This window comes from Streptomyces sp. NPDC059957, assembly GCF_042730015.1.
Lineage (GTDB): Bacteria > Actinomycetota > Actinomycetes > Streptomycetales > Streptomycetaceae > Streptomyces.
Genome location: NZ_JBHWMB010000008.1, coordinates 28,639 through 86,309, shown reverse-complemented (window position 1 = coordinate 86,309; position 57,671 = coordinate 28,639). Strand labels below are relative to the sequence as shown.

42 protein-coding genes, 1 pseudogene and 1 riboswitch are annotated in these 57,671 nt (G+C 71.7%); of the genes and pseudogenes, 31 read left to right on the top strand and 12 right to left on the bottom strand.

Annotation, left to right across the window (positions count from 1 at the left end):
• Window positions 1–373: 373 nt before the first annotated feature.
• Together ACFWBW_RS07960 and ACFWBW_RS07955 are read left to right on the top strand one after the other, a co-directional pair.
• Complete coding sequence (locus ACFWBW_RS07960; RefSeq protein ID WP_385369467.1) at window positions 374–1,969, top strand: RNA polymerase sigma factor; 1,596 nt, start codon at window positions 374–376, stop codon at window positions 1,967–1,969.
• Window positions 1,970–2,099: 130 nt separating this feature from the next.
• Entirely contained in the window at window positions 2,100–3,077 is a 978-nt protein-coding gene (locus tag ACFWBW_RS07955) for a S1 family peptidase (RefSeq protein ID WP_385369465.1), read from the top strand.
• Window positions 3,078–3,184: 107 nt separating this feature from the next.
• On the opposite strand, the gene ACFWBW_RS07950 is transcribed toward ACFWBW_RS07955, so the two are convergent.
• Window positions 3,185–3,421 carry a hypothetical protein gene (locus tag ACFWBW_RS07950; protein ID WP_112449103.1) on the bottom strand — a complete coding sequence of 79 codons (237 nt, stop codon included), beginning with the start codon at window positions 3,419–3,421 and terminating at the stop codon, window positions 3,185–3,187.
• A gap of 446 nt (window positions 3,422–3,867) precedes the next feature.
• On the opposite strand from ACFWBW_RS07950, the gene ACFWBW_RS07945 reads away from it, so the two are divergent.
• From ACFWBW_RS07945 to ACFWBW_RS07935, 3 genes are all read left to right on the top strand, one after another.
• Complete coding sequence (locus tag ACFWBW_RS07945) at window positions 3,868–5,988, top strand: type IIA DNA topoisomerase subunit B (protein WP_385369463.1); 2,121 nt, start codon at window positions 3,868–3,870, stop codon at window positions 5,986–5,988.
• Between the two features lie 176 nt (window positions 5,989–6,164).
• Window positions 6,165–6,695 (top strand): DUF485 domain-containing protein, encoded by a 531-nt coding sequence (locus ACFWBW_RS07940; RefSeq protein ID WP_385369461.1) that lies wholly within the window; start codon window positions 6,165–6,167, stop codon window positions 6,693–6,695.
• Window positions 6,692–8,284 carry a cation acetate symporter gene (locus ACFWBW_RS07935; protein WP_385369459.1) on the top strand — a complete coding sequence of 531 codons (1,593 nt, stop codon included), beginning with the start codon at window positions 6,692–6,694 and terminating at the stop codon, window positions 8,282–8,284. Before ACFWBW_RS07940 ends, ACFWBW_RS07935 begins: the two co-directional genes overlap by 4 nt.
• A gap of 38 nt (window positions 8,285–8,322) precedes the next feature.
• Here the strand turns inward: ACFWBW_RS07935 and ACFWBW_RS07930 are convergent, their stop codons facing one another.
• Window positions 8,323–9,030, bottom strand: coding sequence for a response regulator (locus ACFWBW_RS07930; RefSeq protein WP_385369457.1), 708 nt, complete (start codon window positions 9,028–9,030; stop codon window positions 8,323–8,325).
• Complete coding sequence (locus ACFWBW_RS07925) at window positions 9,027–10,658, bottom strand: ATP-binding protein (RefSeq protein WP_385369455.1); 1,632 nt, start codon at window positions 10,656–10,658, stop codon at window positions 9,027–9,029. The genes ACFWBW_RS07930 and ACFWBW_RS07925 overlap by 4 nt, the downstream gene beginning before the upstream one ends.
• A gap of 215 nt (window positions 10,659–10,873) precedes the next feature.
• On the opposite strand from ACFWBW_RS07925, the gene ACFWBW_RS07920 reads away from it, so the two are divergent.
• The 6 genes from ACFWBW_RS07920 (at window position 10,874) to ACFWBW_RS07895 (ending at window position 21,605) form a co-directional block, all read left to right on the top strand.
• Entirely contained in the window at window positions 10,874–15,166 is a 4,293-nt protein-coding gene (locus ACFWBW_RS07920) for a discoidin domain-containing protein (protein WP_385369453.1), read from the top strand.
• Window positions 15,167–15,348: 182 nt separating this feature from the next.
• Complete coding sequence (locus ACFWBW_RS07915) at window positions 15,349–16,368, top strand: LacI family DNA-binding transcriptional regulator (protein WP_385369451.1); 1,020 nt, start codon at window positions 15,349–15,351, stop codon at window positions 16,366–16,368.
• Window positions 16,369–16,601: 233 nt separating this feature from the next.
• Window positions 16,602–18,002 (top strand): ABC transporter substrate-binding protein, encoded by a 1,401-nt coding sequence (locus ACFWBW_RS07910; RefSeq protein WP_385369449.1) that lies wholly within the window; start codon window positions 16,602–16,604, stop codon window positions 18,000–18,002.
• 105 nt (window positions 18,003–18,107) lie between these two features.
• Window positions 18,108–19,016, top strand: a complete 909-nt coding sequence (locus ACFWBW_RS07905; RefSeq protein ID WP_385369447.1) for a carbohydrate ABC transporter permease — start codon at window positions 18,108–18,110, stop codon at window positions 19,014–19,016.
• Between the two features lie 14 nt (window positions 19,017–19,030).
• Window positions 19,031–19,906 carry a carbohydrate ABC transporter permease gene (locus tag ACFWBW_RS07900; protein WP_385369445.1) on the top strand — a complete coding sequence of 292 codons (876 nt, stop codon included), beginning with the start codon at window positions 19,031–19,033 and terminating at the stop codon, window positions 19,904–19,906.
• 82 nt (window positions 19,907–19,988) lie between these two features.
• Entirely contained in the window at window positions 19,989–21,605 is a 1,617-nt protein-coding gene (locus tag ACFWBW_RS07895; protein ID WP_385369443.1) for an alpha-amylase family glycosyl hydrolase, read from the top strand.
• Window positions 21,606–21,686: 81 nt separating this feature from the next.
• On the opposite strand, the gene ACFWBW_RS07890 is transcribed toward ACFWBW_RS07895, so the two are convergent.
• Window positions 21,687–22,940, bottom strand: a complete 1,254-nt coding sequence (locus ACFWBW_RS07890) for a citrate synthase (protein ID WP_385369604.1) — start codon at window positions 22,938–22,940, stop codon at window positions 21,687–21,689.
• A gap of 64 nt (window positions 22,941–23,004) precedes the next feature.
• Here ACFWBW_RS07890 and ACFWBW_RS07885 point away from each other — a divergent pair, with 64 nt between their 5' ends.
• On the top strand, window positions 23,005–24,180 hold the full coding sequence (locus ACFWBW_RS07885; protein WP_385369441.1) for a citrate synthase: 1,176 nt from the start codon (window positions 23,005–23,007) through the stop codon (window positions 24,178–24,180).
• A 20-nt stretch (window positions 24,181–24,200) separates the two neighbouring features.
• Window positions 24,201–25,370 carry a CobW family GTP-binding protein gene (locus tag ACFWBW_RS07880; RefSeq protein ID WP_385369439.1) on the top strand — a complete coding sequence of 390 codons (1,170 nt, stop codon included), beginning with the start codon at window positions 24,201–24,203 and terminating at the stop codon, window positions 25,368–25,370.
• Window positions 25,371–25,608: 238 nt separating this feature from the next.
• Here the strand turns inward: ACFWBW_RS07880 and ACFWBW_RS07875 are convergent, their stop codons facing one another.
• Complete coding sequence (locus tag ACFWBW_RS07875) at window positions 25,609–27,696, bottom strand: restriction endonuclease (protein ID WP_385369437.1); 2,088 nt, start codon at window positions 27,694–27,696, stop codon at window positions 25,609–25,611.
• Between the two features lie 107 nt (window positions 27,697–27,803).
• Window positions 27,804–30,260 carry a DNA topoisomerase (ATP-hydrolyzing) subunit A gene (locus ACFWBW_RS07870; protein WP_385369435.1) on the bottom strand — a complete coding sequence of 819 codons (2,457 nt, stop codon included), beginning with the start codon at window positions 30,258–30,260 and terminating at the stop codon, window positions 27,804–27,806.
• A gap of 259 nt (window positions 30,261–30,519) precedes the next feature.
• Between ACFWBW_RS07870 and ACFWBW_RS07865 the strand changes: the two genes are divergently transcribed.
• The 4 genes from ACFWBW_RS07865 to ACFWBW_RS07850 all read left to right on the top strand — a co-directional run bounded on the left by ACFWBW_RS07865 (window position 30,520) and on the right by ACFWBW_RS07850 (window position 35,324).
• Window positions 30,520–31,872 carry a M16 family metallopeptidase gene (locus tag ACFWBW_RS07865; protein WP_385369602.1) on the top strand — a complete coding sequence of 451 codons (1,353 nt, stop codon included), beginning with the start codon at window positions 30,520–30,522 and terminating at the stop codon, window positions 31,870–31,872.
• Between the two features lie 20 nt (window positions 31,873–31,892).
• Window positions 31,893–33,260 carry a M16 family metallopeptidase gene (locus ACFWBW_RS07860; RefSeq protein ID WP_385369600.1) on the top strand — a complete coding sequence of 456 codons (1,368 nt, stop codon included), beginning with the start codon at window positions 31,893–31,895 and terminating at the stop codon, window positions 33,258–33,260.
• 250 nt (window positions 33,261–33,510) lie between these two features.
• Window positions 33,511–33,670, top strand: a riboswitch (cyclic di-AMP (ydaO/yuaA leader).
• 12 nt (window positions 33,671–33,682) lie between these two features.
• Window positions 33,683–34,477, top strand: a complete 795-nt coding sequence (locus ACFWBW_RS07855) for a M23 family metallopeptidase (RefSeq protein ID WP_385369433.1) — start codon at window positions 33,683–33,685, stop codon at window positions 34,475–34,477.
• Window positions 34,478–34,658: 181 nt separating this feature from the next.
• Window positions 34,659–35,324, top strand: coding sequence for a GntR family transcriptional regulator (locus tag ACFWBW_RS07850; RefSeq protein ID WP_385369431.1), 666 nt, complete (start codon window positions 34,659–34,661; stop codon window positions 35,322–35,324).
• A 329-nt stretch (window positions 35,325–35,653) separates the two neighbouring features.
• Here the strand turns inward: ACFWBW_RS07850 and ACFWBW_RS07845 are convergent, their stop codons facing one another.
• Window positions 35,654–35,935: an HPr family phosphocarrier protein gene (locus ACFWBW_RS07845; RefSeq protein ID WP_250746483.1), complete on the bottom strand. Its 282-nt coding sequence runs from the start codon at window positions 35,933–35,935 to the stop codon at window positions 35,654–35,656.
• Between the two features lie 184 nt (window positions 35,936–36,119).
• On the opposite strand from ACFWBW_RS07845, the gene ACFWBW_RS07840 reads away from it, so the two are divergent.
• The 4 genes from ACFWBW_RS07840 to ACFWBW_RS07825 all read left to right on the top strand — a co-directional run bounded on the left by ACFWBW_RS07840 (window position 36,120) and on the right by ACFWBW_RS07825 (window position 41,661).
• Window positions 36,120–39,080, top strand: coding sequence for a GNAT family N-acetyltransferase (locus ACFWBW_RS07840; protein ID WP_385369429.1), 2,961 nt, complete (start codon window positions 36,120–36,122; stop codon window positions 39,078–39,080).
• A 47-nt stretch (window positions 39,081–39,127) separates the two neighbouring features.
• Complete coding sequence (locus ACFWBW_RS07835; protein ID WP_385369427.1) at window positions 39,128–39,736, top strand: DUF5998 family protein; 609 nt, start codon at window positions 39,128–39,130, stop codon at window positions 39,734–39,736.
• Complete coding sequence (locus ACFWBW_RS07830; RefSeq protein WP_385369425.1) at window positions 39,736–40,941, top strand: alkaline phosphatase family protein; 1,206 nt, start codon at window positions 39,736–39,738, stop codon at window positions 40,939–40,941. Before ACFWBW_RS07835 ends, ACFWBW_RS07830 begins: the two co-directional genes overlap by 1 nt.
• A 69-nt stretch (window positions 40,942–41,010) precedes the next feature.
• The gene (locus tag ACFWBW_RS07825; protein WP_385369423.1) at window positions 41,011–41,661 is read left to right on the top strand and encodes a thymidine kinase; all 651 of its coding nucleotides are present in this window, start codon (window positions 41,011–41,013) and stop codon (window positions 41,659–41,661) included.
• A 27-nt stretch (window positions 41,662–41,688) separates the two neighbouring features.
• Here the strand turns inward: ACFWBW_RS07825 and ACFWBW_RS07820 are convergent, their stop codons facing one another.
• Window positions 41,689–42,819 carry a hypothetical protein gene (locus ACFWBW_RS07820; RefSeq protein WP_385369422.1) on the bottom strand — a complete coding sequence of 377 codons (1,131 nt, stop codon included), beginning with the start codon at window positions 42,817–42,819 and terminating at the stop codon, window positions 41,689–41,691.
• A gap of 84 nt (window positions 42,820–42,903) precedes the next feature.
• Between ACFWBW_RS07820 and ACFWBW_RS07815 the strand changes: the two genes are divergently transcribed.
• Window positions 42,904–44,139, top strand: a complete 1,236-nt coding sequence (locus ACFWBW_RS07815) for a plasmid pRiA4b ORF-3 family protein (RefSeq protein WP_385369420.1) — start codon at window positions 42,904–42,906, stop codon at window positions 44,137–44,139.
• A 147-nt stretch (window positions 44,140–44,286) separates the two neighbouring features.
• Complete coding sequence (locus ACFWBW_RS07810; protein ID WP_385369598.1) at window positions 44,287–44,886, top strand: thymidine kinase; 600 nt, start codon at window positions 44,287–44,289, stop codon at window positions 44,884–44,886.
• A 21-nt stretch (window positions 44,887–44,907) separates the two neighbouring features.
• Here ACFWBW_RS07810 and ACFWBW_RS07805 read toward each other — a convergent pair whose 3' ends face one another.
• Entirely contained in the window at window positions 44,908–45,504 is a 597-nt protein-coding gene (locus tag ACFWBW_RS07805) for an ankyrin repeat domain-containing protein (RefSeq protein WP_385369418.1), read from the bottom strand.
• 52 nt (window positions 45,505–45,556) lie between these two features.
• Entirely contained in the window at window positions 45,557–46,132 is a 576-nt protein-coding gene (locus tag ACFWBW_RS07800; protein WP_385369416.1) for a heme-binding protein, read from the bottom strand.
• 293 nt (window positions 46,133–46,425) lie between these two features.
• Between ACFWBW_RS07800 and ACFWBW_RS07795 the strand changes: the two genes are divergently transcribed.
• The 7 genes and pseudogenes from ACFWBW_RS07795 (at window position 46,426) to ACFWBW_RS07765 (ending at window position 53,276) form a co-directional block, all read left to right on the top strand.
• Window positions 46,426–47,592, top strand: coding sequence for a sensor histidine kinase (locus tag ACFWBW_RS07795; protein ID WP_385369596.1), 1,167 nt, complete (start codon window positions 46,426–46,428; stop codon window positions 47,590–47,592).
• Window positions 47,593–47,643: 51 nt separating this feature from the next.
• Window positions 47,644–47,995 (top strand): annotated as a pseudogene (locus ACFWBW_RS07790) (thymidine kinase); the annotation flags it as partial.
• Window positions 47,996–48,131: 136 nt separating this feature from the next.
• Complete coding sequence (locus ACFWBW_RS07785) at window positions 48,132–49,742, top strand: PQQ-binding-like beta-propeller repeat protein (RefSeq protein ID WP_385369414.1); 1,611 nt, start codon at window positions 48,132–48,134, stop codon at window positions 49,740–49,742.
• Window positions 49,743–50,076: 334 nt separating this feature from the next.
• Window positions 50,077–50,865 carry a hypothetical protein gene (locus tag ACFWBW_RS07780; protein ID WP_385369412.1) on the top strand — a complete coding sequence of 263 codons (789 nt, stop codon included), beginning with the start codon at window positions 50,077–50,079 and terminating at the stop codon, window positions 50,863–50,865.
• 313 nt (window positions 50,866–51,178) lie between these two features.
• Complete coding sequence (locus ACFWBW_RS07775; protein WP_385369411.1) at window positions 51,179–51,649, top strand: hypothetical protein; 471 nt, start codon at window positions 51,179–51,181, stop codon at window positions 51,647–51,649.
• A gap of 103 nt (window positions 51,650–51,752) precedes the next feature.
• Window positions 51,753–52,172, top strand: a complete 420-nt coding sequence (locus ACFWBW_RS07770; RefSeq protein ID WP_385369409.1) for a hypothetical protein — start codon at window positions 51,753–51,755, stop codon at window positions 52,170–52,172.
• A 516-nt stretch (window positions 52,173–52,688) separates the two neighbouring features.
• Window positions 52,689–53,276, top strand: coding sequence for a hypothetical protein (locus tag ACFWBW_RS07765; protein WP_385369407.1), 588 nt, complete (start codon window positions 52,689–52,691; stop codon window positions 53,274–53,276).
• 19 nt (window positions 53,277–53,295) lie between these two features.
• On the opposite strand, the gene ACFWBW_RS07760 is transcribed toward ACFWBW_RS07765, so the two are convergent.
• Window positions 53,296–54,057, bottom strand: a complete 762-nt coding sequence (locus ACFWBW_RS07760; protein ID WP_385369405.1) for a BTAD domain-containing putative transcriptional regulator — start codon at window positions 54,055–54,057, stop codon at window positions 53,296–53,298.
• A gap of 118 nt (window positions 54,058–54,175) precedes the next feature.
• On the opposite strand from ACFWBW_RS07760, the gene ACFWBW_RS07755 reads away from it, so the two are divergent.
• Window positions 54,176–57,241 (top strand): BTAD domain-containing putative transcriptional regulator, encoded by a 3,066-nt coding sequence (locus ACFWBW_RS07755; RefSeq protein ID WP_385369403.1) that lies wholly within the window; start codon window positions 54,176–54,178, stop codon window positions 57,239–57,241.
• A 13-nt stretch (window positions 57,242–57,254) separates the two neighbouring features.
• Here the strand turns inward: ACFWBW_RS07755 and ACFWBW_RS07750 are convergent, their stop codons facing one another.
• On the bottom strand, window positions 57,255–57,410 hold the full coding sequence (locus ACFWBW_RS07750) for a hypothetical protein (protein ID WP_385369401.1): 156 nt from the start codon (window positions 57,408–57,410) through the stop codon (window positions 57,255–57,257).
• Window positions 57,411–57,671 lie beyond the last annotated feature (261 nt).

Here is a 57,671-nt window from a genome sequence, read left to right as displayed (position 1 = left end):
CCGTCCGGGTCCTGAACGCCCTGGTCGACTCCCGGTTCCGGTCCGCGGTCGCCGGGACTCCGCTTCCGGGGAGTCGTCCGGCCCGCGAAACGGGGCGTGTTCGGACACACCGGACGTGCAGAAATAACGGTATGACCGGCATGGCATCAAACGGGGTGTGACTCGGGCCACGAAGATTGGGCGTAACGCTCTGCGAGGTCACGCGATGACCTAAGAGGTGATGGCCGACGGAGGGAAGACAGCAGCCCTTGCGGGTGCTGTGCAGCTCCCCGGCCCCTGCCCGCGCCCCCGGCCCATCCCCAGTCGGTGGTCGTCGGCTCCGGTCCAGCACCACCAGGCCGGGGTCGGAAGCCGTTTCCATCGTTCCGAGAGGTTGTTCGTGTCGGCCAGCACATCCCGTACGCTCCCGCCGGAGATCGCCGATTCCGAGTCTGTGATGGCGCTCATCGAGCGGGGCAAGGCCGAGGGGCAGATCGCCGGCGATGACGTGCGTCGGGCCTTCGAGGCTGACCAGATTCCTGCGACCCAGTGGAAGAATGTTCTGCGCAGCCTCAACCAGATCCTCGAGGAAGAGGGTGTGACGCTGATGGTCAGTGCCGCGGAGTCGCCCAAGCGCACCCCCCGCAAGAGCGTCGCAGCGAAGAGCCCCGTCAAGCGGACGGCCACCGAGCCGGTCGCGAAGAAGGCGGCGGCCAAGACGCCGGCCGCGGCCGTACCGGACGCGGTGGCCGGGGCGGCGGAACCGGACCCCGTGGACACGGGCGCCGACGCCCTCGCGGAGGGGACCGCGACGGAGCCCGCCGCCAAGAAGACGGCGGCGAAGAAGACGGCGGCGAAGAAGACCGCGCCCGCCAAGAAGACGGCGGCGAAGAAGACGGCGGCGAAGAAGACCGCCGCCAAGAAGGACTCCGACGAAGCGGGCGACGAAGAGACCACGGAAGACGGTCCCGGGGCAGCCAAGGCCGAGTCCGAGGACGAGGAGGAAGGCGCCGAGAGCAAGGGCTTCGTCATCTCGGACGACGAGGACGACGCTCCGGCCCAGCAGGTCGCCGTGGCCGGTGCCACCGCCGACCCCGTCAAGGACTACCTCAAGCAGATCGGCAAGGTTCCCCTCCTCAACGCCGAGCAGGAGGTCGAGCTCGCCAAGCGCATCGAGGCCGGACTCTTCGGCGAGGACAAGCTCGCCAACTCCGACAAGCTGGCGCCCAAGCTCAAGCGCGAGCTGGAGATCATCGCCGAGGACGGCCGCCGGGCCAAGAACCACCTGCTGGAGGCCAACCTCCGCCTCGTGGTCTCCCTCGCCAAGCGCTACACCGGCCGCGGCATGCTCTTCCTGGACCTGATCCAGGAGGGCAACCTGGGTCTGATCCGCGCCGTGGAGAAGTTCGACTACACCAAGGGCTACAAGTTCTCCACGTACGCCACCTGGTGGATCCGGCAGGCGATCACCCGCGCCATGGCCGACCAGGCCCGCACCATCCGCATCCCGGTGCACATGGTCGAGGTCATCAACAAGCTGGCCCGCGTCCAGCGCCAGATGCTCCAGGACCTGGGCCGCGAGCCCACCCCGGAGGAGCTGGCCAAGGAACTCGACATGACCCCTGAGAAGGTCATCGAGGTCCAGAAGTACGGCCGCGAGCCGATCTCCCTGCACACCCCGCTGGGCGAGGACGGCGACAGCGAGTTCGGAGACCTCATCGAGGACTCCGAAGCCGTCGTACCGGCCGATGCCGTGAGCTTCACGCTCCTGCAGGAGCAGCTGCACTCGGTGCTCGACACGCTGAGCGAGCGCGAGGCGGGCGTGGTCTCGATGCGCTTCGGCCTCACGGACGGCCAGCCCAAGACGCTCGACGAGATCGGCAAGGTCTACGGGGTCACCCGTGAGCGCATCCGCCAGATCGAGTCGAAGACCATGTCGAAGCTCCGTCACCCGTCCCGGTCCCAGGTGCTGCGCGACTACCTCGACTAGGCCGGACCGGTCCGGACCGGGTGCGGCGAGGGGTTCGCCGCAGGTCGTCGCCGGTGGCCGCGCGGGTGCGCACGGCCACCGGGCGTCCCACTCTGAGTGGAGTCATGCACACTCGGAGTCAGGAGGCCTCATGCGTCGTCCCTTTGCCCGTGTCCTGGCGGGAGCGCTGACCCTGGCGGCGGGAGCGGCGGCAGCGCCGCTCTCCCAGGCGCCGCGAGCGGCCGCGGACAGCGTGGTGATCGGCGGGAAGCCGGTGAAGGTGGCCGATGCCCCGTGGGTCGTGGCCCTCGCCAGCCGTGACCGGTTCGGGGGTACGCGCGGCGGGCAGTTCTGCGGGGGCGTCCTCGTCACCACGACCAAGGTGGTGACCGCGGCCCACTGCCTGGGGCGCCAGGTACTGGGAGGCCCGGTCGACTCCGTCCGCGATTTCCGGGTGATCACCGGTCGTACGGAGCTGCGCGCGAGCGAGGGCAGGGAGATCGCGGTGCGTTCCGCCCGGGTGAACCCGGCCTACGACCCGGGCAGCAATGCCGGCGACCTGGCCGTCCTGGAGCTGGCCGAAGCGGTGGCCGCGCAGAACGTGCTGCCGATGGCCGCCCTCGGGCATCCGGCGTACGGGGCCGGAACCGAGGCCGCCGTATACGGCTGGGGCGACACGAGCGGCTTCGGCGACTACGCCTACGGGCTGCGGGCCGCCGGAGTGACGGTGCTGGCGGACGAGGTGTGCGGGCGCGCCTACCCGGGAGACGCCGACGGTCAGTACCGGGCCGACTCCATGGTGTGCGCGGGGGACCGCGCGGGCGGCAAGGACGCCTGTCAGGGCGACAGCGGAGGCCCACTGGTGGCCCAGGGCCGGCTCATCGGGCTGGTGTCCTGGGGGCGCGGCTGCGGGCGCGCCGACAGCCCGGGGGTGTACACGCGGATCGCACCGCTGATCGGCTTCGTCGCCGACTCTGCGACGGACCCCGACCCCGTCAGCGGCCCGGAGACGGCCCGGGGGACCCTGGGGCGTCCTGGTGCCCGCGGAGTCCTGGGGATGGACGTACGCCCCGCTCAGGGGCCCGGCCGGGGCCTCGCGGCGGGGGACCGGCCAGCGCCGAAGCGCTGAACCGCGTCCGGGCATGAGGACGGGCGGGGCCTCTGGGTCGCAGAGGCACCGCCCGTCGACCGGCTTCGCCGGTCCTAGCTCGTCGGATGCGAGGTGTAGGCCTTGTGTCAGCGGTCCTCGGGTTCGGCGGCACTGGCCGCCGGAGCGGACGTAAGCCGCTCGGTCTCATCCTGTATTTCCGCGGCGATCTTCTTGAGTTCCGGCTCGAACTTGCGCCCGTGGTGGGCGCAGAAGAGCAGTTCACCGCCGCTCAGCAGGACGACGCGCAGATATGCCTGGGCGCCGCAACGGTCGCATCGGTCAGCGGCCGTCAGCGGGGTCGCGGGTGTCAGAACAGTAGTCACGTCGCCTCTTCTCTAGCTCGACGAGCTGTCGTACCAGGGTCAACATCCAACCAGGCCGAAAACGTTCCCGCTCTCGGCTTTTCCTCGAAACTTCCTTCCGAAGCTGGCCGGCCGTTGCCGGTTGGCGGCGAAGGAACCGTATTGCGTTGCTTTACGGTTTCGCGGTGTCAGGTCGTTCGCTTGTCGCAGTTCTGTCCTCTCCGGCTGAGTGCCGGTTGTTGATGAGGACGTGCCCGAACACTAAATGGTTCATGCGCGGAAGGGAACGTGATGTTTGCTTCACCCTCCCGGGGGATCGAACACGCGTACGGATCTGCACTAGGCTGGTGAAGGGGCTGGGATGGCGTTGCATCGGCTCTACCAGGCCTCGGTACCCTTCCAACGGCAACCGAGCCACCACTGCGCCCGACCGGGCCAGAAAAGAAATTCAGCGAGGAGCGAACTGCGTGACCGCCGACACGTCCGTGCCTTCCAGCGCACTGCTGACCGGAGCAGACCGGGACGGCTCCAACTACACCGCGCGGCACCTGCTCGTCCTCGAAGGCCTCGAGGCCGTCCGCAAGCGCCCCGGCATGTATATCGGCTCCACCGACAGCCGGGGCCTCATGCACTGCCTCTGGGAGATCATCGACAATTCCGTCGATGAGGCCCTGGGCGGGTACTGCGACCACATCGAGGTGATCCTCCACGAGGACTCCTCCGTGGAGGTCCGCGACAACGGCCGCGGCATCCCCGTGGACATCGAGCCCAAGACCGGCCTCTCCGGCGTCGAGGTCGTCATGACCAAGCTGCACGCCGGCGGCAAGTTCGGCGGCGGGTCGTACGCGGCCTCCGGCGGCCTGCACGGCGTCGGCGCCTCCGTCGTCAACGCCCTCTCGGCGCGTCTGGACGTGGAGGTCGACCGGGGCAGCGCGACGCAGGCCATCAGCTTCCGCCGCGGTGTCCCCGGCATGTTCACCGAGCAGGGCCCCGACAGCCCCTTCGACCCCGCCAACGGCCTGCGCAAGGGCAAGCGGATCGCCAAGGGCAAGACGGGCACCCGGATCCGGTACTGGGCCGACCGGCAGATCTTCCTCAAGGACGCCAAGCTCACGCTGGACACGCTTTACCAGCGCGCGCGTCAGACGGCCTTCCTCGTGCCCGGCCTGACCATCGTGGTCCGCGACGAGCGGGCCCTGGAAGGGTCCGGCAAAACCGAGGAGACCTTCCGCTTCGACGGGGGCATCAGCGAGTTCTGCGAGTACCTCGCCCAGGACAAGGCGGCCTGCGACGTCCTGCGCCTGACCGGCACCGGCACCTTCAAGGAGACCGTCCCGGTCCTCGACGACCTCGGCCACATGACCCCCACCGAGGTCACCCGCGAGCTCGGCGTGGACATCGCGCTGCGCTGGGGCACGGGGTACGAGACGAACGTGAAGTCGTTCGTGAACATCATCGCCACCCCCAAGGGCGGCACCCACATCTCCGGCTTCGAGCGCTCGGTCACCAAGACCGTGAACGAGGTGCTGCGCTCCGCGAAGCTGCTGCGGGTCGCCGAGGACGACGTGGTCAAGGACGACGCGATGGAGGGCATGACGGCGGTCGTCACCGTCCGCCTCGCCGAGCCGCAGTTCGAGGGCCAGACCAAGGAGGTGCTCGGCACCTCGGCGGCCACCCGGATCGTCGCGGCCGTCGTCGCCAAGGAGCTCAAGGCCTTCCTGACCTCCACCAAGCGGGACGACAAGCAGCAGGCCCGCTCCGTGATGGAGAAGATCGTCGCGGCCGCCCGTACCAGGATCGCGGCCCGCCAGCACAAGGAGGCGCAGCGCCGCAAGACGGCGCTGGAGTCCTCCTCGCTGCCCGCCAAGCTGGCCGACTGCCGCAGTGACGACGTGGAGCGCAGCGAGCTGTTCATCGTCGAGGGGGACTCGGCGCTCGGTACGGCCAAGCTCGCCCGGAACTCCGAGTTCCAGGCGCTGCTGCCCATCCGGGGCAAGATCCTCAACGTCCAGAAGTCCTCGGTCTCGGACATGCTCAAGAACGCCGAGTGCGGGGCGATCATCCAGGTCATAGGAGCCGGCTCGGGCCGGACCTTCGACATCGACGCCGCCCGGTACGGGAAGATCGTCCTGCTCGTGGACGCCGATGTGGACGGCGCGCACATCCGCTGCCTGCTGCTCACGCTCTTCCAGCGCTACATGCGCCCGATGGTCGAGGCGGGCCGGGTCTTCGCGGCGGTGCCGCCGCTGCACCGGATCGAGCTCGTCCAGCCGAAGAAGGGCCAGGACAAGTACGTCTACACGTACTCGGACAACGAGCTGCGCCAGACCCTGCTGGAGTACCAGCGCAAGAACATCCGGTACAAGGACTCGATCCAGCGCTACAAGGGCCTCGGCGAGATGGATGCCGATCAGCTGGCGGAGACCACCATGGATCCCCGTTTCCGCACCCTGCGCCGGATCAACATCGGCGACCTGGACTCGGCCGAGTCGGTCTTCGACCTGCTCATGGGCAACGAGGTGGCTCCGCGCAAGGAGTTCATCACCAGCTCCGCCGCCACCCTGGACCGCTCGCGGATCGACGCCTGAGCGGACCCGGGGCCACCGGGGAACCCCCGGTGGCACTTCCGTGGCCCTGGCACACCGGTGCTCTTCACTCCATCACCTGATGGAGTGAAGAGCACCGGGACACCAGTCCGGAAACCGTCCCTCCCGCACATCCTTGTGGGCACGCGGCCACTGCGGCGGCGGACAAGGAGAGTTCGGTGGACAAGCACGAAGGTCGTGATGCCGGAACGATCCGGCTGGACGACCCCTGGTACGACGCGCTGGCCGTCGGTTGGGGCGAGGGCGACGGGTCCGGTGGAGCGCCGGGCGGCGGAGCGGAAACGTCACCCCTGAGCTCCGGTCCCGGCGGCGCGCCCGCGCGCGCAGCGTCCGACATCTACCTCGAAGTGCAGCGCAGCGCCGCCTTCCAGGAAGTGCGCGGCCGCTACCGGAGGTTCGTCGTCCCCGCGACCGTCGGCTTCTTCCTCTGGTATGTGGCCTACGTGATCGCCGCCACCACGGCGCCCGGCATGATGGCCCGGCCGGTGTTCGGGTCCGTCAACGTGGCCCTGCTCGCGGGCCTCGGCCAGTTCCTCAGCACCTTCCTGCTGACCTGGGCGTACGCCCGGCACGCCCGGCTGCGGCGCGACCGCGCGGCGCTGGACCTGCGCTGGACGGTCTTCGAGCAGGAGCAGGTCCGCCGGGCGGATGCCGGGGAGCGCACCCGTGCACGGGGGGCGGGCCGGTGACCACCGAGCACCAGACCCTGGCGCTGCTCCTGTTCAGCGTCTTCATCGCCGTCACCCTGGGCATCACCACCTGGGTGAGCCGCAACCGGCACGGTTCGGCGGAGGAGTTCTACGCGGGCGGGCGGCTGTTCTCGCCGATGGAGAACGGTTTCGCCATCGCGGGCGACTACATGTCCGCCGCCTCCTTCCTCGGCATCTCCGGCCTCATCGCCCTCTTCGGCTACGACGGCCTGCTGTACTCGGTGGGCTTCCTGGTCGCCTGGCTGGTCGTCCTGTTCCTCGTCGCCGAACTCGTCCGCAACTGCGGCCGGTTCACCCTCGCCGACGTGGTCGCCGCGCGGATGAGCGAGCGGCCGGTGCGGATCGCCGCCGGGACCTCGTCGGTGGTCGTCTCCGTGCTGTACCTCGTCGCACAGATGGTCGGCGCCGGCAGCCTCGTGGGCCTGCTGCTCGCCGATTCGGGCCGGACCGCACGGACGCTGACCGTCATCGGGGTCGGCGCCCTCATGGTGATCTACGTGTCCTTCGGCGGCATGCGGGCCACCACCTGGATCCAGATCGTCAAGGCCGTGCTGCTGATGGGCGGGGCGATCACCCTGACGGTGCTCGTGCTGCTGCGCTTCCACGGGAACTTCGACCAACTGCTCAGCAGCGCAGCCGAGCGCAGCGGGTACGGCGACCGGTTCCTGGGCCCCGGGCTCAAGTACGGCGGGGACTGGACGGCCCGCTTCGACTTCATGAGCCTCGGGCTCGCCCTGGTCCTGGGCACGGCCGGGCTGCCGCACATCCTGTCGCGCTTCTACACCGTGCCCACGGCGCGGGCGGCCCGCCGGTCGGTGGTGTGGGCGATCGGACTGATCGGCGGCTTCTACCTGATGACCATCGTGCTGGGCTTCGGTGCGGCGGCGCTGCTCGGGCCGGAGCAGGTCAGGGCCTCCAACGCCTCGGGGAACACGGCGGTTCCGCTGCTCGCGGCCTTCCTGGGCGGCGGGGCCGACTCGACCGGCGGCGCGGTGCTGTTCGCCTTCGTGGCGGCCATCGCCTTCGCGACCATCCTCGCGGTGGTCGCGGGGATCACCCTCGCCTCGTCGGCCTCCGTCGCGCACGACCTGTACGCCTCGCTCAAGCGCCGCCATGCCCGGCAGCGCAGCGAGGTGGCGGTGGCCAGGGTGGCGGCGGTCGGGATCGGGGCGGTGGCGATCGCGCTGGGTCTGCTCGCCCAGGACCTGAACGTGGCCTTCCTGGTGGGTCTGGCCTTCGCGGTGGCGGCCTCGGCGAACCTGCCGGTGCTCCTGTACTCGCTGTTCTGGCGCGGGTTCACCACGCGGGGCGCCGTCTGGTCGGTGTACGGGGGGCTGCTCCCGGCCGTGCTGCTGGTGGCCCTGTCCCCGGTGGTCTCGGGCAGCCCCGAATCCCTGTTCCCGGGTGTGGACTTCCAGTTCTTCCCGCTCCAGAACCCGGGCCTCGTGTCCATCCCGCTGGGCTTCCTGGCCGGCTGGCTGGGCACCGTGACCTCCGCCGAGGAACCCGACGAGCGGCGGCACGCCGAGACCGAGGTCCGCGCGCTGACCGGCGCGGGGGCGGTGTAGGCCGACGTGGCGGGGGAGCGGGACCGGCCGGCGCGCGGTCAGCCCGTGCTGGGAGGGCGCCAGGCGTAGCGGTGTTCCGGGCGGCCCGTCTCGCCGTAGCGCAGGGCGAGGGTGACGCGGCCGGTGCGGTCGAGGAGTTTGAGGTAGCGCTGGGCGGTCTGGCGGCTGATGCCCGCGCGGTCGGCGATCTGCTGGGTGGAGAGCGGGCCTTCGGCCGTGCGCAGGATCCCGCGGACCAGGTCCGCGGTGGTGGGTGAGTGCCCCTTGGGAAGGTCGCTCGGGGCGTCGGCGCCGGCCGCGGCGAGGGCGCCGAAGATCCGGTCCACCTCCGCCTGTTCGGCCTCGCCGCCCGTGTCCAGGGTGCGGCGCAGGACCCCGTAGGCCTCCAGGCGGGTGCGCAGACCCGCGAAGGTGAAGGGTTTGACCAGGTACTGGAGGGCGCCGAGGCGCATCGCGGCCTGGACGGTGGCGAGGTCTCGGGCGGCCGTCACCATGATGACGTCGGTGTGGTGGCCGCGCTCGCGCAGGCGGCGGACCAGGTCGAGGCCGTTCTCGTCGGGGAGGTAGTGGTCGAGGAGGATCAGGTCGACCGGGCGTGAGTCGAGGAGGGCCAGTGCCTCCGCCGCCGAATGGGCCTGGGCCGACACGCGGAAGCCGGGGACCTTGGCCACGTAGGCCGCGTTGATCCGGGCAACACGGATGTCGTCGTCCACGACCAGTACGTCGAACACGCCGGAATCGTTCATCGCAGGGCCTCCGGGAGCACGACGGAGAACTCCGCCCCTCCGTCCGCTGCCTCGCCGGCCCGGACCGTGCCGCCCTGCCGCTCGGCCAGGCGCCGCACCAGGGCGAGGCCGAGCCCGCGTCCGCGATGGGCGCCGGCCGGGGGCAGTTTGGTCGACCAGCCCTCGGTGAAGATCTCCTCGCGGCGCGCCACCGGGACGCCGGGGCCGCTGTCGCGGACCAGCAGGACCGCCGTGCGGCCGTCCGCCCGGATGTCGACCTCGACCAGCGGTGCGGGAGAGCCCACCGCGGCGTCCAGCGCGTTGTCGACGAGGTTGCCGAGGATGGTGACCAGACCTCCCGGGTCGACGAGGCGGTCGGGCAGCAGGGCGGAATCGGCCAGCCGCAGGGGGACCCCGCGCTCCGCGGCGACCGTGGCCTTGCCCATCAGCAGGGCGGCGAGCAGCGGGTCGTGCACCTTCTCGGTGACCTGTTCGGCGGTGCTGCGGTGTACGCCGACCACCTCCGTGACGAACTCCACGGCCTCCTCGTACAGGCCCAGTTCCAGCAGGCCCAGGAGCGTGTGGAGCCGGTTGGCGTGCTCGTGGTCCTGGGCGCGCAGGGCGTCGATCAGGCCCTTGGTGGAGTCGAGCTCGCGGCCCAGGTGCTCCAGCTCGGTGCGGTCGCGCAGGGTGGCCACGGCTCCGCCGTCCTCGGTGGGCATCCGGTTGGCGACCAGGACCCGGCCGCCCTGGACCGTGAGCAGGTCGAGGCCGGTGACCCGGCCGGCGAGGACGTCGGTGGTGCGGCCCGCGCCGAGCACCTCGTCCAGCGCGCGCCCCGCGACGGCGCCGGCGGCCTCGGGCGCGAGGCCCAGCAGCCGGGCCGCCTCGTCGTTGACCAGCCGGACCCGGCCGGTCCGGTCTAGGGCGATCACGCCTTCGCGGATGGAGTGCAGCATCGCCTCGCGTTCGGCGAGCAGGCCGGCGATATCGGAGAAGGCCAGGTCACGGGTCTGCCGGTGGATCCTGCGCGAGAGCAGGTAGGCGGCGAGGGCGCCCGCGGCCAGGGCGCCGCCCGCGTACGCGAGCAGGCCCGGGATGGCGCCCAGCAGGCGGCCCTGGACGCTGTCGTAGGCGATGCCGACCGAGACGGCGCCGACGATCTCGCCGTCGGCGGCGAGCAGGGGGACCTTGCCGCGCGCGGAGCGGCCCAGGGTGCCCTCGTCGATCTCCATGACCTCGCGGCCGGCCAGGACGTCGCCGGGGTCGGTGGAGACGTGCCGTCCGACGCGGTCGGGGCTCGGGTGCGAGCGGCGGATGCCGTCCAGGTCCAGGACCACCACGTACTCGGCGCCCGTGGCCGAGCGGATCCGCTCCGCCGAGGCCTGTACGGGGCTGTCCGGCGAGGGCGCCGAGCCGAGGAGGCCGGTGGCCAGGGAGGGGTCGGCGGCGGCGCTCTGGGCGATGGCCAGGGCGCGCCGCATGGCCTGGTCGTCGAGCTGCGCGCTCAGCGGGGCCAGGAAGAGGCCGGTGGCCAGGGCGAGGACCCCGGCGGCGATGGCCAGCTGGGTCAGCAGGATCTGTGAGGCGGCCCGTCTGGGCAGCCCGAGGCGCCGAGTGCTCGTGTGGAGGAACCGCAGGGACCGCATGAGTACGAACGGTAGGGCGGTTCGGGCGTAAGTGGAATTTCTCCCCCTCACGCAAATGGCTTGCGTTATTTGCGCCCAGCTTGCGCAAGCGATGACGGCATGAAAGTGCGGTCAGAGATGTAGACGACTCGCCAAAGCTCTGCAACTCTCGCACCGCACACTGCAAATTCCTATCTCCCATGGTTCAGAAAGTTCATGTCGAGGGACGAGGACATATGAGAAGGCACAACTGGAGATGGCGGACCCTGGCCGCCTTGATCAGCACGGCCCTGCTGATGCTGGGCTGGCCCGCTCTGACCGCCGTGGCCGCCGGTGGACCGAGCGTCTCGGCGGGCAGGCCCGCCACGGCGAGCAGCACCAACGGCGCCTACGCGGCCGGCAACGTCACCGACGGCAACCAGTCCTCGTACTGGGAGAGCGCCGGCAGCACCTTCCCGCAATGGGTGCAGACCGACCTCGGAGCCACCACCCGCGTCGACCAGGTGGTGCTCAAGCTCCCCGCCTCCTGGGAGAGCCGCAACCAGACCCTGTCCGTCCAGGGCAGCGCCGACGGCACCAGCTTCAGCACCCTGGTGAGCTCGGCGACGTACACCTTCGGCCAGGGCGCCGGAAACGTGGTCACCATCGGCTTCCCGGCCACCCAGGCCCGGTACGTGCGGATCGACATCACCGCCAACACCGGCTGGCAGGCCGCCCAGCTCTCCGAGCTGGAGGTCCGCGCCCCCGGTGCCTCCGGGACCAACCTGGCCCTCGGCAAGACGTTCACCGCGAGCAGCAACACCCAGGTCTACGTGCCGGGCAACGCCGGCGACGGCAACGCCGCCAGCTACTGGGAGAGCGTCAACAACGCCATGCCCCAGTGGCTCCAGGCCGACCTGGGCTCCTCGGTCCGCGTGGACCGCGTGGTCCTCAAGCTGCCCGAGAACTGGGGCGCCCGTACGCAGACCCTCAAGATCCAGGGCAGCGCCAACGGCACGGAGTACACCGACCTGACGGCGTCCAAGGGGTACGACTTCAGCCCCGCCGGCGGCAACACGGTGAGCGTCACCTTCGACGCCACCACCACCCGCTACGTACGGGTGTGGATAGCGTCCAACTCCGTACAGCCCGGCGGGCAGCTCTCCGAGCTGGAGATCTACGGCCCGACGACCGGAGACACCCAGGCCCCGACGGCCCCGGCGGCGCTCGCCTACACCGAGCCCGCGACGGGCCAGATCAAGCTCACCTGGAACGCCGCCACCGACAACACGGGCGTCACCGGGTACGACGTCTACGCCAACAACCAGCTGCGCACCAGCGTCGCGGGCAACGTCACCACCTACACCGACACCCAGCCCGCCTCCGCGAGCGTGACGTACCACGTCCGGGCGAAGGACGCGGCCGGCAACCAGTCGGCGAACAGCAACACCGTCACCCGCGCCGGCGAAACCGGCGACACCCAGGCCCCGACCGCCCCGGGGGCCCTGGCCTTCACCGAGCCGGCCTCCGGCCAGATCAGGCTGGCCTGGCAGGCCTCCACCGACAACACCGGTGTCACGGGCTACGAGGTCTTCGCCAACAACGTGCTGCTCACCACGGTCGCGGGCAACGTCACCACCTACACGGACACCCAGCCGGCCACCGCCACCGTGAGCTACTTCGTCCGGGCCAAGGACGCCGCGGGCAACCGCTCCGGCGACAGCAACTCCGTGACCCGCAACGGCAGCGGAGGCACGGGCGGTTCCAACCTGGCCGTCGGCAAGCCCATCGAGGGCTCCTCCGTGATCCACACCTTCGTCGCGGAGAACGCCAACGACAACAGCACCTCCACCTACTGGGAGGGTGCGGGCGGCGCCTACCCGAGCACGCTGACCGTGAAGCTCGGCTCCAACGCCGATGTCGACCGGCTGGTCCTGGGGCTCAACCCGGACAGCAGCTGGGGCACCCGCACCCAGAACATCCAGGTCCTCGGCCGCGAGCAGGGCGCCTCGGGCGTCACCGGCCTGGTGGCCGCCAAGGACTACGTCTTCAACCCGGCCTCCGGCTCCAACACCGTCACCATCCCGATGAACGCCCGGATCGCGGACGTGCAGCTGCGCTTCACCTCCAACACCGGATCCTCCAACGGCCAGATCGCGGAGTTCCAGGTCATCGGCGTCGCGGCGCCCAACCCGGACCTCCAGGTCACTGCGGTCGGCGCAAGTCCGGCCGCCCCGGTCGAGTCGGACCCCGTCACCCTGTCCGCCACCGTCAAGAACAGCGGCCCGGCCCCGGCGGCGGCGACCTCCGTCTCCTTCCAGCTCGGCGGCTCGAAGATCGCCTCCGCCAACGTGCCCGCGCTGGCCGCCGGCGCCACGGCCACCGTCACGGCCGGCATCGGCCCGCGGGACGCGGGCAGCTACCCGCTGAGCGCGATCGTCGACGAGGCGAACACGGTCATCGAGCAGAACGAGACGAACAACAGCCTCACCGGCTCCCCGCTGGTGGTCCGCCCGGTCGACAGCTCGGACCTGGTGGCCTCGTCCGTCGGGTGGTCGCCGAGCGCACCCTCCGCCGGCCAGTCCGTGGACTTCTCCGTCACGGTCAAGAACCAGGGCACCGTGGCCGCCGCCGCGGGCACCCACAACGTCACCCTCACCCTGCACGACGCGGGCGGCGCCACCCTCCGTACCCTGACGGGATCCTTCAGCGGCGCGCTCGCGGCCGGTGCCTCCTCGCCACCGATCGCGCTCGGCAACTGGACGGCGGCCAACGGCAAGTACACCGTCAAGGTGGTCCTCGCCGACGACGCCAACGAACTGCCGGTCAAGCGCGCCAACAACACCTCCACCAAGCCCTTCTTCGTGGGCCGCGGGGCGAACATGCCCTACGACACCTACGAGGCGGAGGACGGCGTGGTCGGGGGTGGCGCGGGCGTCGTCGGCCCCAACCGGACCGTCGGTGACATCGCCGGCGAGGCCTCGGGCCGCAAGGCCGTCAACCTGGACGCGACGGGCGAGTACGTCGAGTTCACCACCCGGGCCCCGACCAACACCCTGGTCACCCGCTTCTCCATCCCGGACGCCCCGGGCGGCGGCGGCATCGACTCCACCATCAACGTCTACGTCAACGGCGTCCTCAAGAAGGCCCTGCCGCTGACCTCGAAGTACGCCTGGCTCTACGGGGCCGAGGCCGGCCCGGGCAACGCGCCGAGCGCCGGAGCCCCGCGGCACATCTACGACGAGGCCAACATCCTCCTCGGCGAGACCGTCCCGCAGGGCAGCAAGATCCGCCTCCAGAAGGACGCGGCGAACACCACCACCTACGCGATCGACTTCGTGAGCCTGGAACAGGCCACGGTGATCCCCAACCCCGACCCGGCCACCTACACGGTGCCCGCCGGCTTCACCCACCAGGACGTGCAGAACGCCCTGGACAAGGTCCGCATGGACACCACGGGCAAGCTCGTGGGCGTCTACCTGCCGCCGGGCGACTACGCCACGGCCAGCAAGTTCCAGGTGTACGGCAAGGCCGTGCAGGTCGTCGGAGCCGGACCGTGGTTCACCCGCTTCCACGCCCCGTCCTCGCAGGACAACACCGACAACGGCTGGCGCGCGGAGGGCACCGCGAAGGGCTCGTCCTTCACGGGCTTCGCCTACTTCGGCAACTACACCTCGCGCATCGACGGTCCGGGCAAGGTCTTCGACTTCTCCAACGTGACCGACATGACCATCGACAACATCTGGAACGAACACCAGGTGTGCCTCTACTGGGGCGCCAACACCGACCGGATCACGATCAAGAACTCGCGGATCCGCGACACCTTCGCCGACGGCATCAACATGACCAACGGCAGCACGGACAACCTCGTGACCAACATCGAGGCGCGTTCCACGGGTGACGACAGCTTCGCGCTGTTCTCCGCCATCGACGCGGGCGGCGCGGACATGAAGAACAACGTCTACGAGAACCTGAGCGCGATCCTCACCTGGCGCGCGGCCGGTGTCGCCGTCTACGGCGGCTTCAACAACACCTTCCGCAACATCTACATCGCCGACATCCTCGTCTACTCGGGCATCACCATCAGCTCGCTGGACTTCGGGTATCCGATGAACGGATTCGGGACCGACCCGACGCTCTTCGAGAACATCTCGATCGTCCGGGCCGGAGGCCATTTCTGGGGGGCGCAGACCTTCCCCGGAATCTGGATCTTCTCCGCGTCCAAGGTGTTCCAGGGAATCCGCATCAACAACGTGGACATCGTCGATCCGACGTACAGCGGAATCATGTTCCAGACGCAGTACATCGGGGGCCAGCCGGTCAATCCGATCAAGGACACCATTCTGCGCGACATCACCATCACGGGGGCGAAGAAGAGCGGTGACGCCTTCGACGCCAAGTCCGGCTTCGGTCTCTGGGCCAACGAGATGCCCGAGGCGGGACAGGGACCGACGGTCGGTGAGGTCACGTTCCACAACCTGCGGATGAGCGACAACGCCGTGGACGTGCGGAACACGACCTCGACGTTCAGGATCAACCAGCTGCCGTAGCGGACGGCGTACAGCAGGGCACGAGGGCGGCGGGGCATCCCTTCGGGGTGCCCCGCCGCTCGCCGCGCCGGGGCCCCGTGGGACCGGTGGGGCGCGGGGGGTTCCGCGCCGGTTTCCGATGGGCCAAACTGGCCGTAATCGAACTGCAAGGAACTTGCATTGTTTGCGCTACTCTTGCGCTCATGACGCGACGACTTGCTCAAGTGGCGAAGAAGGTGGGGGTCAGCGAGGCAACGGTCAGCCGGGTGCTCAACGGCAAGCCGGGCGTCTCGGAGACAACCCGCCAGTCCGTGCTCACCGCCCTGGACGTCCTCGGCTACGAGCGCCCCACCCAGCTGCGCGGCGAACGGGCCCGGCTGGTCGGCCTGGTCCTGCCGGAACTCCAGAACCCGATCTTCCCGGCCTTCGCCGAGGTGATCGGCGGCGCGCTGGCGCAGCAGGGGCTGACCCCCGTGCTCTGCACGCAGACGACCGGCGGGGTCTCCGAGGCCGACTACGTCGAGCTCCTGCTCCAGCAGCAGGTGTCCGGCGTCGTCTTCGCCGGCGGGCTCTTCGCGCAGGCCGACGCCCCGCACGAGCACTACCGGCTGCTCCACGACCGGAAGGTCCCGGTGGTGCTCATCAACGCCTCCATAGAGGACCTCGGCTTCCCGTGCGTCTCCTGCGACGACGCCGTCGCGGTCGAGCAGGCCTGGCGCCACTTGGCCTCCCTCGGCCACGAGCGCATCGGCCTGGTGCTGGGCCCGCCCGACCACATCCCCTCCCTGCGCAAGCTGGTGGCCGCCCAGGCGGTCGCCGCGGCGGCCGGCACCGAGCTGCCCGCCGCGCACGTGGAGCGGGCGCTGTTCTCCCTGGAGGGCGGCCATGCGGCCACGTCGAGGCTGCTGGACCGCGGGGTGACCGGCATCATCTGCGCGAGTGACCCGCTGGCCCTGGGGGCCATCCGGGCGGCCCGCCGGCGCGGGCTGGACGTGCCCCGGGAGGTCTCCGTCGTCGGGTACGACGACTCGGCCTTCATGAACTGCACCGAGCCCCCGCTGACCACCGTCCGGCAGCCCATCGAGGCCATGGGGAGGGCTGCCGTGGAGCTGCTCACGGCCCAGATCCAGGGGGCCGCCGTACAGCCCGGCGAGCTGTTGTTCGAGCCCGAGCTCGTGGTGCGGGGCTCCACCGCGCAGGTGCCGCGCCCCCGTCCGGCGTAACGCCCCGCCGGGCTCAACCGAGTTCACCCCCGGCCACAGGGCCCCGAAACGTCCCGCTGACGTTTCGGGGCCCTGTTTTGCGTTCTCGGACGGAGCTGTCCAGCGCTCTGTTGCCAATCTCTTGCGAAATCTGCGCGAGATATTGCGTTCATCTGTAGGTGGTGGTTGAGTGTGCCGCGCTCGCCTCCTTACACGCCCCACGCCTCCTGCTCGATGCTCGAAGGGGACCACCGATGAGAACCAACATCCGCCGCACCACCGCGACCGCCCTCGTCTCGGCGCTCGCCGTCACCGCCCTGGCGGCATGCGGCACGAGCAGCAGCGGGGACGACCCCAAGAGCCAGCCGTCCGGCGGTTCCACGGACGCCTCCGCGCCGCTCGACCCGAAGACCAAGGTCACCATCTCCATCGACTGCATGCCGCCGGCGGCCAAGGCCCCCGAGCTCAAGCAGTGGAAGGAGGACGTGGCGGAGTTCAACAAGACCTACCCGAACGTCACGATCGACGGCCGCTCCACCCCCGGCCAGTGCCTGGAGCCCCCGCGGTTCACGGCGATGCTCAAGGCCAAGTCGCAGCCGGACGTCTTCTACGCCTACTTCACCGATCTCAAGCAGGTCCTGGACAACGACGGCGCCGAGGACATCTCGGCCTACGTCAACGCCCAGTCGGTGCCGGCCTTCGGCGACATTGACAAGAACGTCGTCAACACCCTCAAGCAGGACGGCAAGCTCTACGGGCTGCCCACCAGCAACTACACGATGGGCCTGCTGATCAACCGCAAGCTCTTCACTCAGGCGGGCCTCAACCCCGACCAGCCCCCGCGCACCTGGGAAGAGGTCCGCGCGGCCGCCAAGAAGATCGCGGCGCTCGGCAACGGCACCGCCGGCTACGGCGAGTACAGCGTCGAGAACACCGGCGGCTGGCACTTCACGGCCGCCATGTACGGCCTGGGCGGCGACGTCGTCGGAGCCGACGGCAAGGCGGCCTTCAACAACGCGACCGGCAAGCAGGTCGCGGACAACCTCAAGGCCATGCGCTGGGAAGACGACAGCATGGGCAAGACCCAGCTGCTCAAGTGGGGTGACCTGCAGAAGCAGATGGCCTCGGACAAGCTCGGCATGTTCCTCGCCGCGCCCGACGACATCTCGTACATGGTCCAGCAGCTCTCCGGCAAGTACGAGAACTTCGGCATGGGTCCCATCCCCGGCGGCGCCGCGACGCTGGCCGGCGGCAACGGCTACATGATCAAGAAGGGCAGCTCGCCCGACAAGGTCAAGGCCGCCATCGCCTGGCTGAACTTCAAGACGCTGGCGGTCGGCAAGGGGCAGTTCCAGTACGACCGTTCCAAGACCGACGGCCTGCCGGTCGGGCTTCCGCAGCCCGCCTTCTTCACCGGCGCCAGCAAGGCCAAGGACGACGAACTGAAGGCCGCCAGCGCCACCATGCCGGTCGCCAACTTCAAGTCCTTCCTGGACAACCCGGTGGCCGGCAAGGCCGAGCCGCCGAAGGCCCAGGAGGTCTACAAGGTCCTCGACAAGGTGATGTCGGGGGTCCTGACCAACAAGGACGCCGACACGGCGCAGCTCCTCGCGGAGGCCGAGAAGGCCGTCAACCAGGTGCTGGCCAACCAGTAGCGGTCCCAGGGCGAGGTCCGGGCTGCCTCCCCGGCCCGGACCCGCCCGCAGGCCCCGTACCCCGCAAAAAATCGACGGCGACGACCCACCAAGGAGCGAGCGGCGATGTCGGCTCCCACCCTGCCCGGTACCTCTCGCGAGGAGTTCCTCCGGGCGTTCAAGCGGAACCTCTCGGCCCACGGCTTTCTGATCGGCGCCGTCCTCTGCTTCTCCTTCTTCTCCTGGTACCCGATGGTCCGGGAGTTCCTGCTGGCCTTCCAGAAGACCGAGGGCGGAGCCGTCCACTGGGTCGGCTGGGACAATTTCCGCTACGTCTTCAACGACCCGGCGTTCTGGCAGGCCTGGCGCAACACCCTGCTCTTCAGCGGGCTCGCTCTGGTCCTCGGCTTCGCCGTCCCGTTCGTGGTCTCGATCGTGCTCAACGAATTCCGGCACGCGCAGGGGTACTTGCGCCTGCTCGTGTACCTCCCGGTGATGATGCCGCCGGTGGCCTCGGTCCTGCTCTTCAAGTACTTCTACGACCCCGGGTACGGGGTCTTCAACAGAATTCTGGAATTCCTGCACCTGCCGGCGCAAGACTGGCTGCAATCCACCGATACCGCGATGGTCTCCGTGGTCATCGCTTCCACGTGGATGAACATGGGCGGCGCGACCCTGATCTATCTGGCGGCCCTCCAGGGAATCCCCGGAGAGCTCTACGAGGCGGCGGAGCTCGACGGGGCCGGGGTGCTGCGCAAGATCTGGCACGTCACGATCCCGCAGACCAAGCTCATCCTCTCGCTGATGCTGCTCATGCAGGTCATCGCGACGATGCAGGTGTTCGTCGAACCGTTCATGCTCACCGGCGGCGCCGGACCCGAAGGATCGACCACCACCGTCGTCGTCCTCATCTACCAGTACGCCTTCAGTTTCAACCAGTACGGCGGCGCCGCGGCCCTGGGCCTGTGCCTGCTCGTCCTGCTCGCCGGCTTCTCCGCCGTGTACGTCCGGCTGAGCCGCGACAACGAGAACTGACGGGAGCACCTCACATGTCAGAGCGCACGCTCATATCGCCGGCCCAACTCGGCCGCACCCGGGGCAAGGTCGCCTACTGGACCGTCCTGGCCGTGGTCGTGATCGGCTTCACGGTCGTCTTCCTCGGGCCCCTCTACTGGATGGTCGCCAACGGCCTCAAGAGCACCGCGGAGTTCACCCAGGTCCCGCCGACCGTGGTGCCGGACTCCCTGCACGCCGAGAACTACTCGGCGGCCTGGAAGGTCATGGACCTCGCCAAGCTGCTGTTCAACACCCTCTACTACGCCTTCGGCGCCCTGGCCTTCCAGCTCGTCCTCGACGTGGCCGCCGCCTACTCGCTGTCCAAGCTCCGCCCGGTCTTCGGCAAGGCGGTCCTCGGCATGATGCTGGCGACCCTGATGATCCCGGCCACCGTCCTCGTCGTACCGCAGTACCTCACGGTCCTGGACATGCCGCTCATCGAGCGCAACCTGCTCAACACGCCCTGGGTGATCTGGCTGCCCTCGGTCACGAACGCCTTCAACATCTTCCTTCTGAAACGATTCTTCGACTCCATCCCCGGCGAGATCCTCGATGCCGCCGCCATCGACGGAGCCTCCGCCCTGCGCACCCTGCGTTCCGTGGTCCTGCCGATGTCCCGGCCCGTCCTCGGCGTCGTGTCGATCTTCGCCATCGTCGGGGTCTGGAAAGACTTCCTCTGGCCCATGCTCACCCTCCCCGACCCGGCCCTGCAGACGCTCAACGTCGGCATCTACTCGCTCGCCAGGGGAGTGCCCGAGAACCATCTCGTCGCCGCGCTCGCGATGGCCTCGGCGCCCACGCTCATCATTTTCCTGATCTTCCAGCGCAACATCATGAGCGGCCTGACGGCAGGCTCCCTCAAGGGGTGAGCAGCACCCCGCTCCGCCGCCGTGCCCGGTCGCCTCCCATGAAGAGACCGCTGCGAAAAGACCGCCGTGAAAGGACCCCTCCGTGGCTGACTTTCCCCTGCCCGAAAACGCCGCCGACTGGTGGCGCTCGGCCGCCATCTACCAGGTGTACGTACGGAGCTTCGCCGACGGCGACGGGGACGGCACCGGTGACCTGGTGGGCGTCCGGGCACGCCTGCCCTACCTCGCCGAACTGGGCGTCGACGCCCTTTGGTTCACCCCCTGGTACCTTTCCCCGCTCGCCGACGGCGGCTACGACGTCGCCGACTACCGCACCATCGACCCCGCCTTCGGCACCCTCGCCGAAGCCGAGAAGCTCATCGCGGAAGCCCGTGAGCTGGGCATCCGCACCATTGTCGACATCGTTCCGAACCACGTGTCCGACCAGCACGCCTGGTTCAAGGCCGCCCTCGCCGCCGGCCCCGGCAGCCCCGAGCGGGAGCTCTTCCACTTCCGGCCGGGCCGCGGAGAGAACGGCGAACTGCCGCCGGGGGACTGGCCCTCGCAGTTCAACGGAGCGGCCACCTGGACGCAGGTACCGGACGGGGAGTGGTACCTGCACCTCTTCACCCCCGAGCAGCCCGACCTCAACTGGGACCACCCCGCCGTCCGCCGGGAACACGAGGAAGTCCTGCGGTTCTGGTTCGAACGGGGGGTGTCCGGCGTACGGATCGACTCCGCGGCCCTGCTCGCCAAGGACCCGGCCCTGCCCGACCTGGCCGGCCGCCCGGCTGAGCCGTGGCCGCCCGGGCCCGGCGAGATCCACCCGTACATCGACCGCGACGACCTGCACACCATCTACCGCTCGTGGCGGGCCATCGCCGACGAGTACGGGGCCATCTTCGTCGGCGAGGTCTGGCTGCCGGACTCCGAGCGCTTCGCCCGCTACCTGCGCCCCGACGAGCTGCACACCGCCTTCAACTTCTCCTTCCTCAGCTGCCCGTGGGACGCCGTCCGGCTGCGCACCTCCATCGAGGAGACCCTCGCCGAGCACGCCCCCGTCGGAGCGCCCGCCACCTGGGTGCTGTGCAACCACGACGTGACCCGTACGGTCACCCGCTACGGGCGCGCCGACACCGGCTTCGACTTCGCCACCAAGGCCTTCGGGACCCCCGCCGATCTGGAGCTGGGCACGCGGCGGGCCCGCGCCGCCGCGCTGCTGACCCTCGCCCTGCCCGGCGCCGTCTACGTGTACCAGGGCGAGGAACTGGGTCTTCCGGAGGCGGACATCCCGCTCGGCCGGATCCAGGACCCCATGCACTTCCGGTCCGGTGGCACCGACCCCGGACGGGACGGGTGCAGGGTCCCGCTGCCGTGGACCGCCGAGCCCTGGAGCGAGCCCTGGCTGCCCCAGCCGGAGAGCTGGCCGCAGTACGCCGCGGACCGGCAGGCCGGGGACCCGGCCTCGATGCTCACCCTCTACCGAACGGCCCTGGGCCTGCGCCGCGCCGCGGCCGGCTTCGGCGGCGGATCCCTGGACTGGCTGCCCGCGCCGGCCGGGGTACTCGCCTTCGGCCGCCCCGACGGGCTGGTCTGCGTGGCCAACCTGTCCCCGGAGCCGGTCCCGCTGCCGGCCCACACGAGCCTCCTGCTGAGCAGCTCCGCCCTGGATGCGGACGGGCTGCTCGGGCAGGACACGGCGGTCTGGCTGCGGACCTGACGCCGCAGCCGGACCGCCGGAACCATCTCTGGCCGGGCCACGGCCCGTAGCCCCCGCAGAGCCGCTCCCGCACCCCGCCCGTCACGGCAACGGCTGTGGCGGGCGGGGCCCGTGGTACTGCCCGCTCGGCCGCATCCGCAGCGGGCGCTCCTCGTACTCCTCCAATGCGTGCGCGATCCACCCGGCCGTACGGGCCACCGCGAAGACGGTCTCCCCGGCCTCCGGGGCCATCCCGCAGGACACCGTCAGCACCGCCAGCGCCAGGTCCACGTTGGGGTACAGGCCGTCGCCGTGCCGGGCCATCACCCCGGCCACCTCGCGCGCCGCGCCCAGCGCCGGACCGGCCTGGGCCAGCGGCTCCAGCCGCGCGAACAGGGCCGTCGCCCGCGGGTCCTGGCCCTCGTACAGCCGGTGCCCGAGCCCGGGCACCCGGCGGCCGGCCCGCAGGTACTCCGCCACCACCGGGGCCGCGCCGCCCCGCTCCAGCACCTCCACCAGCATCCGGTGCGCGAGCCGCCCGGCCGCACCGTGCAGGGGGCCTTCGAGCGCGCCGAGTCCGGCCGAGACCGCTGCGTACGGATGCGCGCGCGCCGACGCGGCCACCCGTACGGCCAGGGTCGAGGCGGCCAGATCGTGGTCGGTCAGCAGGGCCAGGGCCAGGTCCAGCACGGCCAGCGCGTCCGGATCGGGCTCCAGGGCGGAGAGCCGGGGCCACAGCTGCCGGGAGAGGCGGCCGTCCCCGCCCCACTGCGCCGGGCCCACCTCGGGCAGGGCGCCGACCAGGGTGGGGATCAGGGAGCGTGCGGAGCCCAGTACGGACGGTGCGGACAGGTCGAAGCGCAGCGGGTCCGCGACCGCCGCGGCGGCGACGGCCACCCGCAGTCGGTCGATCGGACCGCTGTGCTCGGGCAGCGAGGCGACGGCCCGGCGGGCCGCGGCGAGGGACTCCGGGGGAGCGGTGAACCGGGCCCCGCGCACCAGGGTCCCCGTCCAGAGCCACTCGGCGACCTCCTCGTAGCGGTACCGGGAGGCCAGCTCCACGGCGTCCACGCCGCGGAAGTAGTACCGGTCGGCCTCGATGAGGGTGAGCGCGGTGCGGACGGACAGGTCCCCGGCGGAGGCGGCGGAACCGGCGGGCCCCGCGGCCTCGCGCCGGCTGCGCCGGGCCAGGGCCTCCACCTCGCGGGCGTCGAAGCTGCTGGAGCGTCCGACCGGGTCGCGGCGGCTCGTCAGCTGGCCGCGGCTGACGTACGCGTACACGGTCGCGGGCTTCACACCCAGCAGCCGGGCGGCTTCCTGGGTGCCGATCCTTCGCTCACCGGGGTCGTCGTTCATGACGCTCATGACGCACACCCTACATATGTTGATGCAGTCAACATTGACAGTGATTGAGTCCATCATGGATGGTCGATCCATGAACACCACCGTCGCACCCGCCGAAAGCCCCCGCGGACTCGCGGGAGTCGTGGTCACCGAGACCGAGCTCGGTGACGTCCGAGGCCTCGAGGGCTTCTACCACTACCGCCAGTACTCGGCCGTCGAGCTCGCCGGGAGCCGCACCTTCGAGGACGTCTGGCACCTGATGTTCCGCGGCGCACTGCCCGCCGATGCCGGCGAACGGGCCGCCTTCGCAGCCGAGATCGCCCCGCTGCGCAGGCTCCCCGCCGAGGTGCGGGACGCCCTGCCCGCACTGGCCCGCGCCACCGCCCTGTCCGGCCCGCTCGCCGGACTGCGCACGGCGCTCTCCCTGCTCGGCGCCCGCGCCGGCTTCCGCCCGGTCTACGACCTGACCCCCGAATGCCGCGCCGCCGACGCGCTGGCCGCCTGCGCCGCCGTACCGACCCTGCTCACCGCCTTGTACCGGCTCGGTCAGGGGCTGGAGCCGGTGGAACCGCGCGACGACCTTCCGTACGCGGCGAACTACCTCTACATGCTGACCGGACGGGAACCCGAGCCGGTCAGGGCCCGCGCGGTCGAGCGGTACCTGATCTCCACGATCGACCACGGCTTCAACGCCTCCACCTTCACCGCCCGCGTGATCGCCTCCACCGGCGCCGATGTCGCGGCCTGTCTCACCGGGGCGATCGGCGCGCTCTCCGGCCCGCTGCACGGCGGCGCCCCCAGCCGGGCCCTGGACACCCTGGACGCCATCGGCACGGCTGACCGGATCGATCCGTGGATCCGCGAGCGGGTCCTCGCGGGCGATCGGATCATGGGCTTCGGACACCCCGTCTACCGCACCGAGGACCCGCGCTCACGGATGCTGCGCGGGATCGCCCTGCAGTTCGGCGGCCCGCTCGTGGACTTCGCCGTGGAGGTCGAGCGGCACGTCGAGGAGATCCTCGCCGAGCTCAAGCCGGGCCGGGAACTGCACACCAACGTGGAGTTCTACGCGGGCGTGGTCATGGAGCTGTGCGGGCTCCCGCGCGAGATGTTCACGCCGACCTTCTGCGCCGCCCGCGTGGTCGGCTGGAGCGCGAACGTCCTGGAACAGGCCGCCGACTCGAAGATCATCCGACCGGCCGCCCGCTACACCGGCCCGACCCCGCCGCGGCCGGTCCCCGCCCTCGGCTGACGCTGGCTACGATCGACCGGGTGAACAGCATCCCCGTCATCGTCCTCGCCGGCTTCCTCGGATCCGGCAAGACGACCGTCCTCAACCACCTCCTCGGCAACCGGGGCGGCACCCGGATCGGGGTCGTCGTCAACGACTTCGGCTCCATCGAGGTCGACGCGATGTCGGTGGCCGGCCAGGTCGGCGACTCGATGGTCTCCCTCGGCGGCGGCTGCCTGTGCTGCGCGGTGGACGGCAGCGAGCTGGACGCGTACCTGGAGAAGCTCGCCGACCCCGTCCACCGCATCGACGTGATCGTCATCGAGGCGAGCGGGCTGGCGGAGCCGCAGGAGATGGTCCGGATGCTCGTCGCCAACGAGAATCCCGCCGTCCGCTACGGCGGCATGGTGCAGATCGTCGACGCGGCGGAGTTTGACGTGACCCGGGACAAGCACCCCGAGACCGACCGGCACCTGGCCGTCGCGGACCTGGTGGTGCTCAACAAGACCGACCGGATCGATGCCGCCGAACGCACCCGGATCGAGGGCGTGCTCGCCGCGCTCTGCGCACCGGGCATCCCGGTCGTCGGCGCGGACCACGGGCGGATCGACCCGGAGCTGCTCTTCGACCGACGGCCGTGGACCGAGACGCGCGGCCAGTTGTCCTTCGAGGACCTGCTGGCCCAGGCGCACGACCACGACCACGACCACGACCACGATCACGATCACGACGGCGATCAGGGCGGTGAGGGTCACGCGGACCACATCCACGCCGCCTACGCGAGCACGGAGTTCGTGTCCGAGCAGGCCCTCGGCCCGCGCCGGTTCATCGAGTTCCTCGACCGCCGCCCGGCCGGCCTCTACCGGATCAAGGGCTCCGTCTACTTCGGCGTCCCCGGACACGAGGAGCGCTACGAGGTCCAGGCGGTCGGCCGCTTCCTCCGCTTCGCCCCGCACCCCTGGAGCCGGGGCGAACCGCGCCTGACGCAGCTCGTCCTGATCGGCTCGGGCACCGACGGCCCCGCACTGCTGCGCGAGCTGGAGGCCTGCCGCGAACCGGAGCCGTGGCACGCGCGCCCGGAGAGCATGTGGGGCGTCCTGCGCTACGTACACCGCCCGGCGCAGCCGGCCCCGGACTTCGAACCGGACCCGGACCCCGACCCGGACCCCGACCCGGCCGAGGCGGCCGATCCCGATCCCGAAGACTTCTAGGGGCCGCCCGGTGTGGAACCAGACCGAAGACCTCGAGGACGTGGACGCGGCCCGGGACACCCTGGACCTGCTGCGCCCGGCCGCGCGGCAACGAGGCCGACGACGACCTGTGGAGCTTCGTCCCGCACCGGCGGCTGCCGGTGTGGCTGTGGGTCCACCACTGGTCGCAGCCGTCGACCTGGGTCTGGCTGCTGAGCGCCGGCCGGTGGCGGCCCCTGCGCCGCCTGCGCCGTCCGCGTCAGGCGACCTCGATGCCGAAGTCGCCGAGGAGGGGTGCCAGGCCGCCCGGGTAGCCCTTGCCGCCGAGGACGAAGTCCCAGTCGCCGCCCGGGCGGCGCCGGAAGGAACCGAGGACCAGGGCGGTTTCGCCGGCGCGGCCGTCGGAGACCTCCAGGCGGCCGAGCTCCTCACCGCCCGCCCCCAGTAGCCGGATCCGGGCATCGGTGAAGCCGGCCAGATCGGCGTGCGGATCGACCTCGGGGTCGACCGCGGCGACGAGGACCAGCCGGTCGGAACGCTGCGGCAAGGCGTCGAAGGAGACCCGCAGCGCGGCCTTGTCGGGCGCCGCGTGCGCGTGGGTCCGTACCGAACCGTCCGGGGTGTTCGGGTTGTTGAAGAACACGAAGTGGTCCTCGCTGAGCACCCGGTTGCCTTCGCAGACCAGCGCGCACACGTCCAGCGCGACCGACCCCGCCCAGGACATGCCGAGCACGTTGTGGTCCGCGGCGGGCTCCGGCTCGGCCGTCCGCTGGGCCGGGACCGAGGCCGCCGTCCCCGGGCCGAGACGGCCGCGCAGTCCGTGCCGGTGCAGCAGATCCACGAGCGCGGCCCCGGGAACCAGCTCCAGCGGCTTGCCGTCGGCGAAGGTGTACGACGTGGGTCCGAAGGTCGCGGTGGTGACCAGCACTCCCTTGTTCGCCCCCTTGTCCTGCACCGTGCCGTAGAGATCCCGGACCGCCGTCGGTGACACGGTGTTGCGGTAGCGCTTGACCTGCACCACGATCCGTCCGCCCGTGATCGGGGAGGGGTCGTTCGCCTCGATGTCCACCCCTCCGTCACCTGACCGCTGCGTGGTCACCGCCTCCATGCCCATCGCCCGGAACAGCTCCGCGACCAGGTTCTCGAAGGCGATCGGGTCCATCGCGAAGAGGTCCGGCTCCTCCTCGTCGCGGTCCGCGTGCCCTCCGTGGCTGACGACGCCGCCGACCTCACCGGGCCGGCGCTCCGGGCGCACGGCGGCCGGCTGGTCCGGCCGCGCGGACAACTGCCCGCCCAGCCCCTCCACCAGGCAGTCCACCGCGCTCACCAGCTCCAGCCGCAGCCCGGTGAAGGCGGACCGCGCCGCCGACACCGAGGCGAGTACGAGCTGCGCTTCCCGCCCCGTCACCGGATCGTGGGCGTCCACGAATCCGTTGACGACCACGGACTCCAGTACGCCGAACTCGTCGGCCGCGTACAGATCGCGCACCACCAGCAGCACGCACTGCGCCAGCAGGTCCCGGTAGACCGCCCGCCGCTGCGTGGCCGGGCGGGCCGTCTCCTTGTCCTGGTCCGTGCTCGGCACGTACCGCACCGACTTGGCCTCGGGCACCACGTCGTAGCCGGGCAGTTCCCAGTCCAGCACCAGCTGGCGCCGTGCCGGGTCGTAGGCCGCCGACACCTGTCGCGGGAGGTTCTCCGGCCAGCCGGCCGAGGCGTACAGGGCTGCCGAGAAGTACTCCACCGCGGCCTCCGCGTCGCCCGCGCGCAGCGCCCCGGCCAGCTCGGTGAGCCCGTCGTTGTGCCCGCGGATGCCGGCCAGCTGCTCCGCCGCCCAGCGGTCGTACTGCTGCCGGTACGCCGCCAGCTGCTGCTGCCGCTGCGCCTCCGCGGCCTGCGCCGCCTGCCAGGCCTGCGTGTACCGGGCGTGCGCTTCCCGCTCCGCCTGCGCCCGCCGGTTCGAGCCCAGCGTCCAGCCGCTGCTCTGCTGCTGGAAGTGGTGCAACTGGGGCAGCGGCACGGGGTGCGCCAGGGTCCCCGGATCGAAGGGTTCGAGCCGCTCGGGCCTGGCCAGGTCGGCCAGCCGGAACGCCGGGGCCCGGCAGCCCGCGGCCAACAACCCCTGCAGGGCCGCGACCTGGGCGTCGAGCCGCTCGGTCGCCCGCCGTGCCTCGGCCTCGCGGTGCTGTCTGTAGGCGGCCTGCTGCTCGCGCTGACCCCGGGCCACGTCCCGTTCGTACGCCCGCTGCCGGCGCTCGGCCTCGCGCTGCTGGATCAGCTGCGTCTGCTGCGTCCGGCGCTGGGCCTCGGCCCAGTCACTGATCAATCCGCCCGACCGACGACTCATCAGTTCTGTGTCTCCCCGCCCCACCCGACAGTGCCAAGAGGGAAAACACTAGTCGCCATTCGGGTGGTACGTCCCCGGGACGTACCACCCGAATGACCTTGAACCTCCTACAGCGCCGACCCCGCCAGCGCCGCGACCACGGCCGGCAGCGCCGTGCCCGAACCGTCACGGCGCGGGTCCACGGCCGGCAGCAGGGCCGGAGTGCCGTTCGCCGCCGCCGCGCGGACCGGGGACGCGCCCGCCCAGGCCAGCAGCAGCACGTCCTCGCCCTTCAGGAAGCGCTGGCAGCGCACGCCGCCGGTGGCCCGGCCCTTGCGCGGGTACTGGTCGAACGGGGTCAGCTTCCCGGACTGCATCGAGTCGTCCAGCGTCCCGTGCGAGCCCGCCACCGTGAACACCACGGCCTCGCGCGCCGGGTCCACCGCCGAGAAGTGGATCACCTTGGCGCCGTCCGCGAGCTTGATGCCCGCCATGCCGCCCGCCGGGCGGCCCTGCGGGCGGACCTGGCCCGCCGGGTAGCGCAGCAGCTGGGCGTCGTCGGTGATGAAGACGAGGTCCTCCTCGCCCGTACGCAGCTCGACCGCCCCGATGATCCGGTCACCGTCCTTGAGGGTGATGACCTCCAGCTCGTCCTTGTTGGCCGGATAGTCCGGCACGACCCGCTTGACCACGCCCTGCTCGGTGCCGATCGCCAGCCCCTGCCCGGACTCGTCCAGCGAGGTCAGGCAGACGACCTTCTCGTCGGCCTCCAGCGCGGAGAGGAACTCCGTGACCGGGGCGCCGCCCGCCAGGTTCGGCGCGGCGTGGGTGTCGGGCAGTTGCGGCAGGTCGATCACCGACAGCCGCAGGAGCCGCCCGTACGAGGTGACCACGCCGATGTCGGCCCGCGCGGTCGCCGCGACCTGCGAGACGATCAGGTCGTGCTTGGCTCGCGCGCCGCCCTCCTCCTCGGGGAGCGGATCGGCGTTCGGCGTGCGGGCGAGCAGTCCGGTGGAGGACAGCAGCACCCGGCACGGGGTGTCCTCGACCTCGAGGGGGACCGCCGCGACCGGCGTCCCCGCCGACTCCAGCAGCACCGTACGGCGCTCCGTGCCGAACTTCTTCGACACCGCGGCCAGTTCCGCCGAGACGAGCTTGCGCAGCTCGCTGTCGGAGTCCAGGATCCCGGTCAGCTCGTCGATCTCGCCGGTCAGCCGGTCGCGCTCGGACTCCAGCTCGATCCGGTCGAAGCGGGTGAGGCGGCGCAGCGGGGTGTCCAGGATGTACTGGGTCTGGATCTCGCTCAGCGAGAAGCGCTCCATCAGGCGCTCCTTGGCCTGCGCGGAGTTGTCGCTGTCCCGGATGATCCGGATGACCTCGTCGATGTCGAGCAGCGCCACGAGCAGGCCCTCGACCAGGTGCAGACGGCCCTGCCGCTTGCCGCGGCGGAACTCGCTGCGCCGGCGCACGACCTCGAAGCGGTGGTCGAGGTAGACCTCCAGCAGCTCCTTGAGGCCCAGCGTCAGCGGCTGCCCGTCGACCAGCGCGACGTTGTTGATGCCGAAGGTCTCTTCCATCGGCGTCAGCTTGTACAGCTGCTCCAGCACGGCCTCGGGGTGGAAGCCGTTCTTGATCTCGATGACCAGGCGCAGGCCGTGCGAGCGGTCCGTGAGGTCCTTGACGTCCGCGATGCCCTGGAGCTTCTTGGAGCCGACCAGGTCCTTGATCTTCGCGATGACCTTCTCGGGGCCGACCGTGAAGGGCAGTTCGGTGACGACCAGCCCCTTGCGGCGCGGGGTCACGTCCTCCAGGGCCACCGTGGCACGGATCTTGAAGGTGCCGCGGCCGTTCTCGTAGGCGTCCTTGATGCCCGAGAGGCCCACGATCCGGCCACCGGTGGGCAGGTCGGGACCCGGTACGAAGCGCATCAGCGCTTCCAGGTCCGCCTCCGGGTAGCGGATCAGGTGGCGGGCGGCCGCGATGACCTCGCCGAGGTTGTGCGGGGCCATGTTGGTGGCCATGCCCACCGCGATCCCGGACGCGCCGTTGACCAGCAGGTTCGGGTACGCCGCCGGCAGGACGACCGGTTCCCGCTCCTGGCCGTCGTAGTTCGCGGCGAAGTCGACGGTGTCCTCGTCGATCCCGTCCGTCATCAGCGAGGCGGCGTCGGCCATCTTCGACTCGGTGTACCGCATCGCGGCGGGCGGGTCGTCGTTGCCGAGGGAGCCGAAGTTGCCGTGGCCGTCGACCAGCGGGAGCCGCATGGAGAAGGGCTGCGCCATGCGCACGAGGGCGTCGTAGATCGACGCGTCGCCGTGCGGGTGCAGCTTGCCCATGACCTCGCCGACGACACGGGCGCACTTGACGTAGCCGCGGTCGGGGCGCAGGCCCATCTCGTTCATCTGGTAGACGATGCGCCGGTGCACCGGCTTCATGCCGTCGCGGGCGTCGGGCAGGGCACGGGAGTAGATCACCGAGTACGCGTACTCGAGGAAGGAGCCCTGCATTTCGTCGACGACGTCGATGTCGAGGATCTTCTCCTCGAAATCCTCCGGCGGCGGGGTCTTCGTGCTGCGGCGGGCCATCGCTGCGCGGCTCCTTAACCAAGAATCGGGATGAGCTGAGCTCTCACGGGGTGGGGGCGGGGACTGGACTGGGGCGGGGCTGGGACGGGGGACGGGCGGTTTCGGACAGGGGTGACGCGGACCATTGTGGCCCGAGGCACCGACAGCGCCGACTCCGACCCAGGACTGGGCCGGGAACTTCTCCGCGCCCCGACACGCTTGCATACAGTGGCAGGTCTGACAGGAATCTCTGCATCGCGATCGAAGGGACCACATGCCCATGGGTCACACGGCCACAGCTCACGCAGGCTCCGGCGGCCTCACAGCGACCGAGCACCGGCTGGCCAACGGCCTGCGCGTGGTGCTGTCCGAGGACCACCTGACCCCGGTCGCCGCGGTCTGCCTCTGGTACGACGTCGGCTCGCGCCACGAAGTCAAGGGACGTACGGGCCTGGCTCACCTCTTCGAGCACCTGATGTTCCAGGGCTCGAAGAGCGTCTCCGGCAACGGTCACTTCGAACTGGTCCAGGGAGCCGGCGGCTCCCTCAACGGCACCACCAGCTTCGAGCGGACCAACTACTTCGAGACGATGCCGACCCACCAGCTGGAGCTCGCGCTGTGGCTGGAGGCCGACCGGATGGGCTCGCTGCTGGCCGCCCTGGACGACGAGTCCATGGAGAACCAGCGCGACGTCGTCAAGAACGAGCGCCGCCAGCGGTACGACAACGTCCCGTACGGCACGGCCTTCGAGAAGCTGACGGCGCTGGCCTACCCGGAGGGCCACCCGTACCACCACACCCCGATCGGGTCCATGGCGGACCTGGACGCCGCGTCCCTGGAGGACGCGCGGGCGTTCTTCCGCACGTACTACGCGCCCAACAACGCGGTGCTCTCGGTCGTCGGCGACATCGACCCCGAGAAGACGCTCGCCTGGGTCGAGAAGTACTTCGGCACCATCCCCGGCCACGACGGCAAGCAGCCGCCGCGCGACGGCTCGCTGCCCGAGATCATGGGGGAGCAGCTGCGCGAGGAGGTCGTCGAGGAGGTTCCGGCCCGCGCGCTGATGGCGGCCTACCGCCTCCCGCACGACGGCACCCGCGAGTGCGACGCCGCCGACGTGGCGCTGACCATCCTGGGCAGCGGCGAGTCCTCCCGGCTCCACAACCGCCTGGTGCGCCGCGACCAGAGCGCCGTCGCGGCCGGTTTCGGCATGCTGCGCCTCGCCGGTGCGCCGTCGCTGGGCTGGCTGGACGTGAAGACCTCCAGCGGGGTCGAGGTGCCCGCCATCGAGGCGGCCGTCGACGAGGAGCTCGCGCGGTTCGCCGCCGAGGGCCCGACGGCCGAGGAGATGGAGCGCGCGCAGGCCCAGCTGGAGCGCGAGTGGCTGGACCGGCTGAGCACGGTGGCCGGCCGCGCCGACGAACTGTGCCGCTTCGCGGTGCTGTTCGGCGACCCGCAGCTCGCGCTGACCGCGGTCCAGCGCGTCCTCGACATCACCGCCGAGGAGGTGCAGGCCGTGGCCGCGGCCCGACTGCGCCCCGACAACCGCGCGGTGCTCGTCTACGAGCCGATCGCCGCGGACGACATCGAAGAGACCGACGCGAGCGACGAGAACGAGGGGGCGGAGCAGTGAGCGACACCGCAGCCGTCACGATGACCTTCCACCCGCGCCCCCAGGCCGGCGAGCCGCAGCCGTGGGCCTTCCCGGCCCCCGAGCGCGGGGTACTGGCCAACGGCCTGACCCTGCTGCGCTGCCACCGCCCGGGCCAGCAGGTGGTCGCGGTCGAGATCAACCTCACCGCCCCGCTCGACGCGGAGCCCGAGGGCCTCGACGGCGTGGCCACGATCATGGTCCGCGCCCTGTCCGAGGGCACCGACAAGCGCTCCGCCGAGGAGTTCGCCGCCGAGCTGGAGCGCTGCGGCGCCACCCTGGACGCGCACGCCGACCACCCCGGCCTGCGGGTCTCCCTGGAGGTCCCGGCCTCCCGCCTGCACAAGGCGCTGGGCCTGGTCGCCGAGGCGCTGCGCGCCCCGGCCTTCGCCGACGCCGAGGTGGACCGCCTGGTGCGCAACCGGCTCGACGAGATCCCGCACGAGAGCGCCAACCCGCAGCGCCGCGCCGCCAAGCAGCTCTCGAAGGAGCTCTTCCCGGCCTCCCTGCGGATGTCCCGCCCGCGCCAGGGCACCGAGGAGACGGTCGCCCGCATCGACTCCGGGGCCGTACGCGCCTTCTACGAGGCCCACGTGCGCCCCGCGACCGCCACCGCGGTGGTCGTCGGCGATCTGACCGGCATCGACCTGGACGCCGTCCTGGCCGACACCCTGGGCGCCTGGACCGGTGACACCACCGCCCCGCGCCCGGTCCCGCCGATCACCGCCGACGACACGGGCCGCGTGGTCATCGTGGACCGGCCCGGCGCGGTCCAGACGCAGTTGCTGATCGGCCGCATCGGCGCGGACCGGCACGACCGGGTCTGGGCGCCCCAGGTGCTCGGCACGTACTGCCTGGGCGGCACCCTCACCTCCCGGCTGGACAAGGTGCTGCGCGAGGAGAAGGGGTACACGTACGGCGTGCGCGCCTTCGGCCAGGTGCTGCGCTCCACCGCCGACGGCAAGGGCGCCTCGATGCTCGCCATCAGCGGCTCGGTGGACACCCCGAACACCGGCCCGGCCCTGGAGGACCTCTGGACGGTGCTGCGCACCCTCGCGGAGGGCGGTCTGACCGACGCCGAACGGGACGTGGCCGTACAGAACTTGGTGGGCGTGGCCCCGCTGAAGTTCGAGACGGCGGCCTCCGTCGCGGGCACGCTCGCCGACCAGGTCGAGCAGGAGCTCCCCGACGACTACCAGGCGCAGTTGTACGCGCGGCTCGCCGAAACCGGGACGGTGGAGGCCACTTCGGCGGTCGTCAGCGCCTTCCCGGTGGACCGTCTGGTCACGGTCCTGGTCGGCGACGCCTCGCAGATCGAGGAGCCGGTGCGGGCCCTCGGGATCGGCGAAGTGACCGTGGTCACCAACTGACCTTCCGCTGACTGCCGGTGACTTCCGGCGGGTCGCCAACTGGCCCGCCGCTCAAGGGGATCCGGCAAGGGACTCCGGTGGCTTGTCCACTGGAGTCCCTTTTGCCGTTTCTGTCGCCTTTGTTGGTGTGGTTGCTTGTATGTGGTGTGGCGTACGCAACAAAAGGGCGTGTCTGTTTGGCGATTGACTGATGATCCGCCTAGCGTCGGGCCTGCTGTTCGTCAGTGGTAACCGCCGCATCCGCGGCACCGGACAGCGATCGCCGAGTCCCCGTCAGGCGCGAGCCTGGGGAGCCGGGGACCCACTTGAGTCCCTGGGGTGAATCGGACCGCCTCGCAAGAGGGGGCCCGTAGGAGACCTTCCTGCTCCGAACCCGTCAGCTAACCCGGTAGGCGAGAGGGAAGGAAAGGATCAGCCCCTTCATGGCGTTTGGCAGCAGTGCCACCGGCAAGCACCGTGGTTCGAGCCGTATGAGCCGCAGGACCGCCGGCTACGCCGGCATAGCCACGCTCGCCGCCACCGGCGTCGTCGGCTCCCTGGCCGGTCCCGCGTTCGCCGCGGACAATTCCCCCTCCATCGAGGACACCGGCAGCCTCAACACCATCGTGGTGGCCGACGAGCTCGCCGGCGACGTCGAGGCCCAGGCCCAGTCCCAGCAGCGCGCCGCCGAGGCCGCCGCCGCCAAGGCGCAGGCCGAGGCCGACGCCCGGCAGCGGGCCGCCGAGGCCAAGGCGAAGGCCGAAGCCCAGGCCAAGGCCGAGCGCGAGGCCGCCGAGCGCGCCGCTCGTGAAGAGGAGCGCAAGCGCCTCAACACCTTCGTGTCGCCGCTCGACAGCACCTCCATCAGCACCCAGTACCACGCGGGTGGCGGCATGTGGTCCTCCGGCAGCCACACCGGCATCGACTTCCGCGCCGCCTCCGGCACCGAGGTGCACGCCGTGGGCCTCGGCACCGTGGTCGAGGCGGGCTACGGCGGTGCGTACGGCAACAACGTCGTCATCAAGCACGCGGACGGCACGTACACCCAGTACGGCCACATGTCCTCGCTGAGCGTCTCCGTCGGCCAGCAGGTCACCCCGGGCCAGAAGATCGGCCTGTCGGGCTCCACCGGCAACTCCAGCGGCCCGCACCTGCACTTCGAGGCCCGCACCGGCGCCGACTACGGTTCGGACATCAACCCGGTCGCGTACCTGCGCTCGCACGGCGTCAGCATCTGACCAGCTCGCCCCACCGCACGTCTTCTGCGAAGGCCCCGGCTCTTTGAGAGCCGGGGCCTTCGCCGTGTTTTCGGCCCCGCGTGTGTGAATGTTTCGTATTTCCGGCCGCTCTCGGAAATTATCGTGTGTTGCAATAGAGTCGCAACGCGCACAGCCATACGAAAAAGGCGGAGGTCCGGTCTTGCGTATTCCCGCGCACACGGTATGCACAGCGATCCGCGACGACATCGTCTCCGGGGTGTTCGGGCCCGGCGGCCGGCTGACCGAGGAGGTGCTGGCCCGCCGGTACGGAGTCTCGCGCGTCCCGGTGCGCGAGGCGCTGCGCACGCTGGAGTCCGAGGGGTTCGTGACCACCAGGCGGCACGCGGGCGCCTGCGTGGCCGAGCCGACCGAACAGGAGGCGGCCGACCTCCTGGAGCTGCGGATGCTCCTGGAGCCCCTCGCGGCCGCCCGGGCGGCCAGACGGCGCAGCGAGGCCCACCTCAAGGTGCTGCGCGGCCTGGTCAGGCTGGGCCAGGAGCGGGCCAGGAGGGGCCAGGGGGAGGACCTGCGCTCCCTGGGCGGCTGGTTCCACGAGACGCTCTCCCAGGCCTCGGGCAGCCCCGGGCTGATTGCGCTGCTCACCCAGATGCGCCACAAGGTGGCCTGGATGTACGTGGTGGAGGCCCCGGTGCGGCCCGTGGAGTCCTGGGCGGAGCACGGCGCGATCGTGGACGCGGTGGCCCGGGGCGACGCCGAGCGGGCGCGGGCGCTGACCGCGCTGCACGTGGACAGGGCGGCGGGGGCGCACCGGCTGCGCGTGAGGACTTTGCAACCTGCCGTAAACACGGCGGGCGTCCCGCATTAACAAACGCCGTATACAAAGGTGGGATATCCGGGCCGGTAATTCAGGCCCATGCCCCGAGCTTTATTTCGCCGCCGGAATTCGGCCCTATGGAATCGGGCGTGCCGGAATGGCGGTGTGTATTTCCACCCGGGCCGATGAGCCGGTGAGTGAGCGCGGGCGAGCCCGGGGCCGGCGGGGCGGCGGGGCGGCGGGTCGAGGAGCCTGCGGGCCGACCGGATCTCCGCGCGAAAAGCAGTGAAGCCGTTGCCCTCGACCGTGGCGGTCGGGGGCAACGGCTTCGCCGTGCAAGTCCTGCAAGTCTGCGAGTCCTGCGGGTCGAACCCGAAGGGTCAGACGGTCTCGGGAAGCTCCTCGAGCCCCTCGGCGACCAGCTTCGCGAGGCGGTCCAGCGCGGCCTCGGCGCCGTCGGCCTCGGACGAGAGGACGATCTCCTCGCCGCCCTGGGCGCCCAGGCCCAGAACCGCCAGCATGGAGGCGGCGTTGACGGGGTCGCCGCCGGCCTTCGCGATGGTCACCGGGACGCCGGAAGCGGTCGTCGCGCGGACGAAGATCGAGGCGGGACGAGCGTGCAGGCCCTCGGCCCAGCCGACGTTGACGCGGCGCTCTGCCATGGTGATGCCCTTCAGGTTCTTACGGTTGTCTAGACCAGTCTCTCACGGCGTCCGGAATGGTCGAACCGACCTTCGGCCCGAGTTTCCCGCCATTCGACCTACCCCAGCTTGCCCTGATTCGAGTCAGCTTGCCCGATGCGCCGCGCCCGGGCCACTCAAGGCGTTCGAGCCTTAAGGTGACCCCATGACGACCGAGTCCGACCCCTCGTACCCGGACCACTGGGAAGCCGACGTGGTCCTTCGCGACGGCGGAACGGCCCGGATCCGGCCCATCACCACGGACGACGCGGGCCGGCTGGTCAGCTTCTACGAGCAGGTCTCGGACGAGTCCAAGTACTACCGGTTCTTCGCTCCCTATCCCCGGCTCTCCGACCGCGACGTGCACCGCTTCACGCACCACGACTACGTGGACCGGGTCGGCCTCGCCGCGACGATCGGCGGCGAGTTCATCGCCACCGTCCGCTACGACCGGATCGGCGCCGACGGCCGCTCGGCCACCGGACCCTCCGACGAGGCCGAGGTCGCCTTCCTCGTCCAGGACGCCCACCAGGGGCGCGGAGTCGCCTCCGCCCTGCTCGAGCACATCGGCGCGGTGGCCCGCGAACGCGGGATCCGCCGCTTCGCGGCCGAGGTGCTGCCGGCCAACGGCAAGATGATCAAGGTGTTCACCGACGCCGGCTACCAGCAGAAGCGCAGCTTCGAAGACGGCTCCGTCCACCTCACGCTCGACCTCGAACCGACCGCCGAGTCCCTCGCCGTCCAGCGCGCCCGCGAACAGCGCGCGGAGGCCCGCTCCGTCCAGCGGCTGCTGGCCCCCGGCTCGGTGGCGGTGATCGGCGTCAGCCGCTCCCTCGCCGGCGTGGGCGCGGCGGCCCTGCGCAACCTGCGCGACAGCGGCTTCCACGGCCACCTCTACGCCGTCAACGAGGCCGTCACCCGCGATCTGCTCGACGGCGTACGGGCCTACCCCACCCTCGGTGCCGTCGGCGCCCCGGTCGACCTCGCCGTCATCGCGGTCCCGGCGGACCGGGTCCCGGACGCGGTCGCCGCCTGCGGTGAACACGGGGTGCAGGGGCTCGTCGTCCTGTCCGCCGGATACGGGGAGAGCGGGCCCGAGGGCCTGGCCCGCCAGCGCGAACTGGTGCGCCAGGTGCGCTCCTACGGGATGCGGCTGATCGGACCGAACGCCTTCGGGGTGATCAACACGGCCCCCGAGGTGGAGCTGAACGCCTCCCTGGCCCCCGCTCCGGCCCCCGCGCGGGGAAGGGTCGGCCTCTTCACCCAGTCCGGGGCGATCGGCATCGCGCTGCTCTCCGGGCTGCTGCGGCGCGGGGAGGGGCTGTCCTCCTTCGTCTCCGCCGGGAACCGGGCCGACGTCTCCGGCAACGACATCCTCCAGTACTGGTACGACGACGAGGCCACCGACGTCGCGCTCATGTACCTGGAGACCCTGGGCAACCCGAGGAAGTTCACCCGGCTCGCCCGGCGCACCGCGGCCGTCAAGCCCGTGGTCGTCGCCAAGGGAGGCCGGCACACCCCCGCCGGACACGTGGTCCCCGGCACCCGGCTGCCCGAGGCGACGGTCTCGGAGCTGCTGCGGCAGGCCGGCGTCATCCGCGTCGACACGGTGACCGAGCTGGTGGACGTCGGCCTGCTGCTGGCCTCGCAGCCCGTACCGGCCGGGCCGCGGGTGGCCATCCTCGGCAACTCCGAATCGCTCGGTGTCCTCACCTACGACGCCTGCCTGACCGAGGGGCTGCGGCCGCTGGCGCCGCTCGACCTGACCACGGCCGCCTCGCCGGAGGACTTCCGTACGGCCGTCTCCGCGGCGCTGGCCTCGCCGGACACCGACGCCGTCGTCGTCACCGCGATCCCGTGGGTGAGCGAGCACGCGCTCGCCGACGATCTGGCCGAGGCCCTGCGGGCGGCCGCCGCCGGGCATCCCGGCAAGCCGGTCGCCGTGGTCCACGTGGAGCTCGGCGCCCTGGCGGAGGCCCTCTCGGCGGCCACCGCGCCCGCCGCCGCGACAGCCCCGGCGGACGCACTGCCCGCGACGCTGCCGACGCCCGCGACGGCCCTGGCGGCCCTGGCCTCCGGGTCCGAGGCCGGGTCCGAGGCCGGGCCCGTCTCCGTAGCGGGGGCCGGCAGTGGGCCCGGCGCCGGGTCCGCCCCCGAAGCCGCGCCCGCCGCAGTGCCCGCCACCGCGGCGGCGCCCTTCCGGCCGGAGCCGGCCTCCGACGCTGCGGGGAGCGCTGCGGTGCCCGCACCCGGAACCGCCCGGATTCCGAGCTACCCCGCCGCCGAGCGGGCCGTCAAGGCCGTCGCCGAAGCCGTCCGGTACGGCCAGTGGCGCCGGGGCATCGCCGAGGTCGGGCAGGTACCCGAGTTCGAGGACATCGACGAGAGCGGAGCCGCCGGGCAGCTCTCCCGCCTGCTGGCCGGCGTAGGGGAGGAGGAGGTCGCGACCCTGGACGACCCCGATGCCCGCGAGCTGCTCGCCCGGTACGGGATCCGGGTGCTCTCCACGCTCCCCGCCCCCAGCGCGGACGCCGCCGTCCGCGCCGCCGCGGTCCTCGGCTACCCCGTCGCGCTCAAAACCACCGCCCCGCACCTGCGCCACCGCGCCGACCTCGGCGGGGTCCGCCTCGACCTCACCACCGAGGCCGAGCTGCGCCGCTCGTACGAGGAGCTCACCCACGCGCTGGGCAAGCCGCAGGAGCTGCTCCCCGTGGTCCAGTCGATGGTTCCCCGGGGCGTCGACACGGTCATCCGCTCCGTCATCGACCCCGCGGCCGGCGCCGTCCTGTCCTTCGGGCTCTCCGGGGTCGCCTCCGAACTGCTCGGCGACACCGCCCACCGGCTGGTCCCCGCCACCGACAAGGACGCGGCGAGCCTGATCCGCTCGATCCGCACCGCACCACTGCTCTTCGGCTGGCGCGGCAGCGACCCCGTGGACACCCCCGCCCTGGAGGACCTGCTCCTGCGCCTCTCCCGCCTCGTCGACGACCACCCCGAGGTGGTCGGGGTCGCGCTGGAGCCCGTCGTCGTCGCCACCGAGGGACTGTCCGTGCTCAGCGCGAGCGTCCGCGTCGCCCACCCGCCCGCCCGCGGCGACCTCGGGCCGCGGACCCTGCCCAGCTACTGAGGTCCGACGGGCCCAGGGCGGCCGAGGTGCCCCATAGGGGCCTTAGGATGGACCTCATGGCGAAATCCGGTACGACGACCCAGGGGCTGCGCACGGCGATCGAGCGCAGCGGCTACTACCCGGCCCTCGTGGCCGAGGCCGTGGAGGCCGCGGTGGGCGGCGAGCCGATTTCGTCCTACCTGGTCCACCAGGAGACGACCTTCGACTCCAACGAGGTGCGCCGGCACGTCACCGTGCTGGTCCTGACCGGCAACCGCTTCATCGTCAGCCACACCGACGAGCAGGCCGCCGACGCCGGGTCCCCCTCCCCGTACGCGACCACCTCCACCGAGTCGGTCAAGCTGGCCAGCATCTCCTCCGTGGTGCTCAGCCGCGTCGTCGCCAACCCGGAGTCCTACACCCCCGGCACCCTGCCCCGCGAGGTCGTCCTGACCATCGGCTGGGGCGCGGTCTCGCGCATCGACCTGGAGCCCGCCGCCTGCGGCGACGCCAATTGCGACGCCGACCACGGCTACACCGGCAACTCCACCGCCGACGACCTGAGCCTGCGCGTCAGCGAGGCCGGCGACGGCCCCGAGGCGGTCCGCCAGACCCTGGTCTTCGCCCAGGCGCTCTCCGAGGCCACGGCGGCCACGTCCTCCACTCCCGCCCGCTGATGGCGTACTCCGCCGCGCAGAGCTGGCAGGACGAGCCGGAACTGCTGGACCTGGCCGGCGCCCCGGTGCCGCACTACGGCACCGGCTCGCTCGCCGACCTGCTGCCCACCCTCGTGGCCGGCCAGGGCGTACCCGGCTTCGAGGCCTCGATCGCCGAGCTGACCCCGGCCGACCGGAACTGCGTGTTCCTGGTCGACGGCATGGGCTGGGAGCAGATCAAGGCCCACCCGCACGAAGCCCCGTACCTCACCTCCCTCCTCTCCACCTCGCGCGGCGGCACCGGCCGCCCGATCACCGCGGGCTTCCCGGCGACCACCGCCACCTCGCTGGCCTCCGTCGGCACCGGCCTGCCGCCCGCGCGGCACGGCCTGCCCGGGTACACCGTGCGCAATCCCGCCACCGGCGAACTGATGAACCAGCTCCGCTGGCACCCGTGGACCCCGCCCAAGCCCTGGCAGCCGTACCCGACCGTCTTCCAGCAGGCGGACGCGGCCGGGGTGGCCACGGCGCAGGTGTCCTCGCCGGCCTTCCAGACCACCCCGCTGACGAAGGTCGCGCTGAGCGGCGGCACCTTCCTCGGCCGGATGACGGGCGAGGAGCGCATGGACCTCGCGGCCGAGCGGCTCGCGGCCGGCGACCGCTCGCTCGTCTACACGTACTACAGCGAGCTCGACGGGGCCGGCCACCGGCACGGCGTCGACTCCGACGCCTGGCGCGGCCAGCTCATGTACGTCGACCGGCTGGTGCAGCGGCTGGCGGAGCAACTCCCTCCCCGCACCGCGCTGTACGTGACCGCCGACCACGGCATGGTGGACGTCCCCTTCGACGAGGACTCCCGCATCGACTACGACGACGACTGGGAACTCGGCGCGGGCGTGGCCCTGCTGGGCGGCGAGGGCCGGGCCCGGCACGTGTACGCCGTACCGGGCGCCGAGGCCGACGTCCTGACCGTCTGGCGCGAGGTCCTCGGCGACCGCTTCTGGGTCGCGAGCCGGGCGGAAGCCCTGGAACTGGGCTGGTTCGGGACACCGGGCGAATGCGACGAGCGCGTCCTCGGCCGCATCGGCGACGTGATCGCCGCCGCCCAGGCCGACGTGGCGATCACCGCCTCACGGGCCGAGCCCAACGAGTCGGCCCTCGCGGGCATGCACGGCTCCATGACGGCGGCCGAGCAGCTCGTCCCGCTGCTCGAAATCCGCTCCTGACACGCCGAGCCGCGCCCCTCCCTCCGTCTTCCCTCCCTCCCCTTCCCTCCGAAAGGCCTTGTACCTCCCATGCCCGAGCTGGTGTTCTTCTCCGGAACGATGGACTGCGGAAAGAGCACCCTGGCTCTCCAGATCGCGCACAACCGCGACGCGCGGGGCCTGCAGGGCGTGATCTTCACCCGCGACGACCGTGCGGGCGAGGGCAAGCTCTCGTCCCGCCTGGGTCTGGTGACGGAGGCGGTCGAGGCGCCGGAGGGCATGGACCTGTACGCGTATCTGGTCGCCCAGCTCTCCAAGGGCGGCAAGGCGGACTACGTGATCGTGGACGAGGCCCAGTTCCTGGCCCCCGCCCAGATCGACCAGTTGGCGCGCATCGTGGACGACCTGGGCCTGGACGTCTTCGCCTTCGGCATCACCACGGACTTCCGTACGAAGCTCTTCCCGGGCTCGCAGCGCCTGATCGAGCTGGCGGACCGCCTGGAGCAGCTTCAGGTGGAGGCCCTGTGCTGGTGCGGCGCCCGCGCCACGCACAACGCCCGCACGGTGGGCGGCGAAATGGTCGTCGAAGGCGCCCAGGTCGTGGTCGGCGACGTGAACCGCCCGGCGGAGGAGATCGGCTACGAGGTCCTCTGCCGCCGTCATCACCGACGCCGCATGACCTCGGCCGCGGCCCACGCCGGCGCCCTCTCCCCGGACGTCCTCCCGGTCAACCACGCCTGACAGGCTTCTTCCATGCCGGCGGCCGAATTACCGGAGACCGTGACTGTCGAGACGATGGATGAGGCCGGGCCGGCTCCGGTAGGTGTCGCGCAGGAGCCCCAGACGCTCCTGGAAATCGACACCGTGTCCGGCGTGAGCGCAGGCGTCGCGCAGGTCACGAAGGAGGGCGACAGCTGCGTCGTAGGCACTGGTCTTCTTGGAGGCGATGTGTGCTTCGGCCTGGTTCCAGATGACGTCCGCCTCGGCGGCGAGTGCGGTCAGGCGCGTGGCGCGGGCTCGCAACCGGTCGCGTTCGGCGTGGCCGCGGCGCTCGGCGCGGCGGGTGTGCGCCGCATCCAGCAGCCGGGCGGCGGTCCGGCGACCGGGTGCGGTCGCTGGGGCGGACGTTTCCCGCAGACGGTGCAGGAGTTCGCTGTGCAAGTGGGGTTCCGGGCCGAGAGCGAGGCGCAGCAGCAGGGCGTCCCTCTCCTTGTCCGGGAGGGCGGAGACGAGTCGCGCGAGCTCCCTCCTTGTCGGACCGGCCGCGGGTTCCGGCGCCGCGGTGCTGCTCTGTGCGGCGACAGCGAGCAGGTCGGTGTCGACGCGCAGGAAGTCCGCGAGCGCGCTTTGCGGAGCCGTCAGTTCGCCCAGGCCGGCGGGGACGGGAGGCTCCAGGGCGGACTGGTACTCCTCTTCGTCGTCGTCTTCGGATTCCCAGGCAGAGAGGGCGGAGAGCCACGCCAGATAGAGGGGCCGCGTATCGCCGGTGGCGAGTTCCCCGCGTACGCCGATGACGGCGCCCAGCGAATCCACGGCTCCCTCGACCCAGTCGCCGCCCTCGTCCTCGCTGGTCAGGTCGAGGAGAAGGTGGGTCTGGGTAGCCCAGGTTTCGACGTGGTGGCCGAGACCGTACGCTTGGACGCTGCGCAGGGCCAGGCGCTGTAGGGGCAGGCGGAGCATCAGCCGGTGTGTGCCCCAGCTGGCGACGTACAGATGGGCGTCGAAGTACCGCTCCACCAGGTTTCGCGGATTCTCCCGCAGGTCGCCCCAGTGGTACTCGTTGGTGAAGCTGGTGGCGGTGATCCTGGCACGGCTGGAGATGCCCCGCAGTGCTTCCCGCTGGTCGCCGCTCAGCGGCCGGTCGAGGGCCTGGAACTCGTAGTACTGGTACTCGCTCACCGGAAGCACCCTACGGCTGACGGCGCTGCGGGAGGGTAGGTTCGGCGAGACGGCGAGACGGCGCGGGCACGGAACGGAGCGGTTGTGGACGAGTCTCATGGCAAGACGGTGGGACAGGTGCGGGAGTTGGCCGGGTGGATCGGCGCGGGACGGAAATTGACGCAGACCGGCCGCATCACTCTCGCGGACGCCCGGACCTTGGTGGAGCTGCTGGACACCGGCGACCAGATGGACCCGGTGATCGGTGACCGGATGTTCAAGACGAAGTCCAGCGAGGAGCTGTACCACCTGAACCTGCTGGTGGAATGGGCCAAGGCCGCCCGACTGCTGAGGGTTGCCGGTGGCCGTCTGCTCCCGGTGAAGAAGAACGCCCGGCTGCTCGACCGGCCCGTCGAGCTGTGGGACGCCCTCTTCGAAGCGGTACCGCGCATCGGGAGTGCCGTACTGGCCTCGGGGTGGCTTGAGTCGGTCTTCTCGCAGGAGTACGCCGCCGGCCTGCGGGCGCTGCTGCATCGGCTCTACACGGCTCGCCGCCCGGTCGCCGGCGACGCGCTGCGCAGAGCGGTGTGGCAGGCGGTGACCGCTCCCTACATCCTCGACGATGTGCCGCCCGAGCGGCTGCGGGGCTGGCGCGGTAGCAACGACCGTGACGTGCGGCTGTTGCTCGACGCCCTCGCGGCCCTCGGGGCCGTCCGAAGCGACGATGACACTGTGGAGCTGACCGGTCAGGGCAGGCGGGCCGTGGCCGTGATGCGCGGCGAACCGCTCCCCGGAGACCCGGTGTTCCAGCTGCGCATCGATCTGGAGGACATTGTCGAACCGGCGGTCTGGCGACGTGTGCTGGTGCCGGCCGCGGCCCGGCTCGACCAAGCGCATGCCGTGATCCAGGCTGTCATGGGCTGGGAGAACAGCCATATGCACGCCTTCACCGTGGACGGCGTCCAGTACGGCCGGGCCAACACCGAGCTCGACTTCGGGGACGAGCGGGGCGTCACTCTCGGCGCCCTGCTCAAGGAGGGAGGGAGCCTTGCGTACACGTACGACTTCGGTGACTCCTGGGACCACCGCGTCACGGTGGAGCACCGTCTCGCAGCCGAGGCGGACCGGAGCTATCCCGTCTGCGTAGCCGGTTCCGGCGCCTGCCCTCCCGAGGACTGCGGAGGCGCCGGGGCCTATGAAGACCTCAAGCGGACTCTCGCCGATCCGACGCGGGCGGAGCACGACGACCTCGTGCGGTGGCTTGGCCTTGACTCCGGGGTGGGGTTCGACCCGGCCCGGTTCACCCCCGGCGAAGCCAATGACAGACTCCAGCAGATGTAACCCACCCGTCCCGGCGCCACCCCTGGGCGGGCTCGGTGTGGGCGCGCGGCCCTTGTGCTCTCCGCGCCCGAGAGCAGGACGGCGCCGAGGGGCTGCGGGGAGCGGGCCCGGCTCAGTTGACATGGCGGATGCCCCAGTAAGAAGACACTGGCGCTCCAGATCGCCCACGACCGTGACGCTCGGGGCCTGCAGGGTGTGATCTTCACCCGTGACGGCCGTGCGGGGGAGGGCAAGCTGTCCTCTTGGCTCGGCCTGGTGACGGAGGCCGTCGAGGTGCCGGAGGGTATGGATCTGTACGCGTATCTGGTCGCCCAGCTCTCGAAGGGCGGCAAGGCGGACTACGTGATCGTGGACGAGGCTCAGTTCCTGGCCCCCGAGCAGATCGACCAGTTGGCCAGGATCGTGGACGACCTCGGCCTGGACGTCTTCGCCTTCGGCATCACCACGGACTTCCGTACGAAGCTGTTCCCCGGCTCGCAGCGCCTGATCGAGCTGGCGGACCGCCTGGAGCAGCTCCAGGTCGAGGCCCTGTGCTGGTGCGGCGCCCGAGCCACCCACAACGCCCGCACGGTGGGCGGCGAGATGGTCGTGGAAGGCGCCCAGGTGGTGGTCGGCGACGTCAACCGCCCCGCGGAGGAGATCGGTTACGAGGTCCTCTGCCGCCGCCACCACCGCAAGCGGATGACGAGCGCCTCGGCCCACGCGGCCGCCCTCTCCCCGGACGTCCTCCCGGTCAACTCGGTCTGATCGCCCGCTCCTTGCCTGTTCCTACCGTACGGACCTGAGCAGGCCGGCGATCTGTGTGAAGCCGCGGCGTTCCGCGTGCTCGAGCGCGGTCACGCCCTCGCCGTCCGGAAGGTGCGCCGTGGCGCCGGCGGTGATGAGCAGTTCCACGATCTCCTGATGCGCGCGGCCGCCGTCGCCGAGGATGACTGCTTCGAGCAGTGCGGTCCAGCCGAGCCGGTTGACGTGGTCGACGTCGATGTCGGTTTCCCGGAGCAGGGCCCGCACGTAGTCGACGTGGCCGCGTTCGGCGGCGGGGATCAGGGCGATGCCGCCGAAGCGGTTGCGTCGAGTGAGGTCGGGGCGGGCCGGCAGCAGGGTACGCATCATGCGGACGCTGCCGGTGACACCGGTGACCAGCCAGGGGCTGTCGTCGCGGTCGTCCTGGGCGTTCGGGTCGGCGCCGGCGGCGACGAGGACCGCGGCCGCCGCCACGTGGTCGCCGAGGGCGGCGAGCAGGAGCGGGGTGCGGCGGTGTTCGTCGCGGGCCTCGATGTCGGCGCCGGCGGCCAGCGCCGCGCTCACAGCGTCGGCGTCGCCCTCACTGGCGGCGGCCAGCAGGGTTGGGTCGGCAGGGGGCATGGTGGTCCTCCTCAGGTGGATCAGGGCGAGTCGCGCCGTCAGGCCTGCGCTGCTACTTGTTCAGCGCGGCGACACCGGCCTGGGCGAACTTCTCGTCCAGGTCACCGGAGGGCGCGCCCGCGACACCGATGCCCGCGATCGGGGCGTTCTTCGCGGTGACCGGGGCGCCGCCGCCGAGGAAGAGGGTGCCGGGGATGTCCTTCAGAGTCGGCGTCTGGGCGAGGCGGCCGGCCAGCACGGAGGTGGGGGCGTTCCAGGACACGGCGGTGTAGGCCTTGCGCTGGGCGGCCTCGTAGGACTGCGGTCCGGCGCCGTCGCCGCGCAGCGTGACGATGGTGTTGCCGTTGCGGTCCACCACCGCGACGGTGACGCGCTGGTTCTCCTTCTTCGCGGCGTCGAGCGCCGTCTGGGCGGCCCTCGTGGCGGCGTCGATGGTCAGGTGGGTCGACTGGGTCAGGTTCTTGTTCTTGGCATCCGCCTTCGCATCGGCCTGGGCGGCCGGGGCCGGGGCCTGGGCCGGGGCGGCGCTGGCGGCGTAGGCGCCGAAGCCACCGAGGGCGAGGGCCGCGACCAGGGCGCCGCCGGTGATCGCACGGGTGCGCTGGGAGACCTTCTTGACCTGCTGCATGTGTACCGGCTCCTTGATGAGGGGTGGGGGCCGTCCGTTCCGGCTGCCCCGCTCTGACATCAATCCTGGGCCCGGCGGTGGCCCCGACCTGTCGACTGGCCGGCTGCGTGCGGCGGGCAGGAGGGGGACACGCGGGTCAGCCGATCGGTTGACCCCGGTACGGTCACACTTGGCGATAATGTGACTGTTTGATCATTTAAGTGACCTTATGTCAAGAGGTGTACGTGCGGCCCGACCCCAGCGACCCCTCCGGCTCCGGCGGTGATCCGGACGACCGGTGGCTGGCGCTGGTCATGCGTGTCACCTTCTTCGTGCTGGTCGGCACGTCCATGATCCGTTTCGTCCAGCGCCACACCCAGGAGGCCCGCGCCCCCTGGGTGATCGCCCTCGCCGTCGTGCTCGCAGTCCTCTACCTGCTGGGCCCCGCCACGGAGGTCAAGGCGTACCCGGGTCGTGGCGCCATGCCGTGGCCTCCGGCCCCCCGGCTGGCCTGGCTGGGCATGGTCGTCACCGCGTGGGCCGTCCTCGTCCTCCTCGCGCCCAGCTTCGCGTGGGTCGCGGTCCCGCTCTTCTACTCCGCGCTGCGCACCCTGCCGCCCGTCGCCGCGTACGCCCTCGTCGCGTTCCTCACGCTCTTCGTGATCTTCGCGCAGCTGACGCTGGCCCCCCGCTTCAACCTCGACCTGGTGATCGGCCCGGCCGCCGTCGCAGCGCTCACCACCGCCGTCTTCCTCCACATGCAGCGGCAAGCGGCCCGCCAGCACGCCCTCATCGACGACCTCGTCCGCACCCGCCGCGAGCTCGCCGCCACCGAGCGCCGCGAAGGCACCCTCGCCGAACGCCAACGGCTGTCCATGGAGATCCACGACACGCTCGCCCAGGGCCTGTCCAGCCAGCAGATGCTGCTCCAGGCCGCCGACCGGACCTGGGACACCGACCCGGCCAAGGCCCGCGGTCACGTCCGCACCGCCGCGTCCATCGCCGAGCTCAACCTCGCCGAGGCGCGCCGCTTCGTGCACGACCTCGCACCTGCCGACCTCGCGCACGGCAGCGACCTCGACGACGCGCTGCACGCCCTCGCCGAACGGGAGTCCGGCCCCGGACTCACGGTGCGCGTCCACATCGACGCGGGCGGGCGCGTCACCCCGCTGCCGGAACGCGTGCAGTCCGCGCTGCTGCGCATCGCGCAGGGCGCGCTGGCCAACGTACGGGAGCACTCCGGTGCCACCGCCGCCGCACTCACCCTCACCCGGCTCGACGATCAGGTCGTCCTCGACGTGGCCGACAACGGGCACGGGTTCGACCCCACCGCCCTCCCCGAGGCCCCGTCCGGCGTGCGCGGACACGGCGTCCCGGCGATGCGCGTCCGAATGCGCCAGCTCGGCGGGACCCTGACCATCGAGTCGGCGCCCGGAGAGGGCGCCGTCCTGACCGCCGCCGTCCCGGTCCCCGCCCCCTGAGAACACCGGGCACTGGGCGCCCTCCCAGTGCGGGGATCGGCCGGCGCACCGGCCATTATCGTGGACGACCTCGGCATGGACGTCTTCGCCTTCGGCATCACGACGGACTTCCGCACGAAGCTCTTCCCGGGCTCGCAGCGCCTGATCGAGCTGGCGGACCGTCTGGACCAGCTCCAGGTCGAGGCCCTGTGCTGGTGCGGCGCCCGCGCCACCCACAACGCTCGTACCGTGGACGGGGAGATGGTGGTGGAGGGTGCCCAGGTGGTGGTCGGTGACGTGAACCGCCCGGCGGAGGAGATCGGCTACGAGGTCCTGCCGCCGCCACCACCGCAAGCGGATGGCGAGCGCCTCGGTCCACGCGGGCGCCCTCTCCCCGGACGTCCTCCAGGTCAGCCACGCCTGAGATGTCGACTTGGGTGAGCGCGCCCGCACCTGGCGGGTGCACGCGCCGGGGAAACGGGGCCGGAATCGGGCACGGTGACGGGAAGTAGCCTGAAAAAGCATCCCGGTTCGGCCTTCCCGCCAGCCACACTGACCCCATGACCCGTCGCGACTTCGACGAACTGCCGGGCTCTGATCGGCAACCGCAGGCAGTCCAGCCGGGCTACGGCTCGGTCTACCGGACGCCACAGCCCGGATCGGGACCCGTGCCGGGCAATCCCTACGCGCAACCGCCGGTGCAGGCAGCGGACTTCGTACGCCCGCCCCGCCGCGGCCTGCGGGGCAGGACCAGGGTGCTGGTGGCGGCCCTGGTCGCGGCCCTGCTCGTCCTCGGCGGCGGCTCGTACATCCTTCTGCGCGACGGCACCGGCGACGCCGGGGACGGCGACACCGCCGCCCCCGCCGCGTCCGCGTCCGTGGACCAGGGAGACGGCCAGGGCCCCGGCGGCCCCCCGTTCGTCTTCGACCCCAACGCCGGGATTCAGCCGGGCGAGGGCCGGGTCTGGCTGGTGTCGAACCGGACCGAAGTGGCCGGCTCCGGTGCTTCGCAGCACGGTCCCTGGCGCGTGGGGGACGCCGTGATCAAGGCGATGTACAAGGAGGTCACCGCCTATACCGCGACCGACGGCAAGGAAAAGTGGAGGCTTCCCCTCGCCACGCCGCTGTGCGGGATCCCGGAGAGTCCCGCCCCCAACGGGAAGATCGTCGTCGGGGTCCGAGAGAAGGACAGCTCGACCTCCCAGTGCACCCACCTCCAGCAGGTCGACCTCGCCACGGGCCAGGCGGGCTGGAAGCTGGAGATACCGCAGGAGAAGGCCTTCGACCAGGATCTGGAGTTGCGGCTGGCCATCTCAGGGGACACCGTCGCGGTGGCGCGCGCCGCGGTCGTGAGCGGTTTCTCGGTCACCGACGGGCACAAACTCTTCGGTACGCCGAGCGGCAGCTGCGCTCCCGCGACGGTGGGCGGCGGCGCCGCCAGGCTGATGCTCGTACGCGACTGCTTCGGCCAGGACTCGGCCGACCGGCAGTCGGTGATCGAGGAGATCGACCCTGCGACTGGCGCTGCCAAGTGGAGCCACCAGTACGCGAAGGGCTCGAACCTCGGCCAGATCCTGTCCGTGGACCCGCTCGTCGTCAGCACCTACAACACGGAGGTGAAGGTCTGGAACATCACGGCCTTCGCCGCCGACGGCAAGGTCCGCTCACAGACCAATGCCGCCTTCGGGGTCAGCAAGCGGTGCAACGGCTGGGGCAGCGGCAGCGGCGACCTGCACGACTGCAGCGCGGCGGTGGCCGACGCGGACACCCTCTACATCGCGGGCGGCACACCCGATGCCAAGTACCCGCTGGACGTCGACAAGCCCGACGAGGTGATCGCGGTCGACCTCAACACCGGTCAGGTGAAGTGGCGTACGAAGGGCCCCGACGGTCGCGTCATGTTCCCGCTGGCCATCGAGGAGGGGAAGGTCGTCGTCTACGTCGACACGGACAAGGGCCTGTCCGCGGCGATGGCGGCCATTCCGACGGGCGGAGGCCTGCCCCAGATATTCCTGCAGAGCCCGAAGATCTCCAAGGGGCCCGAATCCGCCTTCTACACCTCCAGCGTCCGGCTGGCCTGGGTCGAGGGACGCGTCTTCCTGCTCAACGGGTCCGTGCGCAGCCCGGAACCGAAGAAGGTGGACCACTCCCTGCTGTCCTTCGGGAAGTAGGTCGCGGGACCCCGGCGGGAAGGGTGGCCGGATCCGCGCCCTCCCCGCCCCCGAAGCGTGACGAGCGGCGGCCACCGCCCTAATGTTGCGCGCCATGTGGCCAGGAGGACAGCAGACGCCCGATGGGGACCAGAGCAGGCAGAACCCGGGGCAGAACCCTTACCGGCAGCCGGTTCCCGGACAGCAGGGCGTCCAGACAGGCCCCTACGGACCTGGCGCATTCGGCCAACCTTGGCAGGGCGCCACGCCTGGTACGCACCAGCAGTACCCGTCCGGCGCGCCGACTCCGCCTCCCGGACCGGTGCCGCGTTCCGCGCCCCGGCGTAAGGCCGTCATGGCGATATCGGCGACGGTGGCTGCGGGGGTGGCCGTCGCGGTGACCGCCGCGGTCCTCTTCCGGGACGGCGACAGGGCGGACGGCGCCGGGGGGCCGGCTTCCCCCGAACCCGCCTCCGGTTCCCCGTCCGCCTCCGTGTCCTCGGGCGCCCCGGGCACCGTGAAGCCGACGGTCAAGGGCTGGAAGGTCGTGGTGAATCCGGCGCACGGCACAGCCTTCGACGTACCGCCGGACTGGGAAGTCCTGGAGCCGCAGATCTTCAGCGGCTTCTCGGACGACAAGGACCCCGACAAGCCGGTGATCGGGCACACCGCGCCCGCCTTCTTCAAGAAGGAGTGGTGCAGTCTGGATGCCAACGGCGACGGCTACGTCAACGACATCGCGCTCGCGTCCACCGGTACCAAGGGCGCCGACGGCGCAAAGACCACCGACGAGGTCGCCGAGAAGACGGCGACGGCCTGGGCATACTCCGCGTTCGCATCCCCGGACAAGGAGGTCGTCAAGTGGGACAAGCCGGTGGCCTACACAACCAAGGCCGGGGTCAAGGGGAGTTACGTGAAGGCCCGCACCGAGGGAGCCAAGAGGGACCACAAGTGCGCGGGGGACGGCTGGGCGATCGCCTTCGGCTTCAAGAATTCCAAGGGCGACTTCGTCGCCTGGGACTTCTACGGCCGGTCGGGCGTCCAGGGAGCCGTCCGCGACGACCTGGTCATGCGCATCCTCAGCACGGTCCGCCTCTCCGGCGACCCGGCCCCAGACCCCCTCCGCGAAGAGACCTCCCCTTAGTCTCCGTGAGTCTGGAGGGAGACCCTGTGCTGGTGCGGCGCCCGTGCTACGCACGACGCCCCGCCCGATGGTTTCCCCCGCGGAGGCCGGCCATCGGGCGCGGCCTGATGTCGGAGGGGCAGGGTGGTGTCCGCTCGACCTACGCCTTCACGGACGAGGAGACTCCGGCTCGTTGCGCGGTGGCGCGCGGTGCCGGTTCCCGTGGCCCTCGGTGGACCCGAAGCGGTACGGCGCAGCCCGAATCGAGATCGCCCGAGATCATCAAGCGGCGTTTCCGTGAATACGCGCACATGCTGGAAAGGAATCTGGACCAGTGAGCCGGCCCTCCGAAACGGATGCCCTGTGGGGGCGGCTGCGGCCGTCCTCTCTGGCGGCGGTCGCCGCCGTGGACGCCGAACGGCTGGAGACGGAGCGTGCCCGGGTCTCCGCGCGGGTGGCGCGGGCGATCACCGCGCCGGTGTATTCCGTACGCCACCGGTTCGAGGCGTGGGAAGGGCTGGGGCGGATCCTGGAGTCGGGACCCGGCCCGGACGAGTCGTACGCGTTCAGTGCGTACGAGAACGACCTCGACAGCCGGGACGGTCTGGAGGGGGTGATGGAGGCCCTCCCGGACGCGGTGCGGGCGGAGTTCTCGGGGCTGCTGGCCGTGCTGGATGCACGCTTCACGGCCGCCACCGAGCAGGACGCGACGGGAAGCCTCGATCCGTGGCTGCGCGCCGGGCGGCGCCGGGCGCCGGAGGGCCACTTCTGGTGGTGGCGTGTACCGAAGAAGGCACCGTGGTAGATGCGCGGCGGTCGCCGCGGGCCAGTGCGCAGAGTCTTCTTTCGTGACAACGGACATCGAGCTGTATCCCTGCACGATCCACGCACCAGAGGGGCACCCACGAATGAGCGGGACCGGAGAAGCGGAGAAGGCCGGGCTGGAGGTCGTGGCCGGGGACGCCGGTGAGGCGGTGCCCTCGTACGCGCAGGCCTTCCGGATCGTCGTCAACATCGAGGTGAAGCCGGTGGCCACCGTGCCTCGCAGGACTCCGGGAGCGCCGGAGGAGGCCGACCGGCTGTGGCTGGAGCACGCGCGGACTGCGGCTGTCATCGATGACGAGGGCTGCTTCCTGGTCCGGGGCACCGATCGGGACTGGGTCCGCGTGCGCCGCACAGCGCACACCGCGCTCTCCGCCGCCCTCGTACCCGGTGCCGGTTCCATGGTCATCGCGATGTCTCCGGACGGCCGACGACTGTGCGCCCTGACCGAGGAGGACGACGACTACTGGATCGTCGTGCATCACTTCGAGGACCGTCCCCCGTGAGGCCGGTCCGGGGCGAGACGGCACGGTACCTGCGGCAGCGCCCCGCACCGTGGAGCCGCCGCCGATCGCTACGCCTGGCCGCCTCGGTCGCGCCCGGCCCGCCCGGCCCGCTGGGCCTGACGGCGTGTCGTGAGGACGGCCACCTGTTGCGGGGCGCCAGGCGCGGATTCGACGGAAGCCCGGGCGTCCATTCGTTCGAAGGGATCACGCGTATGGCGGCTGACGCCCACCGGCTCCTCGTCGTCTCGGTCGAGAGCGCAGAAGTCTCATGGGCTCGTCGGGCCCGGTGCGGGTGCGCTGCGGGGCGGGGAAGCCCTGGTGGTGCGGGCGCGGAGGTGACCGACCCCCGATCCGGGGAAGCGCGGGCGTGACGGCCCGCACGGTGGGCGGGGAGCGGCCGGGGAAGGCGGGGAGTGCGGAGGAAATACAGAACCCGTGCAGCCTCCTCCGCGACGTTGGACCTTCGACCCCCGGACCCCGGACCCCGGACCCCGGGGTCCGGTGGGAGGAGCGAGCATGGGGACAGCGCGGGACGCCGTACTCGAGTACGCCGCGGGCACCGTACGGCTGCTGCCCGGCCAGGCCGTGGTGACCTCCGCCGTGCTCCACGGGCCGCCCGCCGCCCTCCTGGAGCGGATCCCGCAGCTGGTGCGCGGGTTCGCGGGCGAACGGACCGACGGCGGGGCCCTGTTCCGCGCGGCGGCCGGACTTCCGGGGAACGCGGACGTCCCGGACCCGGGACGTCCGACCGCCGGGGCGGACGACGGTGGCGGCTGCGCCCTGGTGCAGTCCCTGCCTGCGCTGAGCCGGGAGTCGGCGGGGGGTGCGATGGCCTCCCGCGTGGACCGGCTCACCGGGGCCGCCGACCGGCTGCACTGGGAGCTGGCCGAGTGCGGGGGCGTCACCGAGGGGCCCGCCGCCGGGCGTCTCGCCGGCCGGTACGCGCTCTGCTACGCCGGGGCCGCCCTCGTCTGGCTGTGGCGGGCCGACGGGGAGAGCCGCCCGGAGTGGGCGTACGAGGCCGTGGACGCCGTCCTGGCGGCGCTGGAAGGCCCGGCCGGAGTGCCGGACGTCCCGGCCGCACTCGCCGTGCTCCCCTCCTGAGGGGTGCCGACGGGATGGTTCAGGCGGCGAGTTCGCCCGCCAGCACCTGCTGGAAGGTGCGGGTGAGCAGCGGGCCGGGGCCGACGCCCAGCCGGTCGGCGAGCAGTTCCCGGCCGGAGTGGAACTGGAGCAGGGCCGCCGCCGGCTGGCCCGTACGGCACTGGGCGGTCATCAGCAGGCAGCGCAGCCGCTCGCGCAGCGGGTACCGGGCCACCAGTCTGGTCAGTTCGGCGACCAGGCCGTGCGGCAGTCCGGCGGCGAGCTCCGCCTCGGCCCGGTCCTCCAGGGCCGTCAGCCGGGCCTCCTCCAGCCAGGGGCGCTCCTCCTGGGCCAGGTGCTCGGTGGTGTCGGCCAGGGCCTCGCCCTGCCAGAGGCCGAGTGCCGAACGCAGGACGGCGGCGGCCCGTCGCGGGTCCCCCTGCCGCAGCAGCGTGCCGCCGAGCGCGGCGCGCTCCGCGAACAGGCCGTGGTCGCAGACCAGTTGTCCGGGGATGGCCGACAGGCGGTAGCCGGATCCCACCCGTTCCAGCCGGGCGGCCCCGTCGAGCGGGGCGCGCAGCCGGGAGGCGTAGGTGTGCAGCTGGGCGACGGAGCGGGCCGGAGGGCGCTCGCCCCACAGGGCGCGGATCAGGCGGCTGTCGGGGACGACCCGCCCCTCGGCGAGGAGCAGTGCGGCGAGGACCGTACGGGGCTTCGCGCCGCCCAGGGCGTTGTCCGCGCACCCGGACGCGGCCCGGATGCGGACCGGTCCGAGCAGTGTCGTCTCGAGGAAGGGCGTCATGGGAAGCGACCGTATGCGGGCGCCGCATCCTCCCGGTATCGGACGCTTATCGTCGGTCCTGACCTGCGATTTCGAGGGGCCGCTCCTCTGCCGGATCCGTGCCCCAAGGATTATGATCATGACAACTTTCAGGGGGAGGGCCGAGGTGGCGTCGATACGGTTCGGTCTGCTCGGGACGCTCCGGCTGACCTGCGAGGACCGGGAGATCCGGCTCGCCGGGGCCCGTCAGCGTGCGGTGCTGGCCCTGCTCCTGCTGCGGCACGGCCGAACGGTCTCGGTCGACGAGCTCGCCGAGACCGTCTGGGACGGTTCGCCGCCGCCCACCGCCCGGACCCAGATCTCCATCTGCGTCGCCCAGCTGCGCAAGCTGTTCCGGGAGGCGGGCGTCGACGGCGAGCCCATCGTCACCTCGCACCCCGGGTACCGGATCGACACCGAGGGCCACGGACTCGACCTCGTGGACTTCCTCTCGCTGACCGGGCAGGTGTCCGCGCTGGCCGGCTCCGGCCGCCTGGCGGAGGCCGCCGACGCCTACCGGCGGGCCCTCGCCCTGTGGCGGGGCCCCGCCCTGGACGGCCTGCCCGGCTACGCGCTGGAGCAGGAGGCCTGCTGGCTGGAGGAGCAGCGGCTGACCGCGCTGGACGGCCACGCCGAACTGCGGCTCGCCCTGGGCCGGCACCAGGAGCTCGCCGCCGAACTGGCCGTCCTGGTCAGGGAGCACCCGCTGCGGGAGCGCACCCGGCACTCGCTGATGCTCGCCCAGTACCGTTCCGGCCGCCGCGCCGACGCCCTGGAGACCTTCCGCGCCGGGCACCAGCTGAGCATCGACGAGCTGGGGCTCGAACCCGGCACCGCACTGCGGGAGCTGCACAACGCGGTCCTCCGCGAGGACCCGGCCATCGCGGCCCCGCCGACCGTTCCCGAGCCCGTCGCGGCCGTCGCACCGGCGGTGCCCGTCGCGGCCGTCGCACCGGCCGAACTCGTCGCGGCCGTCGCGCCGGCCCCGCCCACCACACCCCCCCCCAAACGGCAACCCCAAGACCAGCCGGAAAACCCCCCCCCGGGCTTTCCTGGCGGGGCCCCCGCCGCCCGCCGGGCCGCCCAGTCCCTCGGCGCGTCCGAGCTTCCCCAGCTCCTCGCCCCGTCCGACCTCCCCCCGAACATCCCGTCCTTCACCGGCCGCACCGGCGAGACCGAGGTCCTCGACACCCTGCTGGAGGCCCGCCCCGACGGCGCACCGCCCCGGGTCGCCCTGGTCACCGGGGTGGCCGGGATCGGCAAGACCGCGCTGGCCGTGCACTGGTCGCACCGCGCGGCCGCCTCCTTCCCGGACGGCTGCCTCCACGTGGACCTGGGCTCGGCCCCGGCCGCCGGTGAGGTCCTGGGCCGCCTGCTGCGCTCGCTCGGCGCGCCCGGCGACCGGCTGCCCGACGACGAGGAGTCCCGGGTCTCGCTCTACCGCAGGCTGCTGCGGGGCCGCCGGGTCCTCGTCGTCCTGGACGACGCCTCTTCGCTCGCGCAGGTCGCCCCGCTGCTGCCGGCCAACGGCGGCTGCTGTGTGGTCGTCACCAGCCGGGAGAGCATGGAGGAACTGGTGCTGCGGCACGGCGCCGTCCGGGTGCCGCTCGGGGTGCTGGACCCGGCCGACTCCACCGCCCTGCTCGACCGGATCGTCACCGGCGGCCGCACCGCAGGCTCTCCCGCGCAGACGGCTCGGCTGGCCGAACTGTGCGACGGGCTGCCGCTCGCCCTCTGCATCGCCGCCGCGCGGCTGGCCACCCGCCCGCACTGGACCGTACGACGCCTCGCCGACCGGCTCGCCGACGAGCACCGGCGCCTGGACGAGCTCAGCCTCGGCGGGAGCCGGGTCCGGGCCAGCTTCGAACTGAGCCACAGCTGCCTGTCGCCGGGCCTCGCCTCCGTGTACCGGCGGCTCTCCCTGCTGGACGTCCCCGACGTGCCGGCCTGGGCCGTCGCCGCGCTCCTGGACTGCCCGGTGGAGATCGCCGAGCAGTACCTGGACGAACTCACCGACGCCCACCTCCTGGAGGTCTCCGGTCCGGACGCCACCGGCCAGTACCGCTACCGCTACCAGAGCCTGCTGCGCCTCTACGCGCGCGAACGCGCCCAGGAGGACCCCGACCGCCCGGCCGCCGAAGCGGCCCGGGACCGGGCGCTGCACAGCTGGTTGACCGTCGCCGAGGCGGCCCACCGCCGCGAGTACGGCGGGGACCACTCCGTGGTGCACGGCCCGGCACCCCGCCCGCACGTCGACCGGGAGCTCCTGGACGACCTGCTGGCCCGCCCGCTGGACTGGTTCGACTCCGAACGCCACTGCCTGGTGGCGGCCGTCACCCAGGCCGCCCGGCTGGGCCTCGCCGCGCTCGCCTGGGACCTGGCCGCCTCCACCGTCGGCTTCTGCGAGATCCGCAGCAACACCGACGACTGGCGCCGTCTCTGCGAGGAGGGCCTGGCGGCCTCCCGGGCCGCCGGGGACCGGCAGGGCGAAGGCGTGATGCTCGGTGAACTGGGCGCCGCCCTGCTGTACCGCGGCGAGTCGGAGGCCTCGGTCCGTCTCCTGGAGGAGGCGGACGGCGTACTGCGGGCCGGGGGCGAGGTCTACGGGGCTGCGCTGAACGCCTGCAAGCTGGCCGTCGTGGTCCGCCAGCGGGGCGACGCGGGCACGGCACGTGCGCTCCTGGACGGGGCGCTGCCCGCGCTGCGGGCCGCCGGGGACCTCTCCGCGCAGGCCCACGCGCTCAACAACCTCGCGCAGATCACCCTGGACGCGGGGGACCCCGACGCGGCCGTAAGCCTCGGCCAGGCGGCGGTCACGCTGGCCCGTGGGCTGGGCGCGACCCGGGGCGCGGCCCAGGCCTTCCACCGGCTGGGGCGGGCCCTGCTGGCGGCCGGGCGGCTGCCGGAGGCGGAGGAGGCCCTGACCGAGGCTGCCGGAATCGTCCGCGCCAAGCACGACCGGCTCGGCATGGCCTACGTCCTGCTGGGTCTGGCCGAGGCCCGCCTGCGGGCCGGCCGCGCCGAACGGGCCGACGAGGACCTCGCCGCCGCCCTCGCCCTGGCCGAGGAGACCGGCAGCACCGTCCTGCTGGGCCGTCTGCACCTGCTCCGGGTCGAACTCGACGAGGCGCGGGCTGCGGGCGCGGAGCTCCCGCAGCAGGCCTGACCCGGGCCGCCGCTCAGTCCCAGGGCTCGGTCTGCACGACCACCGGCGTCCCGCCGGCCGCAGCCGTCACCGTCGTCCCGCCGGCTACCGCAGTGCCGGATGCCAGTACGACACCCGTGATGACCGCCGAGACCGCCACAACCGCCTTGACCAGACGCCCGTTACCCATGTCCCCACTCCTTCTCGCCACTCGCCCACCGGACTCCGGCCCTTGCCGGTCCGTTCCCCGGGCGACTCGCTCTGACATCGGCAGACGCCCGGGGGAGGGCGGTTCGAATCCCTATTGGGCCGTCACCCCTTCCCCTTTCCTTCCCCCTCCCTTCCCTTCGCTTCCCGCTTGCGGAAATGGCGCGGGCCCCGGCGGGGGAAGCCGGGGGGCGCGCTTTCGGGGGTGGTTCTGGGTGGAACAGTTAGAACCTCCGGGGACAAT

Coding starts and splice junctions, on each gene's coding strand:
- ACFWBW_RS07885 (WP_385369441.1), top strand. CDS start 23,005: ATGGATGGTCGATCCATGAACACCACCGTCGCACCCGCCGAAAGCCCC.
- ACFWBW_RS07930 (WP_385369457.1), bottom strand. CDS start 9,030: ATGAACGATTCCGGCGTGTTCGACGTACTGGTCGTGGACGACGACATC.
- ACFWBW_RS07760 (WP_385369405.1), bottom strand. CDS start 54,057: ATGACGCCCTTCCTCGAGACGACACTGCTCGGACCGGTCCGCATCCGG.
- ACFWBW_RS07785 (WP_385369414.1), top strand. CDS start 48,132: ATGACCCGTCGCGACTTCGACGAACTGCCGGGCTCTGATCGGCAACCG.
- ACFWBW_RS07800 (WP_385369416.1), bottom strand. CDS start 46,132: ATGCAGCAGGTCAAGAAGGTCTCCCAGCGCACCCGTGCGATCACCGGC.
- ACFWBW_RS07900 (WP_385369445.1), top strand. CDS start 19,031: ATGTCAGAGCGCACGCTCATATCGCCGGCCCAACTCGGCCGCACCCGG.
- ACFWBW_RS07865 (WP_385369602.1), top strand. CDS start 30,520: ATGGGTCACACGGCCACAGCTCACGCAGGCTCCGGCGGCCTCACAGCG.
- ACFWBW_RS07915 (WP_385369451.1), top strand. CDS start 15,349: ATGACGCGACGACTTGCTCAAGTGGCGAAGAAGGTGGGGGTCAGCGAG.
- ACFWBW_RS07905 (WP_385369447.1), top strand. CDS start 18,108: ATGTCGGCTCCCACCCTGCCCGGTACCTCTCGCGAGGAGTTCCTCCGG.
- ACFWBW_RS07765 (WP_385369407.1), top strand. CDS start 52,689: ATGGGGACAGCGCGGGACGCCGTACTCGAGTACGCCGCGGGCACCGTA.
- ACFWBW_RS07780 (WP_385369412.1), top strand. CDS start 50,077: ATGGCGATATCGGCGACGGTGGCTGCGGGGGTGGCCGTCGCGGTGACC.
- ACFWBW_RS07845 (WP_250746483.1), bottom strand. CDS start 35,935: ATGGCAGAGCGCCGCGTCAACGTCGGCTGGGCCGAGGGCCTGCACGCT.
- ACFWBW_RS07890 (WP_385369604.1), bottom strand. CDS start 22,940: ATGAACGACGACCCCGGTGAGCGAAGGATCGGCACCCAGGAAGCCGCC.
- ACFWBW_RS07750 (WP_385369401.1), bottom strand. CDS start 57,410: ATGGGTAACGGGCGTCTGGTCAAGGCGGTTGTGGCGGTCTCGGCGGTC.
- ACFWBW_RS07835 (WP_385369427.1), top strand. CDS start 39,128: ATGGACCTCATGGCGAAATCCGGTACGACGACCCAGGGGCTGCGCACG.
- ACFWBW_RS07755 (WP_385369403.1), top strand. CDS start 54,176: ATGACAACTTTCAGGGGGAGGGCCGAGGTGGCGTCGATACGGTTCGGT.
- ACFWBW_RS07875 (WP_385369437.1), bottom strand. CDS start 27,696: ATGAGTCGTCGGTCGGGCGGATTGATCAGTGACTGGGCCGAGGCCCAG.
- ACFWBW_RS07795 (WP_385369596.1), top strand. CDS start 46,426: ATGCGTGTCACCTTCTTCGTGCTGGTCGGCACGTCCATGATCCGTTTC.
- ACFWBW_RS07840 (WP_385369429.1), top strand. CDS start 36,120: ATGACGACCGAGTCCGACCCCTCGTACCCGGACCACTGGGAAGCCGAC.
- ACFWBW_RS07910 (WP_385369449.1), top strand. CDS start 16,602: ATGAGAACCAACATCCGCCGCACCACCGCGACCGCCCTCGTCTCGGCG.
- ACFWBW_RS07860 (WP_385369600.1), top strand. CDS start 31,893: ATGACCTTCCACCCGCGCCCCCAGGCCGGCGAGCCGCAGCCGTGGGCC.
- ACFWBW_RS07925 (WP_385369455.1), bottom strand. CDS start 10,658: ATGCGGTCCCTGCGGTTCCTCCACACGAGCACTCGGCGCCTCGGGCTG.
- ACFWBW_RS07855 (WP_385369433.1), top strand. CDS start 33,683: ATGGCGTTTGGCAGCAGTGCCACCGGCAAGCACCGTGGTTCGAGCCGT.
- ACFWBW_RS07955 (WP_385369465.1), top strand. CDS start 2,100: ATGCGTCGTCCCTTTGCCCGTGTCCTGGCGGGAGCGCTGACCCTGGCG.
- ACFWBW_RS07920 (WP_385369453.1), top strand. CDS start 10,874: ATGAGAAGGCACAACTGGAGATGGCGGACCCTGGCCGCCTTGATCAGC.
- ACFWBW_RS07825 (WP_385369423.1), top strand. CDS start 41,011: ATGCCCGAGCTGGTGTTCTTCTCCGGAACGATGGACTGCGGAAAGAGC.
- ACFWBW_RS07805 (WP_385369418.1), bottom strand. CDS start 45,504: ATGCCCCCTGCCGACCCAACCCTGCTGGCCGCCGCCAGTGAGGGCGAC.
- ACFWBW_RS07770 (WP_385369409.1), top strand. CDS start 51,753: ATGAGCGGGACCGGAGAAGCGGAGAAGGCCGGGCTGGAGGTCGTGGCC.
- ACFWBW_RS07870 (WP_385369435.1), bottom strand. CDS start 30,260: ATGGCCCGCCGCAGCACGAAGACCCCGCCGCCGGAGGATTTCGAGGAG.
- ACFWBW_RS07830 (WP_385369425.1), top strand. CDS start 39,736: ATGGCGTACTCCGCCGCGCAGAGCTGGCAGGACGAGCCGGAACTGCTG.